We start from the raw sequence: 53,826 nt of genomic DNA on the forward strand, positions 1-53,826 counted from the left end.
AGTTCGAATCAGAAGTATACGTACTTTCTAAAGATGAAGGTGGTCGTCACACTCCATTCTTCAAAGGCTACCGTCCACAGTTCTACTTCCGTACAACTGACGTAACTGGTGATATCTCTCTACCAGAAGGCGTAGAAATGGTAATGCCTGGTGACAACATCCAAATGGTTGTTGAGCTAATCTCTCCAATCGCGATGGACGAAGGTCTACGTTTCGCGATCCGTGAAGGTGGCCGTACTGTTGGTGCTGGTGTTGTTGCTAAGATCTTCGCATAATTCTTTGAATTAAACGAAATCTTGCACTCTTCTTCAATTTGAAGAACAGCGCACAAGAAAAGAGGAAGCTTTGGCTTCCTCTTTTCGTTTATATAAAACATAGCTCGCTTAATAACAAAATAGTCTAAAAACACGCATTACTTATTGTGGTAATGAGAATGATTATCCATTATATTTAACTTCGTAGCGGATAAGTTGAGTTGTAATATGTACGTTTGTTTGTGTCATGGTGTTTCAGACAAGAAAATTCGCAAGCTTGTTATTGAGCAAGGTGTTGCGGATATTCGTGGAATCAAGAAGTGCACTGCATTGGGAAGTCAATGTGGCAAATGCATACGTATGGCGAAAGAGATTATCAACGAAACTGCTCCGGCACTATTCAAGCAAGCCAGTTAAGCTAAACGGCTTTCTTTTTGACACCTTCTCAATTGGTTCTACAGTTATAGAAGCCAAAGAGGAGGGCTATGTCATGAAAGGCGATCCAATAATTATTCAACATCTCAACAAAGTATTAGGCAATGAACTGATTGCCATTAACCAATACTTTCTCCACGCTCGTATGTATAAAGACTGGGGGCTCAAGCACCTCGCGGACAAGGAATATCACGAATCGATCGACGAGATGAAGCATGCAGACCATCTTGTTGAGCGTATTTTGTTTCTTGAAGGCATCCCAAATCTGCAAGACCTAGGTAAGCTCATGATTGGTGAAGATACCCAAGAAATGCTGGAGTGCGATTTAAAGCTGGAGATGGCTGCCATTCCTGATCTTAAAGCGGCGATTGCCTACGCAGAAGATGTGCACGACTATGTATCACGTGATCTTTTTCAAGATATCTTAGAAGACGAAGAAGAGCATGTGGACTGGCTTGAGACGCAACTAGGCCTTATTCAATTGACGGGTATTGAAAACTACTTACAGGCCCAGTTTGTTGATGAGGATTAATCTGACCTCTACGTCTATCGTACCCAAAAGCAAAAGGCGAGTTTTCACTCGCCATTATTGTGTTAGCAATACAGTAAAATGTGTCAGTGATGGCGGTTACTCATAGCCATTTGGGTTGTTGGATTGCCAACGCCAAGTATCTACCACCATGGTCTCTAGTGAGCGTGTCGCTTTCCATCCCAATACTTGTTCTGCATAGGCTGGATCGGCCCAGCATTCAGCAATATCACCGGCACGGCGAGGTTTGATTTCGTAAGGAATCGGACGCTGAGCCGCTTTTTCAAAAGCCGCGACCATTTCAAGTACGCTGTTTCCTTGACCGGTACCAAGGTTAAAGATATGCAATCCTGCTTGCTGCCCCACTTTATTCAAAGCCGCCAAATGACCGTCTGCAAGGTCAATGACGTGAATGTAATCACGAACCCCAGTGCCATCTGGTGTTGGATAGTCGTCACCAAACACGCCCAGTTTTTCGCGTCGACCAACCGCAACTTGAGCGACAAAGGGCAATAAGTTGTTTGGAATGCCTTGAGGATCCTCACCGAGCAAGCCAGACTCGTGAGCGCCCACTGGATTGAAATAACGCAGCAGAGTAATGCTCCAATCAGGATTGGCTTTGTGGAAGTCAGTCAGACACTCTTCCACCATCAATTTGCTGCGGCCATAAGGGTTGGTGGCTGAGGTTGGGAAATCTTCACGGATTGGTACGGAGGCTGGATCACCATAGACGGTGGCGGACGAACTGAAAATAAGGCTCTTAACACCAGCTTTATCCATTTCTCGGACAAGATTTAGGGTGCCTGACACATTGTTATCATAATACATCAGAGGTTTTTCAACCGATTCTCCTACTGCCTTTAGGCCTGCAAAGTGGATGACGCCTTGGATATCGTGCTGAGCAAAGACGTGTTGCAGAATCTCACTGTCACGAATGTCACCTTGATAGAAAGTGGGGCGCACGCCTGTGACCTGTTCAATGCGATCGAGTACCAGCAATTTGCTGTTATAAAGATTGTCCAAAATGATGGGCGTCATTCCTGCTTCGATCATCTGAATACAGGTGTGGCTGCCAATATAACCGCTGCCACCGGTGACCAGTATGTTCATAGTTGTCCTCTGAAATTATATTTCCAATTATCTAGCCAAATTAACTTTGTGAGTTTATTAGAAAAGATTCTCGATGAACAGGATAGGGCAAAGTCAATTTCGAGAAATGTTGAGGCTAAAATAAAGGGCGTATTCCCGAAGAAATACGCCCTAGATACAAAGATAGGATGGCGTTAAATTACGCTTTCATTTTCGCTGCTGCTTTCGCGATCGCTGCGAAGCTCTTAGCGTCTAGAGATGCACCACCAACAAGAGCACCATCGATGTCTGGTTGTGCGAAGTAAGCTTCTGCGTTTTCTGGCTTAACAGAACCACCGTATTGGATGATCACTTGCTCTGCCACTGCTGCATCTTTTGCTGCGATCATCGCACGGATAGAGGCGTGGATACGCTGTGCATCTTCTGCTGTTGCAGCTTTGCCTGTACCGATCGCCCAAATTGGTTCGTAAGCGATGATGGCACCGTTTAGCGCTTCAACACCGTATGCGTCGATCACTGCGTTGATTTGACGTGCACAAACAGCTTCAGTTTCGCCTGCTTCGTTTTGCGCTTCAGTTTCACCAATACAGAAAACAGGTTTTAGACCGTTTTCTTTTAGGAATGCAAACTTCTTCGCTACGAACTCATCTGATTCATTGTGGTATTCACGACGCTCAGAGTGACCAATAATGATGTGAGTAGCACCAAAGTCTTTTAGCATTGCAGGAGACATGTCGCCAGTGAATGCACCGCTGTTGTTGATGTCAGTGTTTTGTGCACCAAGAATGATCTTGTTACCACCTTCAGCGATTAGGCGCTCTGCAAGATCGATGTAAAGTGCTGGCGGCGCTACCGCTACGTCTACACCTTCAACGCCTTCTAGTTCAGCGTTTAGACCAGTTAGCAGTTCAGCAACCATAGTTTTGCTGCCGTTAAGTTTCCAGTTACCCATCACTACAGGACGACGCATAGGAATATCTCCATATCTTTATTGAATCGAAGTCTTCACAGGTGAACCAATGAAGCCAATTTATGTAAAAAATCTACGTAGGAATATAACAGAAATATGTGGATAGATCATGACTCGTGTCATTTCTTGTCGCTTTCTTTGGCTGGTCAGAGCGCGTTAAACTCACTGATATTTCGCTCAGACGAAAACGATTGGTGATCTATCCTGCATAACCATAGCCAATTACTCGGAATTTGTCGGTGAGCTTGGTATTACTCTATGTCAGCGTTACCAATCGAAAATCGGCAACAAAAGGAAGTATCATGCCAAATCTAGTCTTAGAGTATTCAAATTCCGTTGAAGAGCGCGTCAATATTCCCGGTTTATTGGAGGATCTTCACCACATTGCCATCAAAAGTGGCTTGTTCGACGCGCCATCGGTTAAGTCTCGAACGTTGCGCTGCCACCATTGGTTGATTGGAGAAGAAGGGGACAGTGTCGACTTTATCCATGTTAGCTTTGATTTGTTATCAGGACGAACCGAAGAACAAAAACGAGAGCTCTCACGCCAATTGATGGCGGCTCTGCAGGAAACCGCTAGCCATGTGCGCAGTTTGACGGTGAATATTCGAGATATGGATAAGGATAGTTTTCAGAAGGTGGTAAACTGATCCCCATTGCGTTACTTTTCTGGGTAACGGTGGTGTATTTTGTTTGGGATTGTATTTGATGTCGTTAAAAGAACTGCTTTTTTCTTTCCAAGGTCGTATCGGTCGTAAAACATATTGGCTTTGGAATTTGTGTTATTACTTGGGTATTTTGGGTTTTGTGACCGCAGTGTCGAAGTTATTTCCTGCCTATAGCTATATTTTGCTACCGATCTTCTTACTGGCTTTGCTCATCCCAGACTTAGCGGTGACCACGAAACGCTGGCATGACCGTAATAAATCGGCGTATTGGTTAGTACTGAACATACCTTTGATCTTAGGCCGTTTGGCGACGCCTTTGTCTGCTCCTTTAGCACAAGAGCCGAGTGGCATGGAGACATTGATTGGCTCGATAGCGTTGCTGTGTGGTGCTTGGATTTTGCTAGAGTGTGGTTTTCTCAAAGGGACAGAAGGCAGCAACCGTTATGGCGAGCCTGAAAGCTAACTGAAAGAGATTGAATCGTATCTGAAACCAATAAGGCCCCATTTTGGGCCTTATTGGTTTTCGCTCGATCTAATAAAAGCCTTTGGGGGCAAAAGGTATCACTTCTGCGCTGGGTGCTTGTAATTCTGAGCCATCACTGTCCAGGGCTTCACGAAATTTGACCATCTGTTTGGTTAACTCATTCATCAAAACCACGTTAGTGTGGACGGGATTTTTGCAACGGCTAATCACTAAATCGATATGGCTTTGCTGTGCAAGCAACCTCTCTCTCATGGCCTCAGAGGCTGATTGAATCATCTCCTGACACATATCTTGCTTGAACTGATTAAACGCATCTGGATTCTCTGCGGCGAGCGCCATCATCTCATCAAACGATGGTAACTGTTGCTCCGTTTGAAGACTGCCCATAACGACTCTCCCTGTGTTCTGCTGTTGATAACATAAACAGTATCTATACACAAAGCATATGTCAGATTCGGTAAATGGAAAGGGAGGAAATTGCTTGTCCAAAAAATGATACAGTGAGCTCGACTGTGAGATGATCAGAGTTGGATGGTCGATGAAGAGAAAAGGGTCTTTATTCCAGGAGATTATCAAGCCTTTTCTTTACTAACCCTATGGCGCATAATATCTGCACAGGGTAAGAGGGAAACATGAAGACCATAGATAGGATCATTCAATCCATAAAACGAGATGGGGCGGTTACCGCAAAGCAAATCGCGACTGATTTGGGAATGACAACCATGGGCGCTCGTCAACATTTGCAGAGTCTGGAAGAGGATGGTCTGGTGCATTTTCACGATGTGAAGGTGAAAGTCGGCCGTCCAACTCGTCATTGGTCTTTAACGCAAAAGGGACATGAGCAGTTTGCCGATCGTCATGGCGAGTTAACGATTCAAGTTATCGATGCCGTAGAGGCGTTGTTTGGTGCTGAGGGCCTAGCAAAGGTGGCGGCTGAGCGTGAACAAAAAACGTTTTTGCACTATCAAAAGGCGTTAGCTACGTGTTTGGATCTGACCAGTCGACTCGAAATGCTTACCCTGATGAGAGAAGAAGAAGGCTACATGGCAGAGTTAGAAAAGACGGATGAAGGCTATCTGCTGACTGAAAACCATTGTCCGATCTGTAAAGCGGCGCAACGCTGCCCAAGTTTGTGCCAGTCGGAGTTGAATGTGTTCCAAAAGTTGTTTGGTGATGCGTGCCATATCGAGCGCAGTGAGCACATTATCGAAGGCCAGAGGCGTTGTGCTTACCGTATTACAATCGCGAATGGTGGATAGATATTCTGTGTAAGACTTTTAACGAAGAGGGCTGCCTACTAGGCAGCCCTCTTTTCATATTCTCTTTGTATGTTAAAGAATGATCGCTTTCACTTCGTCATCTTTGCGCTCAAGATAATGAATCGACTTGATACGACGAATGGTTCGACAACGGCCGCGAATCAGCAATGTTTCGGTGGTTGCAATATTGCCTTGACGGCTGATGCCTTCAAGTAGATCGCCTTTAGTGATGCCTGTTGCTGAGAAAATGACGTTATCACTGCGTGCCATGTCTTCCAGTTTTAGCACTTTGTTCGCTTCCACGCCCATTTCAGCGCAGCGCTTGAGCTCGAAATCCGCAAACTTACGGTTTTCTTCGTTATCGCCTTTTACTTCGTTACGAGGTAAAAGGCGACCATGCATGTCGCCATCCAATGCACGAATGACGGCTGCTGAGACAACCCCTTCAGGTGCGCCACCAATACAGTACATCACGTCTACTTCACTGTCTGGCATGCAGGTAAGAATCGAAGCGGCCACATCACCATCTGGCACTGCGAAAACACGAACACCCATGCGTTGCATCTCCGCGATCACCTCATCATGACGAGGTTTAGCAAGGGTAATCACCACCAAGGTATCAAGCTTTTTTCCAAGCGCTTGTGCGATGTTCTCGAGGTTTTCTTTTAGTGGCTTGTTAAGATCGATCACCCCTTTTGCTCCAGGGCCGACCACCAGTTTTTCCATGTACATATCTGGTGCTTTTAAAAAGCTCCCTTTTTCACCAGCAGCCAATACCGCAAGAGCGTTTGATTGGCCCATCGCGGTCATGCGCGTCCCTTCGATTGGATCGACCGCGATATCCACTTCATCCCCACCTAGGCCAACACTTTCGCCAATGTAAAGCATCGGGGCATCATCGATTTCACCTTCACCAATAACAATTTCACCACTGATGTCAGTTTTATTCAGCAGGGTGCGCATGACTTCTACAGCAGCGCCATCCGCCGCGTTCTTGTCACCACGGCCTAGCCATTTATAACCCGCTAGAGCTGCGCCTTCTGTGACGCGGGAAAAGGCCATCGCTAAATCGCGTTTCATGTTGTCTCCAAAAAAGTGTTAAATCGAAGGAAGAGTAAAATTGGCGCGATTCTAGCACAAAATGTAGGGGAAACGTTTGCTAAATTCAGTTTGAAGGCGAAAATCGAGGTGCGAGGTGCGAGGTGCGAGGTGCGAGGTGCGAGAGGCCCAAGGCATAAGCGCTCTTAGGGCCTCGTATTTGGTGTCTAGGGTTTTCCCTAGAAGCGGAGAATTACTCGACGTCTTCCATCTTGCCAAGAAGCGCGCGAATGCGTTCTTGCCATTGAGCATGCTCTTGTTGAGTTTGCTGTGCTTTTTGCTCAAGTTGTTCACGTTGAGAGCGTAGTTCATTCGCTTCCGTTTCCAACTTAGCTTTGTCTTCTTTAAGCTCGTCTACTTCCATTTGTAGCAAAGCGATAGTATCGACAGCGGTCTGAATTTTAGCTTCTAGTTTTTCTAATACTTCAAAAGACATCTTGGCCTACCTATATTGATTCGGTTACGAGTGTAGCCCTTGCTACTACTCAAGTCTGTTAGCCTCATTCTACTCAGCACAAGGCCGAGAAACACGCCCTATATTGAATAATTTGCATCATTCGGTCAAAAAAACAGCGCATCTTTACGCCGCGCTGACTTTTGCTCTGTTTTGATTGCTTGCTCAATAGAAAAAAGCGCCAAGGTGACGCTTTTTTCTCTTTAATCTAGCAGCTCTGGTTCTTCTTCAAGATCGGCACTGAGAGGCTCTTGGGAGAGAATGATGCCCGTTGTATCTGCGTAGAGGTAGTCTTCTGGAAGAAAAGTCACTCCACCAAAATTGACCGGAACATCCACTTCGCCAACACCCTGCATGGCAGCACCAACTGGAATAGAGGCTAAAGCTTGAATGCCGATATTCATATCTTCCAGATCATCCACTTCACGCACACAGCCATAAACAACGATGCCTTCCCATTCGTTCTCTTCTGCTATCGCGGCAAGTTCGCCGTCCAGTAATGCTCGGCGCAATGAGCCACCACCATCAACCAAAAGTACACGGCCAACACCATCTTGTTCCAGCGTCTCTCGAATGAGGGCATTGTCTTCAAAACACTTGACTGTGGTGATTTGTCCGGCAAAGGAAGCGCGGCCACCAAAGTTACTGAACATAGGCTCGACTACATCCACTTGGTCCATATAGATATCGCAAAGGGCTGAAGTGTTGTATTCCATGGCATACCTTCTTTGGTCAACGAGATTTCTTTTGAGTATATCCGTGCATTAAGTCATTGCAATGACAATTAATGATTAACTAACAAGAGTTTGAGCTACCACAACAGTTGCAAACAAAATATTAGTGACGAGTGAGCATTTCACTACGACTGGCATCATCGGGGCAATTTGTGCTGGTTTCTCAGTTTGCCAAACGGCTTTACCATGATTAAAGAGCACAATTAGGCTGAGTAAAAATGGCAAACAGAGCCAAATCGAGCTGGGTTGTAGCAGCAAGTAACTCGCAAAGGCCATTAAGGCGCCACCGAGTAAAGCGAAATGGTACTGTTTGGCACGCTGTTGTCCAAGTCGTACGGCAACGGTGCGTTTGCCACAGGCCGCATCATTCTCAATATCACGCATGTTGTTGATATTGAGCACGGCAACGGCCAATAATCCACATCCCAAAGAAGGCAGCAGCAGCGCGGTATCTAAGTGGCCTGTGTGGAGAAAATAAGTGCCCGATACACCCAGTAAACCAAAGAAAATAAACACGGACAGATCACCCAGCCCGACATAACCGTACGGCTTGCTGCCCATGGTATAAGCGATGGCGGCAAAGATGGCCAATACACCGAGTCCAATAAACGCAAGAATACTTTGCAGGCTGCTCAATGCGTAAAACACCAGACACAAGCCTGAGATCATGGTCAAAATGATATTAAACACAATGGCTCGTTTCATCGCTTGAGCAGAAACCGCACCAGACTGCATGGCTCGGATTGGCCCTAATCGTTTGTCGTTATCAGTCCCTTTCACGGCATCGCCATAATCGTTTGCCAAGTTAGAAAGGATTTGTAATAGCGTTGCGGTAACAAACGAGAGTAACGCGATTACAGGTGAAAATTGACCGAATGAATAGGCTAATACGCTGCCAGTTAAAATGGAAACAAGCGCTAAAGGAAGTGTTTTCGGACGAGCGGCATCCAGCCAGATACGCAATGACTGATTCATGAATTTTTCGTGCTAGTAAATAGAATCGTCAGTATACGAATAAAAGCGCACTGAAGAAAGGTTAGCTTAAGCGGGCGCAGTACGGATAAATACGGAGGCGTTGGGTAAGAAAGGGAAGAAAAAGGGCGAGAGAAATGATGCTCTCGCCCTTGTTAGTCAGAGGATTACAGGATGAAACGGCTTAAGTCTTCATCTTCAACAAATTCGCCGAGACGTTGCTGAACATACGCTGCATCAATCACAAACTTGGTGCCTGATTTTTCCGTTGCATCGAATGAGATCTCATCCATCAGGCGTTCCATTACGGTATGTAGACGGCGAGCACCAATGTTCTCTGTGGTTTCATTCACGGTCCAGGCGGCTTCTGCAATTTGCGTGATGCCGTCTTCCGTAAATTCGATGTCCACATCTTCTGTTTTCATCAGAGCGACATATTGTTCTGTCAGTGATGCTCTTGGCTCGGTCAGAATACGCTTGAAATCGTGGCTTGAAAGCGCCTCAAGCTCAACACGGATCGGCAATCGACCTTGCAGTTCAGGAATCAGGTCAGAAGGCTTAGCAACTTGGAAAGCACCAGAGGCAATAAACAGAATATGGTCGGTCTTTACCATACCGTGCTTGGTGGAGACAGTGCTGCCTTCGATAAGAGGCAACAAGTCACGCTGAACGCCTTCTCGAGACACATCCGGGCCTGAGCTCTCACCGCGTTTACAGATTTTATCGATCTCATCGATAAACACGATGCCATTGTTTTCTACACTATAGATGGCTTGCTCTTTAAGTTCATCTTGATTAACCAGCTTAGCGGCTTCTTCTTCAATCAGTGCTTTAAAAGCGTCTTTGATTTTCAATTTGCGCTTTTTACTGGTATTGCCAGCTAGGCTCTGGAACATACCTTGTAGCTGGTTAGTCATCTCTTCCATACCAGGAGGCGCCATGATTTCCACGCCCATCTGTGGCGCAGCGACATTGATTTCAATTTCTTTGTCGTCGAGTTTTCCTTCACGTAGTTTTTTACGGAAGATTTGGCGAGTGTTCGAGGTATCTTCGCTTTGTTCGTTCTGCCCCCAAGCATCACGAGGTGGTGGTAGGAGCGCATCAAGAATTCGTTCTTCCGCGAGCTCTTCTGCACGGAACTTTACTTTTTCCATGGCTTGCTGATGAGTCAGTTTCACCGCCACGTCAGTTAGATCGCGAATAATGCTTTCCACTTCTTTACCCACATAACCCACTTCGGTGAATTTGGTGGCTTCCACTTTAATGAAAGGTGCGTTGGCCAGTTTCGCAAGACGACGAGCGATTTCAGTTTTACCAACCCCAGTCGGGCCTATCATCAGAATATTCTTTGGCGTGACTTCTACGCGCAAGCTTTCTTCAAGTTGCATTCGACGCCAGCGATTACGTAGTGCAATTGCCACAGAGCGTTTTGCGTTGTCTTGACCAATGATGTGTCGATTCAGTTCATGGACAATTTCACGAGGAGTCATTTCAGACATAATCATTCCTTACAATCTGTGGGCGAATTAAGCTTGGCTGAGATTCGGCAATTCTGCTGGGATCTCGAGCTCTTCGATGGTGTGGTTGTGGTTGGTAAACACACAAATATCACCCGCAATGTTCAATGCTTTTTCTGCGATTTCGCGTGCATCGAGTTCGGTATTTTCCAACAATGCGGTCGCGGCTGCTTGTGCATACGCCCCTCCAGACCCAATAGCGATCAAATCGTTTTCTGGCTGTACCACGTCACCATTGCCCGTGATGATCAATGATGCCGTTTCGTCTGCCACGGCCAGTAATGCTTCAAGTTTACGTAATGCACGATCGCTGCGCCAATCTTTCGCCAGTTCAACGGCCGCTTTAGTGAGGTGGCCTTGATGCATCTGCAGTTTACTTTCGAAGCGTTCAAATAGAGTAAACGCATCCGCTGTGCCGCCAGCAAAGCCTGCCAGTACTTTGTTGTGGTATAGACGGCGAACTTTACGCGCATTGCCTTTCATTACCGTGTTACCCAGAGATACTTGCCCATCCCCGGCGATGACGACTTTATTGTTACGACGTACAGAAACGATGGTAGTCACGAGTAGGCCTCTTGATTCTTTTCTATATGGAGTTGAACCCTATATGGGGGAGGGTAAAAAAGAAATCAAGGCTCAAGGTTTGGAATGGAAGGTTAGGGGGAAAGGGAGGCAAAGAAAAGGGGCGAATTACAAGCCCCTTTGGATGAGAATTATTGTTCTTCTTGCCAGATGGCACACGGCTCAATTTTGGCGCGTTGCAATTTATGGCGATCGCGTTCAGCGTCACGTTTTAGCTTATATGGTCCTAAGACCACGCGATACCAATCACTGCCTTCTTTCTTTTTGACGGTACTGGTAATGCCTTGAAAAGCGATGTCGAGTTTACGATGTTCCGCTTGTTCACTTTTTTTGTAGGCGCCACACTGCATAATGTAAGGAATCTTAGGCACTTCTTGTTCTTTGGCCACCACTTCGATTTCTCGATTTGGTAAGCTTTCAACGTATTGCCATTTTTCTTCTGGTGGAGGCGGCAGTTCTTTTTTCGCCGGCGGTTTAGGTTTGCTCACCGGTTTGTTTTCTACAACGGGTGTTGGCGGCTCTGGGTCATTGCTGAGGGTATACAAACCATAGCCAAAACCACCCAGTAGCACGATAGCTAACAGGCCGGCAAGCCAAGGTTTTTTTCTACGAGGAGCTGCTTTTTTGGTCGGCTTTTTAGGACTACGACCACGTCTTACATAATCTTTAGCCACGGAAAATACAAACAATTGTTATGCTAGCCCGCTATGGTAATGCAGAATGCCAAGCGTTAACAGGGAAACGTCGCAGAAAAGGAAGCGAGGCTGCAAATAACCTCGCTGCCGGTTGGTTTCGGTTAGCGTAAGCCCGGAGGTGCTGCGCTACCACGAACCACCAATTTGGTTTCAAGTAGGCGTGAGCCACTGTGAATGTCATGCCCTTTCAGCAGCTCTAACATCATTAGCATCGCTTGACGACCAATCTCATAGCGTGGTTGTGAGATGGTGGTTAGCGGAGGATCGCAATATTGGGCGAACTGGATGTCATCGAAGCCGACAATTGACAGATCCTGGGGTACTCGGAAGCCCAATTTTTTCGCTTCTTGAATCGCCCCGATAGCCATGGTGTCACAATGACAGAAGACGGCGGTTGGCGCATCATTCATTTCTAGCAGATGACGGATCGCTTTCGCCCCACCTTCAAAAGAGAACTCAGACTCAACACAATATTGTGGGTTCATTGTGATGCCGGCACGGCGCAAAGCTTGTTGATAGCCTTGTTGTCTAAACTGACAAAGTGCTGCGGATTTTGGCCCTGAAATTTGGGCGATGCGTTTGTGGCCCAGTTGAGTCAGGTAGTTCACCGCTTCAAAGGCAGAGGTCAAGTTATCGATATGAACCGTCGGCAGTTCGAGGTCGGGGGCGAACTCGCAGGCCATGACCATCGGAGGAAGATTTTTCTGTTCTGGCTTGCTCACATCAAAAGGTAAGTCAGTACCAAGCAGTAGCATACCATCCGCTTGCTTGGTAAAAACGAGATTGACGAGTGAGCTTTCACGGCGCTTTTGTTGGCCGCTGTCACCGAGTAGAACCAAATATCCCTGCTCAATGGCGGCATCTTCAATGCCACGAATGATCTCTGTGTAGTAAGGATCACAAATGTCAGGAACGATCGCGACGATAGTGCGTGACTCGTTGCGGCGTAAATTGCGTGCCAGCGAATTTGGGGAATAACCAGCTTCCAACACCGCATCTTCCACACGCTTACGCGTTGTGGCGGATACTTTGTCTGGATTCATCAGCGCTCTCGAAACCGTTGCCGTTGAAACTCCTGCAAGCTGGGCAACATCCTTCATTGTCGCCATATACTAACCCTCTCAAAATGTTCGCCAATTATGACGTTTAGTTATTGTTCTGATTCGGAAAATAAAATCGAATTATGAGTTGCCTCGTTCTAATTTGAATAGTCTATTCAATTCTTTATTTAAAGTTACGGGCGAATTAACAAAATCCGCATTTCATTCGTGATGGTCGTCACGTAAAGAAGCAAATTGTTGCAATTTTCAACGTTAGAGTGAGGTGGTAAACGTTTGCTAACTCAGATCCTGCGGCTCAATATCCAAATTCCAACGTACTTTTTTTGCATCTGGTAACAAATCGATAGCAGGTTTCGTGCTCGAGAGTATTTTCTGCATCAAGGAACGATGTTGAGTTTGAAGCAGAAGCTGCCAGCGGTATTTGCCCGCACGTTTGGCTAGTGGGGCGGGTGTTGGGCCGAGCACGAGACAACTGTGATCAAACAAGGGATGAGACTCGAGAGTCATACGCACTTGGCGCAAGAATGTTTCGACGATTTCACTGTGATTGGCTTCTGCGCGAAATAGCGTTAGAAAACTAAACGGGGGAAGTTGGGCAATTTTCCGTTCTTCCAGTGCAGACTGCGCAAAGTGCCGGTAATCCTTGGTCAACAGAGCTTTGAGCAAAGTGTGTTCTGGATGATGGGTTTGTAAGATCACTTCGCCAGGTTTGCTGGCACGCCCTGCTCGTCCCGCGACTTGAATAAACAACTGAGCCAATCGCTCGGACGCTCGGAAGTCACTGCTGTATAATGACCCATCAACATCCAATAGTGCCACTAACGTCACGTCTGGGAAATGATGGCCTTTAGCCAGCATTTGCGTGCCAATTAAAATTTGGTATTCCCCTTTGCGAATGGCTTCTAAAGCGCTTTCGAGGCTACCTTTGCGTCGTGTGCTATCGCGGTCGATGCGAATTGCTTTGTAGTCAGGAAACAGGGTCGTCAACTGGTTTTCCAGTTGCTCAGTGCCGACACCAACTGTCACCAGTTGTGTAGAGCCACAACCTTGGCACTGGTGAATAATAGGTTGTTGAGAGCCACAGTGGTGACAGCGGATTTCATTGCTGTACTGGTGATAAGTGTAATAGGCATCGCAGCGTTTGCACTCGGCAATCCAACCACATTCATGGCACATTAACGCAGGGGAGAAGCCTCGACGATTGAGAAATAGCATCACCTGATTGCCCGCTTTTAAATGACGACGCATTTCAGCAATGAGTGGCGCTGAGAGGCCACTTTCCAGATAGAGCCCTTTGACATCCAGCACTTTATTGGTGGTTGGCACGGCCATTCCTGCTCGTTGGGTCAGCGAGAGATGATGATATTTGCCCGTAAGTGCGTTGTGTAAGGTTTCTAACGCGGGCGTGGCTGAACCGAGAACAATTGGAATGCCTTCTTTTGCCGCTCGCATCACAGCCACATCGCGAGCATGGTAACGCAGGCTATCTTGTTGTTTGTATGAAGCGTCGTGCTCTTCATCGACAATGATGATCCCTAGCTGGGCAAATGGGATCAGTAGTGCAGAGCGTGTACCAATGACAATGCCCGCCGCTTTGTCTCGTGCGGAAAGCCAAGCGTTGAGACGTTCAGTATCATTAAGACCAGAATGGATGACGGCGACTGGCACATCAAACCGTTGACGAAAACGATTGATGGTTTGTGGTGTTAAACCAATTTCAGGGACCAACACCAGGGCCTGTTTACCTTGTTCCAAAATGGGTTTGATCAAGTTGAGATAAACTTCGGTTTTGCCTGAGCCTGTGACCCCTTCCAACAAATAACAGCCAAAGTCTGTCTGGCTGTTTACGGTGGCAATGGCAATGGCTTGCTCTTGGTTGAGTTTCGGCTTATCGACGGGATGTTCAATCGGATTCCCCCAACGAGTTAACTGTGGCGTTTTTTCTTCACAGGTGATCCAGCCTTTTTCTTCCAAGGTGCGTAAGGTTGTGGATGCCACTTCCTCATCTAGAAAGGCCTGGTGAGGCAGAGGGCCATTAGCAAGCATATTCAATACTTTCGCTTGCTTTATCGCGCGACTGTTTAGCCCTTGCATCAACTGGTTTTTGCCTAACTCGGTCAACTGCCATTCTTGTAGAGTCGCAAAGTCAGCCGCTTTACCTTTTCTTAGTGCTGCAGGGAGGGCGTTATGCAGTGTTTCACCAAGGGGATATTGGTAAAACTGGCTACACCAAAGTAATAAACTGTAGACGGAATCGGGCCAAATAGAACGATGATCCAACACCGCTTTAAGGGGTTTAAGTTGCTCGCGTGGAAAGTCTGATTCTTGAACTAAAGCGGTGACAATGCCAATCAAGGTTTGTCGTCCAAACGGCACACTCACGCGACCACCAATGATCGGAAAAAGGTGTCCAGGAACGAGATAATCAAATTGTTTATCGAGTGGCACTGGCAGCGCAACACGAGCAATGGATGGACGCATAACGTGGTGTTTCATGGCAAAAATAATGACTTACAGTCTAATGGAAGCGAGGTAGAAATACGAGAAAAGGGCATGCTCGAACAGAGAGAGGAAAACTGTATAAAAAACTAGCGGAAAATCGCGGAAATAGGTTGATTCGAAAGAGACGATTCATTACTATATCGCGCCTTAAGATATGGCTTTAATTCTATTTTAGCGGTATCTGAGTTTTATTTTTAACTGCGTGTGGTGTGCGGCAAAGACTCGTATAGCGACACGGCCTACTATTTGAGGTTATCCCATGAAAGCTGGTATCCATCCAGAATACAAAGCAGTAAACGCAACTTGTTCTTGCGGCAACTCTTTCGTTTTCAACTCTACTCTAGATAAAGAATCTATCCACCTAGACGTATGTGACAAGTGCCACCCATTCTACACTGGTAAGCAACGTATCGTTGATACAGGCGGCCGTGTTGATCGCTTCAACAAGCGTTTCGGTGCTCTATCAAGCGGTAAGAAATAATAGCGTTAGCTATTGCTGTTTGAGAAAAAAGGTCGCTTATGCGGCCTTTTTTGCATTCAGCGTCTAGGTGACGCTTTCTCTCAAGCTCCCTCCCTTATGCCATCTGGTCTTACTTCTATCTTATTCACAATTTTTATAGATTTGCCTCGCAATCTTGGCTAGGAAGATTGACTTATATCAATTAGAATTTCTCTCTAAATTGAACAAAAAGGCAGAGTTTTTGTTCAAGCTAAAGTGTTCCCCCCTTTACCGTACACGCAAAAAGAGAATAACCATTTATGTCCGATGACAATAGCCAGCAAATGACCCCTGAAGAAGTACTTCGCCAACAAGCTCTTGATTATCATGCTTTGCCAACGGCGGGTAAAATTGCCGTCGCTCTAACCAAACCTGCGGAAACCGCTAAAGATCTTGCTTTAGCTTACAGTCCAGGTGTCGCAGAGCCGGTTCGCGAAATCGCACAAAACCCAGACAACGTTTACAAGTACACCTCAAAGGGAAATATGGTGGCCGTTATCTCTAACGGTACGGCTATTTTGGGCCTAGGTAATTTAGGTCCTTTGGCATCAAAGCCAGTAATGGAAGGGAAGGCGCTGCTGTTTAAGCGTTTTGCTGGTCTTGATTCTATCGATATCGAAGTGAAGCATCGCACCATCGACGAATTTGTGGATACGGTAGCGAACATTGCAGATACCTTTGGTGGTATCAACCTAGAAGACATCAAAGCCCCGGATTGTTTTGAAATTGAAAAACGTCTGATTGAGCGTTGCGATGTACCCGTCTTCCATGATGACCAACACGGTACGGCGATCGTGACTGCCGCTGGTATGCTGAATGCGATTGAGTTGCAGGGTAAAAAGTTGAACGAGTGTATTATCGTTTGTCTTGGCGCTGGGGCTGCTGCGGTGGCGTGTATGGAGCTGTTGATCAAATGTGGCGCGATGCGTGAAAAGATCTACATGCTGGATCGTAAAGGTGTGATTCACACACGTCGTGATGATCTCAACGAATACAAGCAACTGTTTGCCAACAATACAGACAAGCGCACACTAGAAGATGTGATCAGCGGTGCGGATCTCTTCCTTGGCGTGTCTGGTCCAAACCTAATGCCAGCAGAAGCGCTGAAGCTGATGGCGGATAAACCGGTTGTGTTTGCGTGTTCAAACCCTGATCCAGAGATCAAGCCAGAGTTGGCGCATGAAGTGCGCAGCGATCTTATTATGGGTACAGGACGCAGCGACTATCCAAACCAAGTGAACAACGTGTTGTGCTTCCCATTCATTTTCCGTGGTGCACTGGATGTTCGTGCGAGTGAAATCAATGATGAAATGAAGTTGGCAGCGGTTGAAGCGATTCGTCAATTGGCGAAAGAGCCAGTGCCAGAAGCGGTATTGAAAGCGGCAGGTGTTGAATCGCTGAGCTTTGGTCCGCAATACATTATTCCAAAACCAATGGATTCACGTTTGTTGCCTCGCGTGGCGAAAGCCGTTGCTCAGGCGGCCGTTGATACCGGTGTTGCTCGTATTCCAATGCCAGAAAACTACATGGCCGAGTAAATCATAGCCTAAACAAACGGGACGCTTTAAGCGTCCCGTTTTTGATCAGATACCACTTTCCCCCGGTGTGGTAAAGCTAACGAGGTTTAGTCGTCATACGCTTCAAATTCGATACCCATCGCCGTCATTAATTCTTTGGCTTCTGTTGGGATATCATCCGGGCGATCCTTTCTGAGATCTTCATCCGTCGGCAGTGGCTGGCCTGTGTACGCATGCAGGAATGCCTCACACAACAACTCACTATTTGTTGCGTGGCGTAGGTTGTTAATTTGACGACGAGTACGTTCATCCGTCAGAACTTTTAGTACTTTAAGCGGGATAGAAACGGTAATTTTTTTTACTTGCTCGCTTTTCTTTCCATGCTCTGCGTATGGACTTATGTATTCGCCATTCCAGTCAGCCATTGCGCACCTTCAGAGTAATAATCGGTTAATAAAAATTGTAAGCGGAGATTTTAGCTGGATTTACCGCCATAAGCAAAGACATATAGACGTCTAGAAGTGTTGACGTCTTAAATTTTGATGGTTAAAGTGACAACTATTAATGGAGAGGAAGGCGTCCGATAACAGTAGCGCATTCTTATTAAGAATTCATCTTCGCAGAAAGGAAACATCATGAGTCACCACAAGCCAGCTACGATTGCCGTTAGAACGGGCATCGAATCCGATACTCAATACCGTGCCGTTGTGCCACCGATCTATTTGTCGACGAACTATGGTTTCTCTGCCTTTGGTGAAGTGCCTAAATACGACTATACCCGCTCAGGCAACCCCAATCGTGGCCTACTAGAGCAAGCGTTGTTTGAGCTTGAGTCTGGTAAAGGCGCGGTGGTTACAAACTGCGGGACATCGGCACTCAACTTGTGGGTTTCTGCTTTTTTAAGTCCTGACGATCTTATTGTAGCCCCTCATGATTGTTATGGCGGTACCTACCGTCTTTTCAATACTCGAGCGAAGAAAGGGGATTTTAAAGTCCGCTTTGTCGACCAATCCGACAGTGCTGCACTGGATGCGGCGTTAGCGCTTAACCCTAAGCTGGTGTTGCTTGAAACACCTTCCAACCCGCTCGTGCGTGTGGTGGACATCGCGGAAGTGTGTGAGAAAGCCCATAAAGTGGGTGCGTTGGTGGCGGTCGATAACACCTTTTTGACACCAGTGTACCAAAAGCCTTTGGAGCTGGGGGCTGACTTTGTGATTCACTCGACAACCAAGTACATCAATGGGCATTCTGATGTGATTGGCGGTGTGGTGATCACCAAAACCGAAGAGCACGCAACAGAGCTAGCATGGTGGGGGAACTGCCTTGGTGCAACCGGCACGCCATTTGACAGCTATATGACGCTGCGTGGCATCCGCACCTTGGGGGCACGTATGCGCGTGCATGAAGAAAGTTCGCAACAAATCCTCTCTTATCTGCAAACTCAAGAGTTAGTCGGCACCATTTATCACCCGAGTTTGCCAGCGCATCCCGGCCATGAGGTTGCTAAAAAGCAGCAATCGGGCTTTGGCTCGATGTTGAGCTTTGAATTTGCTGGCAGCTTCGAGCAATTGAAAGTGTTTGTGAAAGCGCTAGATTTATTTTCATTAGCGGAGTCACTTGGTGGTGTCGAAAGTTTGGTTTGTCATCCTGCTTCCATGACTCATCGTGCGATGGGAGAGGAAGCGCTCGCAGAAGCAGGCGTCACGCAACAGTTATTGCGTTTATCCGTGGGGCTGGAAGATGCGCAAGATCTGATTGCCGACCTCAAGCAGGCCTTTCAACAAGCGAAGGAGAGCTGTTAATGAGTCAAGTTCGACAACTGCACAAATTTGGTGGAAGCAGCCTTGCGGATCCGGATTGCTATCGTCGTGTGGTGAACATCCTCAAAGAGTACTCGGGTGACAACGATTTAGTGGTGGTGTCGGCAGCGGGCAAAACCACCAACCGCTTAATTGAATTTAGTGAGGCGCTGGAGAAGGACGGCCGTTTGGCTCACGAAGCATTGCAAGCTTTGCGCCAATATCAAACCGGCTTGGTGGAAGCACTGATCGCGCCGAACCAGCGTAGCGAGCTGCTTGATCAACTTGCTGATGAGTTCAGCACGTTGGCCGAGCTCTCCGCACCACTCACAACCGCGCAAAAAGCAGCGATCTTAGGCCATGGAGAAGTGTGGTCGTCGCGTCTACTGGCTGCGTTGTTGAACCAACATGATCTGGCTGCGGTGGCTCAGGACGCGCGTGCGTTTTTACGGGCTGAAACAGGCACCCAACCTGAAGTGGATCGAGCTCGTTCTTATCCTCTGATTAAAGAAGTGTTGGCGCAGCACTCACATCGCCGTGTGGTGATCACCGGCTTTATGGCGCAAAACCAAGCCGGCGAAACGGTCTTATTAGGGCGCAATGGCTCTGACTACTCTGCTACCGTGATTGGTGCGCTGGCGGAAGTGGCTAGAGTGACGATTTGGAGTGATGTGGCTGGGGTGTACAGCGCCGACCCTCGTTTGGTCAGTGACGCTTGTTTGCTGCCGTTACTGCGTTTGGATGAAGCCAGTGAACTTGCACGCTTAGCCGCTCCAGTCCTACATAGCCGAACATTACAGCCAGTGGCACAAAGTGCCACCGAGCTTAATCTGCGCTGCAGTTACACGCCTGAGTCAGGTTCTACCCGTATTGAACGCGTGTTGGCGTCTGGGCGCGGTGCCAAAATTATCACCTCGCTTGATGATGTTATGTTAGTGCAGTTGAACTTCTCTGCCGGTCATGACTTTGATCGCCAGCAGCAAGAGGTATTGCGTGCACTCAAACGCGCGCAGTTGGAACCATTGGCGTTTGAAGCACAAAAAGATCAATTTAAGCTGCGCTTAGCGTATACCACAGAAATTGCTGGTGGCGCTTTGGCACATCTGCAAGAGTTGGGTTTGGCCGCCGAGATCAAGCTGAAAGAGGGTTTTTCGCTGGTCGCCGCTGTCGGGGCTGGAGTCACGAACAATGCCAGCCATTGTTTTGGTTTCTACCAACAACTGAAACACTCTCCTGTGGAATTCATTTCTGAAGCTGAATCAGGATTGAGTTTGGTTGCGGTGATGCGCCGAGTCGATATTCCGGTACTGGTGAAAGCGATCCATACCCAACTATTTCAAGCCCAGAAGCGTGTGGCATTGGCCCTGTGTGGTAAAGGTAATATCGGATCCAGTTGGTTATCTCTGTTTGCGCAGCAGAAAAATGAGTTGGAAAAACGCCATGGTATGAACTTTGAGTTGGTGGCCGTGGTGGATAGCCAAACTTATCTGTTCAATGAACAAGGTTTAGATGCCGCAGCAGTACACGCGCATTTTGATGATGACTCGGTACCGAATGATGGGGCCAATTGGTTACAACGATTGAGTTCAATCCAAGACTATGACGAAGTGGTGGTGTTGGATGTCACGGCCAGCCGCGAGTTGGCAGCGCAATATTTGGATATTGCCCATCAAGGTATGCACCTCATTTCCGCGAATAAAATTGCGGGCTCAGCGAGCAGCGATTACTACTACCAAGTGCAAGATGCCTTCAGCAAAATTGGCCGTCATTGGTTGTATAACGCAACTGTGGGTGCTGGCTTACCGATTAATCACACGGTGAGAGATTTACGCGAAAGTGGTGATGAAATCGTGGCACTTTCTGGCATCTTCTCTGGCACGCTCTCTTGGCTGTTCCAGCAGTTTGATGGTTCAGTACCGTTTGCAGAGCTGGTTGATTTAGCTTGGCAGCAAGGGCTCACTGAACCGGATCCTCGCAGCGATTTAGATGGATCAGATGTGATGCGTAAGCTGGTGATCTTGGCTCGCGAATCAGGCCTAGACATTGAGCCTGAAAACGTGAAAGTGGAATCTTTGGTGCCTGAAGAGCTTAAAGAGCTGTCTCTTGACGATTTCTTTGACCAAGCCCACTTATTGAGTGAGCGTTTGCAAGAGCGTCTAACTAAGGCGCAGCGTCAAGATCAGGTGCTACGCTATGTTGCTCGTCTAGAAAAAAATGGTAAAGCTCGTGTCAGTGTTGAAGCGCTACAAAGAGAGCATGCTTTGGCGAACTTGTTGCCGTGTGACAATATCTTTGCCATTGAGAGTAAATGGTATCGTGATAATCCTTTAGTGATTCGAGGCCCGGGGGCTGGGCGTGAAGTGACTGCTGGCGCAATTCAGTCTGATCTCAATCGCTTAGCTGGCTTGTTCTAAGAGAAGACGGATGATTTGATAGGGACCCAAGCGGTCCCTTTCTTCTACTTGAACTATGCTCATTATGAACTTGAGAAAAATTCATAATCACAAGGTTGACATTAAATCGTATTCAATACATTCTGTGGACATATAGACGTCTAAACGTCGATTTAAGGATTGAGATTTATTTTGTGGCGAAGGGTCACAGGGAGAGGAAGATGGGATACACGCACGCTAGTCATATCGACGCTTTAAATCAGAATATCGCTGAGTTATCAGACAATATCAACGTTTCCTTTGAGTTTTTTCCGCCAAGTACGCCGCAAATGGAAGAAACGTTGTGGAATTCGGTGCATCGTTTAAAAACACTGCAGCCTAAGTTTGTTTCTGTGACTTATGGTGCGAATTCAGGTGAGCGTGATCGCACACACTCAATCATTAAAGAGATCAAAGCGCAGACGGGCTTAGTTGCTGCTCCACACTTAACCTGTATTGATGCCAGCCGTGAAGAGTTGATCAATATTGCCAACGACTATTGGGCGAATGGCATTAAAAATATCGTGGCACTGCGAGGTGATATTCCTCCTGGTGGTGGTGCGCCAGATATGTATGCGTCGGATTTGGTGACGCTACTTAAGTCATTGCACGATTTTGATATTTCAGTGGCAGCGTTTCCAGAAGTGCACCCAGAAGCGAAAAGCGCTCAAGCGGATTTGCTCAATCTAAAACGTAAAGTGGATGCCGGAGTAAACCGTGCAATCACACAGTTCTTTTTTGATGTAGAAAGTTACTTACGTTTCCGCGATCGCTGTGTGGCGGCAGGCATTGACGTTGAAATTGTCCCTGGCATTCTCCCAGTTTCTAACTTCAAGCAAGCTTCTCGCTTTGCTGCGCAGAATAACGTTAAAGTGCCTGGTTGGATGGCAAAGCAGTTTGAAGGCTTAGATGATGATCCTGTGACGCGTCAGCTTGTGGGTGCAAGTCAGGCCATTGATATGGTTCGTATCCTAAGCCGTGAAGGCGTGAAAGATTTCCATTTCTATACCCTAAACCGTGCAGAAATGACTTACGCGCTTTGTCATACCTTAGGGGTTCGTCCAAAGAAAGCATAAGTTGACTTTCCATCTCTCCCTCATATAAAAACGGCTCCCTTATCAGGAGCCGTTTTGCTATTTCAAATCATCACCGCCATATTGCCTAGCGTATGTGGCTGGTGGATTAGCCGAGGATATCCAGTTCGGCTAACACTTCTTCTGCCCAGCGTACCCAAGCTTCACGCATCATTAAATTACGGCGTAAGGTGAGGCGCTCTAGGCGGCCTTGCTTATCCAGTGTCGATGGTGTCGCGTAGTACGCGGCTTCAATTTCTTTGTAGTGTGAGACAAGCTTGCGAGACTCTTCTACTAACTCAGCAAGCTGAGCGCGGTAAGGTGTAGAGGGTTGTACTGAGCAAGCCATCAGTTTTGCTGAAAACTCGTCGCGTACAGTTGGGTGGGCTGTCGGTTGATCAAACCACTCACCTAATGCTGAGCGTCCAGCGTCGGTAATTGAATAAACTTTGCGATCCGGCTTGCCTTCTTGCGGTTCCAATACACAAGTTACCAGCTCTTTCTCTGCCATTTTATTCAGCTCACGGTACACCTGTTGGTGACTTGCTTTCCAAAAGTAGCCGATAGAAGCGGAGAATTCTTTAGTGATATCGTAACCGGTCGCATCGCGAGTGCTTAAAACGGTTAGAATTACGTGTGGTAATGACATGTCTTCAATCCAAATGGTCAATAAACTTATGAACAAGCTGCCTGCACGGCGTTTACATTCTTGTTGATGCAATTTGTTTATATGCAGTCAGCACCAACAATGTTGGTCCTGTCACCTTTAAAGCCGTTTATCACCTAGGGTGGATGGAGCGATTCCATCAGACTACGGAAATAATATTTGATGTGTGATCCGCAGCGGATGAGTAGTATATCTAAATAATAAGCATAAAGTGGAATAGCAGGACAATATTACCCAAAAAACTAACAAAATGCTCAGTAGTGATATTTTGTAGAATAAAGTGCTTTTAATGTGCGTCATTTGGTTTTTAATGTAGCTTGATGTTCTGGTTTTTTGTTGTTGTGCTTACATAATGATGGTGATCTGGAGCACAGAATGAGTAATTTTTATAAAATGCCAGCAAGAACGAATCGTGGCTGAAATGAGTCCTTGAAACGCCTGATGATGCTTTCCTCTCATTGAGATATGTGGGGAGAGAATATCAGTGACAAGATGAAAAATGGTATGAGGCCATTGAAGAGTAGGGGGCAAGGATGGGCTCTGAAACAAAAAGAGCTGGCGTAAGTCGCCAGCTCTTTTACGTCTCAATGAACTTAACCGGTGTTACGCATACCAGCGGCGATACCCGCGATGGTCACCATCAACGCTTCTTCAAGCTCTTCCGATACCACGCCAGCTTGACGAGTGCGGTAAAGCAATTCTGCTTGAAGCATGTTTAACGGTTCGATGTAGATATTACGTAGTCGAATAGACTCTTGACCCCAAGGATCGCTTTGCATCAAGTTCTCGTTGTTTTCTACGTTAAGCACCGCTTTGATGTCGCTTTGTAGCTGATCACGTAAGCGATCACCAAGAGGTAGCAGCGATTTGTCAGCGAGACGTTCATCATAGTAACGAGAAATCTCACTGTTACACTTGAGGTACACCATCTCAAGCATGCCCAAACGCGTGGAGAAAAATGGCCATTCACGGCACATTTCTTCTAAAAGCGCTTGATGGCCTTTGTCAATCGAGTACTGAATCGCTTCACCAGCGCCTAACCACGCAGGCAATAGCAAGCGGTTTTGGCTCCAAGAGAAAATCCAAGGAATCGCACGTAGGCTTTCCACACCACCATTTGGGTTACGCTTAGCAGGACGAGAGCCTAGTGGCAGTTTACCCAACTCCAGCTCAGGTGTTGCTTGGCGGAAGTAAGGGACAAAGTCTGGCTCACCACGAACCACACTTCGGTAGGCTTCACAGCTTACTTGCGACAGCACTTCCATCAGATCGCGCCACTCTTGTTTTGGCTCTGGTGGTGGCAGCAAGTTGGCCTCAAGGATCGCACTGGCGTACATGTTGAAGCTGTTAACTGCCACATCAGGCAAACCGAGTTTGAAGCGAATCATCTCACCTTGTTCGGTTACGCGTAGGCCGCCTTTCAAGCTCTTTGGTGGTTGAGATAGCAGCGCTGCATGAGCTGGCGCACCGCCACGACCAATGGTACCGCCACGGCCATGGAATAAGGTCAGCTCAATGCCTTCTTGTTCAGCGACGTTCACTAAGGCTTCCATCGCGTGGTATTGAGCCCAGCCTGCCGCCATTACGCCGGCGTCTTTTGCTGAGTCGGAATAGCCGATCATCACCATTTGATGGTTTTGAATAAAGCCACGATAGAGGTCAATGCTCATCAGTTGTTTGATCACCGCTTCGGCGTTGTTTAAATCGTCGAGTGTTTCAAACAGTGGGCAAACATCCATGCGATAAGGGCAGCCTGATTCTTGCAGCAATAGGTGCACAGCGAGTACATCAGAGGCTGTTTTGGCCATCGAGATGACGTAAGCCCCAAACGCTTCACGAGATTGCGCGGCAATGATTTTGCACGTATCGAGCACTTCTTTGACTGGCTCTGAAGGTTGCCAATCACGCGGTAGTAGAGGGCGCTTCGATGACAATTCATTGGTCAAGAAAGCGATTTTGTCTTGTTCGATCCAGTGATTGTAATCACCAATGCCTAAGTAACGTGTCAGCTCTGAAAGGACATCAGCATGACGGGTGCTTTCTTGGCGAATGTCTAGGCGAACAAGATGTACACCAAACGCTTTGACGCGACGCAGTGTATCGAGCAGTGAGCCTTCTGCGATCATGCTCATGCCACATTCACGTAGTGACTGATAACAGGCAAAAAGAGGATCCCAAAGTTGCTCAACGCTTTGCAGTGGCGCTTTTACCGCCAGCTTCTGGCCGTTAATTTTCGCATCCAGGATCTCTTTGGTATCACTCAGCAGCGTGCGCAGTTGTTTCAAGATGGCGCGGTAAGGCTCGTGTTCATCTTCCCCTGCCAATTGACGAACGGTGTCGTTGCACTTGGTCATTGACAGCTCGCTGATCAACTCATTGATGTCTTTGAGGTAAAGATCCGCCGCTTTCCAGCGCGAGAGGAGTAACACTTCACGTGTCACAGTATGGGTCACAAATGGGTTGCCATCTCGGTCACCGCCCATCCAAGATGAGAAGTGAACAGGGCGAGCATCGATTGGCAAGCCTTGGTCTAGATAGTCTTTGAGCTTTTCATCGAGTTCACGTAGGAAATCTGGCACCGCTTCCCAGAGTGAATTTTCCACCACGGCAAACCCCCACTTCGCTTCATCGAGTGGCGTTGGGCGCTGCTTGCGAATCACGTCTGAGTGCCAGCTTTGTGCGATAAGTTGCTCGAGGCGTTTTTCTGTCTTGTGGCGCTCTTTGTAAGAGAGATCGCTCAGCTCCAACTTAGACAGACACTCGTTGATTTTGACCAGTTTATTGATCATGGTGCGGCGCGTGATTTCAGTTGGGTGCGCAGTCAGAACCAACTCAATGTTCAATTCACGAATCGCTTGGGCGGTATCGAGTTTATTGATGCCGTTTTGACCAAGCTTGGCAAACAGCGTATTGATCGCATCCGGCTCACACACGTGTGCATCGCAATGGCGAGAGATGGTGTGGTATTGCTCGGCAATGTTGGTCAAATTCAGAAATTGGTTAAAAGCGCGAGCCACCGGAGTGAGTTGCTCATCTGGCAGGCTTTTGATTTCTTCAATCAGGTTGTTACGATCAGCCTGATTGCCTGCGCGGGCAGATTTGGAGAGCTTACGAATGGTCTCCACTTTCTCTAAGATTTCGTCACCGTGGGCTTCTTGAATGGTGTTACCCAATAAGTGCCCCAACATGCTGACATTACTCTTGAGCGCGGCGTATTTCTCGTTCATTGTCATCCTGCCTCGTAAAAAAATTACATCCATTGTTCCTTGTTAAGCCACCAATCTAGCGAAATTTAATATATTTAGTCAAATAAAGCAGACTAAGTTTGCAAATATTCGCTCGCTGTTCTGACTTAAAGCAAAGTATTGCTTTGTAAATAAACGATATTGAAAATTTATTACAATTTATAAGGCAGAGTCGCTTTAAGCAACTCTGCCGACATGTAACTAAAAACAGTATTTGCGCATTGCTTTACTGAGCACATCAATTGTCGGGTCGATAAAGTCAAACGCCAGAAATTCATCGGGTTGGTGAGCTTGGTCGATAGAGCCCGGACCCAGCACCAGCGTGGGGCAGAGCTGCTGCAAAAATGGCGCTTCGGTACAGTAGTTCACGGTTTGTGATGGTGTACCACAGAGATCTTCGATGCCATGAATAAAGGGATGATCATGTTGGCACTCGTAGCCTGGGATCGGATCGTGCAGCGGCACGATCTCAATCCGCCCCGGCCATTTTGCTTCAACCTCTTTTAGTGCCCCACGCAGCAGATTATCCAAACCGTCGAGACTAATGCCAGGAAGAGGCCTTACGTCATAATGCAATTCACAGCAACTGCAGATGCGGTTGGCACTATCGCCCCCATGAATATGACCAAGATTCAGTGTTGGAGAAGGGATTGCAAACCCTGGATTATGATACTGCTTGATTAACGTATCACGCAGTTGCATCAGCGCGAACAGTACTTCATGCATGATCTCGATGGCATTGACCCCTAATGATGGATCAGAAGAGTGGCCCGATTTCCCTGTGACTCGCACGACATTGGCGACATGGCCTTTGTGTCCACGTACGGGTACTAAACTCGTTGGCTCACCAATGATGCAGTAGTCCGGTTTAAAAGGAGTATGTGCACTAAAGTGACGCGCACCGAGCATGGTGGTCTCTTCATCGCACGTCGCCAGCACATAAAGGGGTTTATTTTGTCCTTTCCAATCCATGCGCTTGGCGGCTTCATAAATAAAAGCAAAAAAGCCTTTCATGTCGGCGGTGCCCAAACCATAGAACTTGTTGTCTTTCTCAGTGAGTTGGTGAGGGTCAAAGCTCCAGCGGCCTTGATCAAAAGGCACCGTATCACTGTGTCCTGCCAGCAGTAGTCCGCCCTCTCCCTGACCTTTCTGTGCCAATAAATTGTATTTACCTGGTTCGACTTCGGTTACATCCACATCAAAGCCCAACGCGGCAAACCAGTCGGAGAGCTTTTCGATCACCGCTTGGTTGCCTTGGTCCCAACTTGGGTCGCTAGAGCTGATGGATGAGGTGGAAATTAAGCCACGGTAAACATCAAGAAAACTCGGTAATTGCATAGATTATTCACTTCCCCTGTTGACAGTTGGGTAACAAAAAGGTAAAACACATATTAACTCATATTTAATGAATAAAAAATCAATATAAAGCAAATTTTAAATATGAATAGTCACTTTTACACTTTCTAAGTTTACGGATGTACTGAGATGTTAAAAACCACAATCATAGGTGCCAGCGGTTACACAGGCGCTGAGTTGGCACTGATGGTAGAGAAACACCCTGAGCTCACGCTAGCAGGTTTGTATGTATCCGCCAATAGCAGTGATGCCAGCAAGTGTATTTCTCAACTGCATGGCAAACTCGCGGGTGTGATTGAAATGCCCGTGTTGCCGCTAACGGATCCGCTCGGGGTAGCCCAAGACTCTGATGTGATTTTTTTGGCGACGGCACATGAAGTCAGCCATGACCTTGCTCCGCTCTTTTTGCAGCAAGGTTGTCAGGTGTTTGATCTCTCAGGTGCATTCCGTGTGAAAGGCGATGATTTCTATACTCAGTTTTACGGTTTTGCACACCAGCACAGTGAGTGGTTGGACAAAGCGGCATATGGTTTGGCTGAGTGGAATGAAGAAGCCATTAAAGCCAGTCAATTGGTGGCGGTCGCAGGGTGTTACACCACAGCGGCACAGTTGGCGATTAAGCCGTTGTTGGCCTCTCAGTTAGTGGATACCAATCAATGGCCGGTGATTAATGCAACCAGCGGTGTTTCTGGTGCAGGTCGCAAAGCGTCGATGACAAGCAGTTTTTGTGAAGTCAGCTTACAACCTTATGGCATTTTTAATCACAGACACCAACCGGAAATCGTTCACCATCTTGGTTGTGATGTGATCTTCACGCCTCACCTTGGCAACTTCAAACGTGGCATTTTGGCGACGATTACTATGAAGTTGCAGGATGGTGTGACGAAAGAACAAGTCGCGCACGCTTTTGCGCAAGCCTATGATAGAAAACCTGCGGTGCGCCTTAAAGGGGATGTTATCCCACGCATTCAGGATGTCGAATTTACCCCATTCTGCGATCTTGGCTGGAAGGTTCAAGGTCAGCACATTATCGTGATTTCGGCCATCGATAACCTATTGAAAGGGGCATCGAGCCAAGCGATGCAGTGCCTAAATATTCACTACGGTTTTTCACCACTAACAGCCTTGCTGTAACGCTTTGGGTAAGGAAAAGAAGATGACACAACCAAGCTTAAATCCTCTTGTAATCAAACTAGGTGGTGCGGCGCTATCGTGCAGCCAAACCTTGAGTCAACTATTTGGAGCCATCGCGAGCTATCAACAAAAAGAGCAACGACAAATTGTGATTGTGCACGGTGGCGGTTACCTAGTGGATGAGCTGATGGAAAATTTACAACTTCCGACAGTGAAGAAAAACGGTTTACGTGTAACACCTTACGATCAAATTCCGCTGATTGCAGGCGCGCTCGCAGGGACTGCGAACAAATTGCTGCAAGGACAAGCAATGGCGGATGGTCTGAATGCCATTGGATTAAGCCTTGCCGACGGTGGTTTATGTCAGGTTGAAGAGTTGGATCCAGAGCTCGGAGCGGTGGGCAAAGCGACGCCAGGAGATTCAAGCCTGTTGCAAACGATTTTGAACGCAGGCGCCTTACCGATCATCAGCTCAATTGGTTTAACAGCGCAGGGGCAGCTCATGAACGTCAACGCCGATCAAGCCTCCGTTGCGGTGGCTGGGGCATTAGACGCACAACTGGTTCTTCTGTCTGATGTGAGTGGGGTGCTTGATGGCAAAGGGCACTTAATTAAGAGCTTAAATCAACAAGAAGCCGATGCCTTGATTGTAGGCAAAGTGATTACCGATGGCATGATTGTCAAAGTCCAAGCTGCCTTAGAAGCCGCAAACGATTTAGGGCGTGCGATTGAAGTCGCAACATGGCGCTATCCAGAAAATCTGGAAAAACTGTTTGCCGGAGAAAGTATCGGTACCCAGTTCTTACCTGCATAACTAATTGAATGAAAAGTTAACTCAACAAAATTAAGAAGTCGTATGGCACTGACCGCCGAGTGCAGGCCAGACAAATGGAGAATGGAAATGAGCAAATTAAATGTCAATAAAGTGGTTGTCGCTTACTCAGGCGGTTTGGATACGTCAGTGATCATTCCTTGGTTAAAAGAGAACTACGATTGTGAAGTGGTGGCCTTTGTAGCGGATGTGGGTCAAGGCGAGGAAGAGTTGGTTGGTATCGAAGAGAAAGCCAAAGCTTCAGGCGCTTCAGAATGTTATGTCGTCGATCTTAAAGAAGAATTGGTCGCTGACTACATCTACCCAACGCTGAAAACGGGTGCCTACTACGAAGGCAAATACCTATTGGGTACGTCCATGGCGCGTCCGGTGATTGCCAAAGCACAAGTTGAAATTGCCCGTAAAGTGGGGGCAGATGCACTGTGTCACGGCTGCACCGGTAAAGGGAATGACCAAGTGCGTTTTGAAGGCGCCTTCGCCGCATTGGCCCCTGATCTGAAAGTGATCGCACCTTGGCGTGAATGGGATCTTGTGAGTCGTGAGCAGTGTTTAGACTACTTGGCTGAGCGCAACATTCCTTGTGCTGCATCGTTGACCAAAATTTACTCTCGTGACGCGAATGCGTGGCATATCTCTACTGAGGGTGGCGTACTAGAAAGTACCTGGAATGCACCGAATGAAGATTGCTGGGTATGGACCATCGATCCAGAGCAAGCGCCGAATGAAGCGGAATTCGTTACCCTACAAGTTGAAAAAGGTGAAGTTGTGGCGGTGGATGGTGAAAAAATGACACCTTACAACGCACTGGTTTACCTCAACGAAAAAGGCGCGAAGCATGGTGTTGGTCGTATCGACATCGTAGAAAACCGTCTGGTTGGCATGAAGTCTCGTGGTTGTTATGAAACCCCAGGGGGCACCATCATGATGGAAGCGCTGCGTGCGGTTGAGCAGTTGGTGCTGGACAAAACGTCTTTTGAGTTCCGTGAAGAACTGGGTTTAAAAGCATCTCACCTTGTCTATGATGGTCGCTGGTTCACACCACTGCGTAAATCGATCATGGCTGCGGCAGATGAGTTGGCACAGGATGTCAATGGTGAAGTCGTGGTGAAGCTGTATAAAGGCATGGCTACGGTGACGCAGAAGCGTTCAGACAACAGCTTGTACTCTGAAGAGTTTGCCACCTTTGGTGAAGATGAAGTGTACGATCACAGCCATGCTGGTGGCTTTATTCGCCTGTATTCGCTCTCAAGCCGTATTCGTGCGTTGAACAACCAAAAGAAATAAACACGATTATTGTTTGACAATTACAAGGCTCAGCAGGCATCTGCTGAGCCTTTTTTGTATGGAAGGTTTAAAAATAATCATGAATAAATATGTAAAAATAATGAATTTATACTTTATTTTTTGGCGAGTTTATCGTAACGTGGGCACATAACAATACCTGCTTCCTTACCATGTATGGGCAAGGGGCGAGCAACACACTTACACCGGTTAGCAATAGTCATCAGGAGAGACGCAATGGCATTATGGGGCGGAAGATTTACCCAAGCGGCAGATACCAGGTTCAAAGATTTTAACGATTCGCTTCGCTTTGATTACCGACTGGCCGAGCAAGACATTGTCGGCTCTATTGCTTGGTCTAAGGCGTTGCTGTCAGTCAATGTGCTGAGCAAAGAAGAGCAGCAAAAACTGGAGTTTGCGCTTAACGAATTGAAACTTGAGGTGATGGAAGATCCTCATCAAATTCTTCATTCCGATGCGGAAGATATCCATTCTTGGGTCGAACAGCAGCTCATTGGAAAAGTGGGTGACCTGGGTAAAAAGCTTCATACTGGTCGCTCGCGTAATGACCAAGTAGCCACCGACCTGAAATTATGGTGTCGCCAGCAAGGGCATCAGTTGCTGTTAGGATTGGATAAATTGCAGACGCAAATGGTGAATGTGGCGAAACAGCATCAAGCCACGGTCCTACCAGGTTATACGCATTTACAACGAGCTCAACCTGTGACGTTTGCACATTGGTGTTTGGCCTATGTGGAAATGTTTGAGCGTGACTATTCGAGATTGAGCGATGCACTGACTCGTCTTGACACCTGCCCGTTGGGATCGGGAGCGTTAGCGGGTACCGCTTATCCGATTGATCGTGAGCAACTGGCACAGGATTTAGGGTTCCGTCGTGCGACACGCAACTCACTGGATTCGGTTTCTGATCGCGATCATGTGATGGAGTTGATGTCAGTCGCCTCGATCTCGATGTTGCATTTATCTCGTCTTGCGGAAGACATGATTTTCTACAACTCTGGCGAGTCGGGCTTTATTGAGTTAGCCGATACGGTGACCTCAGGATCGTCCTTGATGCCACAAAAGAAAAACCCTGATGCACTAGAATTGATCCGTGGCAAAACGGGCCGCGTGTATGGCTCTCTTGCGGGCATGATGATGACGGTAAAAGCCTTACCACTGGCGTACAACAAAGACATGCAAGAAGACAAAGAAGGGCTGTTCGATGCCCTCGATACTTGGAATGATTGCATGGAGATGGCCGCGCTTTGTTTTGATGGCATTAAAGTCAATGGAGAGCGCACCCTTGAAGCGGCGAAACAAGGTTACGCCAACTCGACGGAGCTGGCCGATTACTTGGTGGCCAAAGGGATTCCATTCCGCGAAGCACACCATATTGTTGGCGTTGCGGTGGTCGGGGCCATTGCACAAGGCTGTGCGCTTGAAGAACTATCGCTTGAGCAACTGCAATCTTTCTCTCCAGTGATTGAAGCCGATGTTTACCAAATTCTGACCATTGAGTCGTGTCTTGAAAAGCGCAGTGCGCTAGGAGGGGTATCACCAAAGCAAGTGGCGTATGCGGTTGAACAAGCGGACAAGCGCCTTGCAGCACGTGATACTACGTTAGTTAAGGTACGTCCTGCGCGCATCACCGATATTGAAACCTTAGAGAGCATGGTGGCTTACTGGGCAAACTTAGGGGAAAATTTACCACGTACACGCAGTGAGATTATCCGCGATATTGGTTTGTTTGCGGTGTCTGAACATCAAGGCTTGGTGACGGGGTGTGCATCCCTTTACATCTACGATTCTGGTTTGGCAGAGATACGTTCTTTAGGCATCGAAGCTGGCTGGCAGAGACAGGGTCAGGGGACAGCAGTGGTTCAATATCTGATTGATAAAGCCAAAGACATGGCCATCAAAAAGCTGTTTGTGCTGACTCGTGCCCCTGAGTTCTTCCTAAAACAGAACTTCGTGCAAACCTCGAAGTCGCTGCTTCCTGAAAAAGTCTTGAAAGACTGCGATCAATGTCCAAGACAGCATGCGTGTGACGAAGTCGCGCTCGAATTTAATTTAAGTGAGCAGATTATTTCTCAGATTAAAGTTGCATAGTGTTTGATTTCATTGGGAATTTAATTTGACTGATAAGAAAGATCAAAAAAGATCGTATTTTATGGGAACTATCAGAAAGCAGTGCAGTCTATAAAGTTACCACTGCTTTTTCTTAGAAATATCTAGGAAGACCCCGACACCGAGATTGGTAGCGGGGTTTTTTTATTTCTGCTTATCACGCTGTTTTTCACTAAGCTTGCGAGCCTGCCAAGGCAAAATCACGTACCTCATCCATAAATGCAAAAAGAGCAAAATGTTAAAAGCAAACCCAGCCACGATCAGGGCAACTGATTCGATTGAGGTGGGGTTGTCTCTAAATGCGAACCACCAAATGATCCAGCATACAACGGACAACACGGTCAATTGATCGAGGCAGCGCTGGCATCGACCTATCTTTTTCCAAAACCAGTGTTGAGAGCAATCGTTACATGACATGTGGTCAATTCCATGGATAAATTGAGTAAAGTTTCATGACAAAACCTGCCGCCTATTAGGTATAGTATAAAAGTAACGTACGGAAACTTAAGTACAATATGAAATAAAAACCGCTGTGAGGCGGTCGTTATTTGCTTGCGGCAAATTTCCTTTGTTCTAGCGTCGAGAATGAGATGAAGATGAAACATCTCATCATTAAACACGACGAAAATTTTTGATAGTTATTAGAATCTGATGTTATGTTTTTGATAGCTATATTCTATTGAGGTGGGTATGAACATTCGCGATTTCGAATACCTAGTGGCTTTGGCAGAGCATAAACATTTCAGAAAAGCAGCTGAAGCGTGTTTCGTGAGTCAACCGACACTAAGCGGACAAATTCGTAAACTGGAAGAAGAAATAGGGACAACGCTGCTTGAGCGTAGCAGTCGCAGAGTGCTTTTTACCGATGCTGGTTTGCAACTTGTTGAGCAGGCAAAAAGCATTCTCAAAGAGGTCAAAACCTTTAAAGAGATGGCAAGTGGCCAAAGTGGGGCGATGACAGGGCCGATGCATATTGGCTTTATTCCAACGCTAGGGCCTTATTTATTGCCAAAAATTGTCCCTCAACTCAAAGAGCGTTTCCCTGAGCTGGAGCTGTTTTTGCACGAAGCGCAGACTCAGCAATTGGTTCGCCAGCTGGAAGATGGCAAGTTGGACTGTTTGGTACTGGCATCCGTTGCTGAAACGGAACCGTTTAAAGAGATTGAAGTGTATAACGAGCCATTAAGTGTTGCGGTGCCATGCCATCATGAATGGGCTGCACTCGAACAACTGGATATGTTAGAGCTCAATGGAAAAACCGTATTGGCGCTTGGGGATGGTCATTGCCTTCGCGATCAGGCGTTAGGATTTTGTTTTGCTGCTGGTGCACGTGATGATGAACGCTTTAAAGCGACCAGCTTGGAAACCTTGCGCAATATGGTCGCTGCGGGGGCTGGGATTACCTTGCTGCCGGAGCTCTCGGTACCAAAAGAGAAGCAAAAAGATGGCGTGTGTTATATCAAAGCGGTCAATCCGGTGCCTTCTCGAACGATCGTGGTGGTTTATCGTCCAGGCTCTCCACTGCGTGCGCGTTTTGAGCAGTTGGCAGCAACCATCAAAGAACTGCTCGTCAACGGCTCAGAACAGTAATGTTTGTTGCGCCAATAAATAAAAAGGTTGCCCCCAGTGGCAACCTTTTTTGTGTTTGATTGGCTAACTTAGAACAGTGCTTCTTCATCACTGGAAGAAGAATAGATGCTTTCTTCTTCGACGCTAGAAACATACTCAGTTGGCTCTGTCCCTTTAATGAAGTACTCAAACATAGCGCTGTCATCGGTCTTGTTGGTTAATAACCCTGTTTCACGATCGATGCGTACACGAACGATATTCGCGGGTAACACTTTTTCATGTTCAGGCACGCCCTCTAACGCCAGTTTCATGAAGTCAATCCATGCTGGCAATGCCGTTTTCGCTCCAGATTCTGCCCCAGAGGTTTGTTTACCATCTAAATTGGCGTTAGTGGTGGTTTTACCAAGCGTGCGGCTATGGTCATCAAAGCCCACCCAAGAAATCGCGACCACACCAGGGCCATAACCGTTGTACCAAGCGTCTTTGGAATCGTTGGTTGTGCCGGTTTTACCGCCGATATCGCGTCGGCCCAACGTTTGTGCACGCCAACCTGTGCCATTCCAACCTGTGCCTTCACGCCAGTTACCGCCACCCCAGATGTTGCTGTACATCATTTCGCGCATGATAAAGGCATTCTGCTCGCTGATCACTTGCTTGGCAAATGGCTGAGTGATCTCGGTGCTTTCACCATTCTCATTCTCTACAACGGCCTCCGTGGCCACAGTGCAATCTTGCTGACAGATGGTTTGCGGCTGAGACTCAAACACGACATTGCCATAAGGATCTTCAATATGGCTGATGTAATAAGGCTCTACATAGTAGCCTCCATTGGCAAAAACCGAGAATCCCTGTGCCATTTTCATCGGCGTTAAACTACCGGCACCAAGTGCTATGGTTTCTGAACGTGGAAGCTGATCCAGTTCAAACCCAAAGCGAGTGAGGTATTCACGAGTTTCGTCTAGTCCCACTTCTCGCAGAGTACGAACTGCCATGACGTTTTTCGACGTTGCTAAGCCGATACGTAAACGGGTTGGGCCAATATAAGTCGGAGGTGAGTTCTTAGGGCGCCATGCCGTACCTTGGCTCTCATCCCATTTGTTGATTGGTGCGTCGTTGATCAACGTGGCCAGAGTCATGCCTTTATCAATCGCCGCCGAGTAAATAAAGGGTTTGATACTCGAACCTACTTGGCGAACCGACATGGTGGCACGGTTGAACTTGTTGTGAACAAAGTTAAAGCCACCCACGAGGGAAAGTACCGCGCCATTATCAGGATTCATGGCGATAAAGGCGGTATTGGCGTTAGGCACTTGACTTAAGTGCCAGCTTTCCTGGCTTTCGCCTTTGTCATCGGTAGTCACTACTTTGCGGACCCAAATTTGCTCGCCCGGCGCTAAGATGTCTTGGGCTGAGTTCGGTGCGCTGCCTTGACGTTCATCGGTGATGAACTTGCGTGCCCAGTTCATGCCTGACCATGCGATGGTTTGGCTTTGTTCGCGTTTAACCCAAATGGTGGCGTTTTTGCCTTCAACGTTGGTCACAATCGCTGGAATCAATTCGCCGTAAGTCGGTTGGTTACTCAGATGCTCGTCCATCTTCGCTTCATCCCAAGCGGCTTCACCTGCTTTCCACAGAACACTTTCTTCACCACGGTAGCCGTGACGCTCATCGTAGGCCAACAAGTTGTCAATCGCGGCTTTGTTGGCTGCAGCTTGGAGCTTGGAGTCGATGGTCATGTAGACATTCATTCCTGACGTATAAGCTTTCTCTTCGCCGTACTGCTGTACCATCCATGCTCGCGCGAGCTCAGCCACATAAGGCGCACTGACCTCGATCTCCGCGCCATGGAATTGAGAGATTAATGTTTCCGCTCGTGCTGCGTCATACTCTTCTTGGGTGATGTATTTTTCATCCAACATGCGCATTAAGACGACGTTACGACGATTGGTTGCGCGTTCTAACGAATAGATAGGGTTCAGTGTCGATGGTGCTTTTGGCATACCCGCCAAAGTCGCAATCTCGCTTAAGGAGAGAGCTTGCAAATCTTTGCCAAAATAGACGCGCGCTGCCGCCCCAAAACCGTATGAGCGATAACCAAGGAAAATTTTATTAACGTAAAGCTCCATGATTTCCTGCTTGCTCAGCAGTTGCTCAATGTGGATGGCAATAAAAATTTCTTTCACTTTACGCATTAACTTCTTCTCATTCGAGAGGAAGAAGTTACGTGCCAATTGCTGAGTAATGGTACTTGCACCCTGCTTAGCGGAGCCTGACATCGCGACAACCAACGCCGCTCGGGTGATACCAATCGGGTCGATACCGTAATGATCATAGAAACGACTATCTTCAGTCGCGATCAGTGCGTGGATCAGCGATTGAGGAATTTGGTCGTAGGTCACTGGAATGCGACGCTTTTCACCAAATTGCGCAATTAATTTCCCATCTTGGCTAAACACCTGCATCGGAGTTTGTAACTCAACATTTTTGAGTGTCGCCACATCTGGCAGTTCTGGCTTAACGTACTGATAAAAGCCAAAAATTGTTGTGACTCCAAGAATTATGCAAATTAATGCAAATATAAGTAAACGCTTTATGAACTTCACCGGAGAATCCCTGTTTAGTTGAGGCTGTATGACGGCAAACCCTTGTACTCTAGGCTAAAAAGTTAGCTCTGCTGCTATTAACTCTTATTTGACGGTTAATAACAACCTCTGAGCTAAAGAAAATGGGAGCTGTTTTGAGATGGGTAAACCGTTCGTTACCGGAATTGATATTGGTCATCGTAGCCTCAAGGCTGTCATTCTGAAACCTTATGGAGAGCACTACGCCCTGTTGGGGTACAAAGAAATAATCATTAAAGACGGTATTTTCTCAGATAACCACACTCTGAATCATCAAGAAATTGTCAATAGCCTGAAAGAACTGAAGAAGGAGTTGCCTCTTTTCCGTTATCAGGTGTCACTGGCGGTACCCGATAGTTCAGTGATTAGCAAGATGTTATCGATCGATGCGGAGTTGGATGGTCGAGAACGAGAGTTCGCTATCCTTCAGGCGTTTGCACATCAGTCGCCATTTCCTGTCGATGAATTATCGATTGATTATGTCCAATTGGTCGAAGAAACCAGCAAAACGAATCATAGCTATCAAGTTTACGCCACCAAAAAAGAGGTGGTGGAAAGCCGAGTGCGTGTCGCAGAAGAAGTGGGACTGAAACCCGTGCTGGTAGATGTACATGCGCATAGCCTGTGCAACATCTTAACGTTAGCGGCAGAGCGCCATCCGGACAAAGTCAGCTATTGCTTGTTGGATGTGGGTTATGACACCACCTCTTTGGTGATGTCGCGTCGCAACGAACCCCCTTTGGTTAAAGAATTTGCCTATGGGGTGTCTCACCTTAATGCGTCGATAGGCGACGACCTGACTTCTCCTGATGCTCATGAGAAAACCGACATCTTTAATAAAGAGCTGACAGAGCGAGTTCGTCGGCAATTGCAGTTGTTCCAATCCATGGATAGCCAAAGCAAAGTGAATGGCCTTTGGATCTGCGGTGAAGGCGCGATTACGCCGTTGTTGAGTGAAACTTTGCAGAGAAAGCTGAGTTTGGAGTGTGAAGTCCTTAATCCTCTGGCTCTATTTGAGCAAAAAACGGCGAAAAGAAAGCGCCGTATTGTTGATTGGCACCATTTTTCGGTCGCCGCGGGATTAGCGATTGGTGGCATTCAGTGGCTGGAGGATAGCCATGCAGCATAAGATCAACCTGTTACCTTGGCGTGAAAACAAGCGTGAGGAGCATAAACGTCGTTTTGTCAGTCTGGTCGCATTAGGTGCCTTGATCGCGGTCGGTGTTCAGTGGGGCATTGGCCAGTACTTTTCATACCAACAACGTTTGCAGCAAGAGCGTCTCGATTATCTTACCCACTATATCGCACAGTTGGATCAGCGTATTCAAGCGATGAACATTGCCAAGGAAGAGCATAGCCAGATTCTCGCTCGACTCAAGGTTGTCGAGTCGCTTCAAGCGGAGCGCAACAAAACCACCGCATTTATGAACTTGATGACGGAGCTGATCCCAGAGGGGGTGTATGTCGACAAGATCAAAATGAACACCAACGACGTTGAGTTGGCAGGTATAAGCGATAGTACCGCTCGACTCGCCACCATGTTGGATAATTTGGAACGTTCCTCCTTCCTGAAAGAAGTGGAAATGCATTCGATTGTTCATGACAAGAAGCGTTTTGGTAAGAGCTTCCAGACGTTTACCGTCTCTTTTGTGTTTGATGAACATGCCGATTCTGCCAATACGTTGGCCAAGGAGGGGAATCATGGCTAGTTGGCAAGATCTCGATATCGATGAAATCACAGATTGGCCGATTTTACCGCAGGCGGTGGTTGTCGTGTTGCTGATGTTGATCATTCAAGGTTTTGGCTATTGGTTCTATCTCAAGCCGGAAACGGAAGTGTTGCAAAGGATGGTCACAGAAGAGCAAACGCTGAAAATCTCGGCTCGAATTAAGGCGACCAAAGTGGCGGCATTGCCGCAACTTCAATCGCAACTTGATGAACTGACTCAGCGCTATGAATTCTTACTTAAGCAACTGCCCGTGCAGAAAGAGTTGGCGACGATGCTAGCTTCGGTCAATGAACTCGGCATTCAAAGTAAGCTCACGTTTACACGTATTGATTGGGGGGAGAAGCAAACCAAGGATTTCCTTTACCAACTGCCTTTGAATATTGAGTTAACCGGGGATTATCACGATATCGGTGAATTTTCTGAAGCGATTGCTCGCCTGCCTCGCATTATCAGTTTTACCGATGTGACTTGGCATCGAGTGAGTATGGAAAGCAGCACCTTGCACTTCCGAGTAAAAGCGAACACCTATCAGTTCAAGTCGGAGGCTGTCCATGAGAAGTAGTTTATCGCTCGTCGCTGTGCTGATCTTGCTATCGGGTTGTCGAGCGAATACCGAACCGATGGAAGGTTTTATCCGCCAAGTTGAATCGGAAGCGCGTCAAGAAATGGCCAAGTTACAACCAGAGCGTGAGTACATCCCGATTGATTACTTAGCTCGAGAAAATCGCCGTCCTTTTGAGTTGCCTAAGGAAGCTGTGATTGCCTCTCAACCTGTCGTTAAGAAAGACTGCTGGCAGCCACCATCGCGGGCTAAAAATGGCAAGTTGGAGCGCTATCCACTTAGCCAATTACGTCTGAAAGGGGTGATGGGGAGTGGCAATACCATTGCCGGTCTCGTACAGACCCCTCAAGGCAAAGTGGAGAAAGTACACCCAGGGCAATTTATCGGCCAGAACAATGGCAAAGTGACCGTAGTAACGCCGTCTTACATATTGATCAATGAAACCCTTCCTGATGGTTTAGGTTGCTGGCAGCAACGTAAAGTCAGACTGGCATTGAGATAGGCAAGAAATTTTAGTGATTTGTGAGTTGATGATGAAAAACAAAATCCAATTGTTTCCGGGAATGCTTTCCCAATTCGTCTGCCTGTTGTCTGTTTGCATCTTTACCACTTTTGCAAACGCACAATCTGAAGCAGAAAATGCGCTCAAGAGCATCGATTTCAGAACCAATGCAGCCAAAGATGCGATTATCATCGTTGAATTGGCAACGCCTGCAACCGTGGTGGATTTGAAACCAGTGGCAGAAGGATTGAGCATCGAGTTGATCAATACCTCGGTTAAAGATGAGCAGCTCTATCTGCTCGATGTCAAAGATTTTTCGACCGTGGTTGAAAGTATCGAAGTATTCAGAGAAGTGTCCAAAACCCGTCTTGTTGCGAATGTCAGCGGTGAATTTCGTCACGACTATCGTCTTTCTGGACGCTATCTCGAGGTGACAATTTCTCGCATCAAATCGGAGCAAGAAGCCCGTGAACAAAGTGTGTTGGAAAAAGAAGGCAAGCTGATTTCTATCAACTTCCAAGATATTCCAGTGCGTAACGTTTTGCAGCTTATCGCAGACTACAATGGCTTCAACCTCGTGGTGTCTGATTCTGTCACTGGTAATGTGACGCTGAGATTGGATGGGGTACCTTGGCAGCAAGTGCTCGACATCATTCTTCAAGTGAAAGGTCTAGACAAACGTGTTGAAGGCAATGTTGTGCTCATTGCTCCTCAAGATGAACTGGATTTGCGAGAGAAGCAGCAGCTTGAGAAAGAACGTCTGGCGGAAGAGCTTGGCTCCCTTAAATCGGAAATCATCAAAGTCAACTTTGCTAAAGCGTCAGACATTGCTGAGATGATCAATGGCAAAGAGTCGGTCAGCATGCTGTCAGAGCGTGGTAGTGTGGCGATTGATGAACGGACAAACTCTCTTTTGTTGCGTGAGTTACCCGAAAACATCGAAGTGATTCGAGAAATTATCAATTCGTTGGATATCCCAGTCAAACAGGTACAAATTGAAGCGCGCATTGTCACGGTGAATGAAGGCAATCTTGATGAGCTTGGTGTCCGTTGGGGGTTCACCTCCATCAACGGCAGCACAACCGTCGGCGGTTCAATCGAAAACAACCTAGCAACCATTGGTCTCTACAATGCAGGCAGTGGGAGTGGCAGTGGTGACTCAGGTAGCGGCGGCAGTGGTGATGAAGGCGGGTCGAACTCCATTGATGATTTCCTCAATGTCAATCTTGCTGCGACTTCTGCAAACGCCTCAAGTATTGCTTTCCAAGTGGCTAAATTGGGGTCGGATTTGTTGTTGGATCTCGAGCTATCAGCACTGCAACGCGAATCAAAAGCGGAAATTATTTCTAGCCCTCGTTTGATCACAACCAATAAGAAGCCTGCTTATATCGAGCAAGGTACAGAGATTCCTTATCTAGAGTCTTCCTCCAGTGGAGCGACCACGGTTTCCTTTAAGAAAGCTGTGCTTAGCCTGAAAGTGACCCCTCAGATCACGCCTGACAATCGTCTCGTGTTGGATTTAAGCGTTACACAAGATAGACCTGGCGAAATTGTCAAAACAGGTACTGGGGAAGCGGTTGCGATTGATACTCAGCGCATCGGTACACAAGTCTTGGTCAATAATGGTGAAACGGTAGTGTTAGGCGGTATTTTCCAACACAGCATAACCAATACCACGGATAAGGTTCCTCTGTTAGGCGATTTACCCTTATTGGGTGCGCTTTTCCGCCGTAGCTATGAAAACGTGGGCAAGCGTGAATTGCTGATATTTGTCACACCTAAGGTTATCTTGCAGTAGTGCTGGTGGAGATTTATCGCGAGTGACAGAGCAATTAGATTAAAAATAAAGTTGCAATAGCGGCACCATACCTTGATAATTTCGGGTCTTATCACGAGTATCTGTGAGGAATTGGTGCCACAAGCGCATATTGAATCGGGGTTCATCCGAATTATTCTTGTGGCGATGTCATTGAATTAACGTTGTAAATTACTGCTAAACATGGCTGAGAAACGTAATATTTTCCTTGTTGGCCCAATGGGCGCTGGCAAAAGCACAATTGGTCGATACCTAGCTCAACAACTCCACATGGAGTTTTTGGATTCTGATACTGTTATTGAAGAGCGTACAGGCGCTGACATCTCTTGGGTATTTGATGTTGAAGGTGAAGAGGGTTTCCGCAAACGTGAAGAAGCGGTTATCAATGATCTGACACTAGAGCAGGGTATCGTCTTGGCAACGGGCGGTGGCTCGGTGAAAAGCCGCGAAAACCGCAATCGTCTTTCTGCACGTGGTATTGTGGTATACCTAGAAACGACTATCGAGAAACAGCTAGCTCGTACTAACCGTGACAAAAAACGTCCGTTACTACAAACGGATAATCCACGTGAAGTACTAGAATCACTGGCTGGTGAGCGTAACCCTCTTTACGAAGAGATCGCGGATTACACCGTTCGCACTGACGATCAAAGTGCAAAAGTGGTAGCCAACCAGATCGTAAAAATGCTAGAAGAAAGCTAAGTTAAGTCTTTCTTTTATTGTGGAGTGCAACCATGGAACGGATTACGGTCAATTTAGCTGAACGTAGCTACCCAATCACAATAGGCGCCGGGTTGTTTGAAGATTCGGCGCACCTATCTTCTCTCACTGCTGGACAGAAAGTGGTCGTGATTACCAATGTCACGGTAGCTCCTCTCTATGCGGATAAAATTCTTTCTTTGTTGCAATCTTTAGGTTGTCAGGCCTCGTTGCTTGAACTGCCTGATGGAGAGCAATACAAGAGTTTAGATACCTTTAACCAAGTGATGAGCTTTCTTCTCGAGGGAAGCTTTGCCCGTGATGTTGTGGTTATCGCACTAGGTGGTGGTGTAATTGGTGATTTAGTCGGTTTTTCTGCCGCTTGTTATCAACGTGGCGTGGATTTTATTCAAATTCCAACCACGCTGTTATCCCAAGTGGACTCTTCTGTTGGTGGAAAAACGGCAGTTAACCATCCACTAGGCAAAAACATGATTGGTGCATTCTATCAGCCTAAATCGGTGATTATTGATACCAACTGTTTGAAAACCCTTCCTGAACGAGAGTTTGCTGCTGGTATTGCTGAAGTGATTAAATACGGCATCATTTATGACGCTGAGTTTTTCACTTGGCTCGATGAGCATCTTGATGCGCTGTATTCATTAGATGAACAAGCATTAACTTACGCCATCGCGCGCTGTTGTGAAATTAAAGCCGAAGTGGTGGCGCAAGATGAAAAAGAGTCAGGCATTCGTGCTTTATTAAACTTGGGCCATACGTTTGGACACGCGATCGAAGCTGAGCTCGGCTACGGCAACTGGTTACACGGTGAAGCCGTTGCCGCGGGTACGGTCATGGCGGCACGCACCGCACAGTTACAAGGTATGATCGATCAGCAGCAATTTGATAAGATTTTCTCTATACTTAGCAGAGCGAAGCTGCCAGTACATACACCAGAAAGTATGACGTTTGACGATTTCATGACTCATATGATGCGCGATAAGAAAGTGCTATCAGGGAAACTGAGATTAGTCTTACCAAGCAGTATTGGTACCGCTGAGGTCGTGGCTGATGTGCCTCAAGAGGTCATTCGTCAAGCCATAGAAGATTGTCGCACAATCAATTAATCAAACCTTAAAATAGCTCCATCAGGGGCTATTTTCACAAGGAATCGCTGATGAGCCGTGCTTTGCCTAATGTACTTGAACTGGATTCTCAAACTGAGCTTTTAGAACGTCTTGAGTTATTGACTAATTTTGGCTCCAACCTTATCACTATTAATGGTGCTAAAGGATTTGGTAAGTCTTGGTTAGCGCAACGTTATCTAGAGCAGTATGCTCAAGAAAAAAATCAATGTTTAGTTCTGTGCCATCCTAGTCAAGATGAAAGCCAGCATCGTACGCTTATCCTTAGCCAGCTTGTCAGTGAGCCGTTGTTTAATCCACACGATGCTTTGATTGAAAGTGCAGAGCGTCTTTTTGCTGATCAAGCTTGTGACTTTGCCATTGTTATTGATGATGCTCATCTATTAAGTGAGGCGCTCGTCTCAGAGCTATGGATGTGGGTGCTGGAAGCTCAGGCTAACCCTCAATGGACCGTCAACGTCTTGATGTTTAGCGAATCAGGTCAATTAGAGTCACTGTTGACGCGTTTAGGCTACGGGCAGGAGCATAAACCAGTCGACCTTGATATTGAAAGGCTGAGTGAAACGGAAGCGATGCGCTTTTTTGAAAACCTAGTGGTTCGTTACATCGACGAAGCCAATGAGAAAAAAGTGCGTGCCGCTTTTAAGAAAGTAGACCCGATTCCAGGGGCAATTATGGCTTTAGGAGATCTCAAGGTGGAAAAAAGGATCATTATCCGCTCGATTGTGGCATCACCGGTAAATATCGTGCTCACCGTACTGATATTATTGCTGCTCGCAGCGGCCGGTTATTGGTGGATGTTCAGTCAACCCACTGCCGATGAAAAAGCGCAAGAGATTTCACGCACGCTGGAACAAACAGTGATTCCCACTTTAGAACCCACTGCCGAACCCCAGGTGATAGAAGCCGAGCAAAAAACGGAGCTGGCTCGACAGCAAGCCGAGGCATTGTCTTTACAAGGGGCACAAGATGATACCGATGCACTCCCCCCTGCGGTGAAAGAGATGACTACCAGCGTTGGCATTAGCGATCAAGATCAGCAACGTGTTGTGATTGAGTCAGATGTGGTGGACGCATTGTTGGAAAATAAGCCACAGCAGGCTGATACCAGTAAGATGGATGCCTTGGTGGCCGCGAACACGCAAACGACCCCTGTAATCGAAACGGATGCGCCAGAAAAAATCAACCATACGCTAGAACAGGATCAAGCGCCTGCGGTTGTGCGTTTTTCCTTTGCTCGTGAAGAGTTGAAAGCGTTGTCACCCAGAGGTTACACATTGCAATTGGCGGCGATGACGTCGTTGCAAGATGTTCAAGCCTTTTTAGATAAACACCAGTTGCAAAATCAAGTCCGTATTTATCCGACGTTGAGAAACGACACGGAGTGGTACATCGTGACCTACCACGATTATCCTACTATTCAGATGGCTCGAGATGCGGTGAATGAACTGCCGAAATCTCTCCAGTCGCTTGGTCCATGGGCAAAATCGCTCAGTCAGGTGCACCGAGAGATAGACCGAGTGAAATAAACCTGAGTTTCGTGGGAAAATATGTTACATTCCGCACCCTTGAAATTGGGTTGATAGATAGAGCAGTAAAGAGCATTCGATGAAAAAGCAGCGAGCCTTTCTAAAATGGGCAGGCGGAAAATATGGCCTTGTGGAGGACATCCAAAAGCACCTACCGCCAGCTCGTAAACTCGTAGAACCTTTTGTCGGAGCGGGTTCCGTATTTCTCAATACGGATTATGACCATTATCTTTTGGCCGATATCAATCCCGATTTGATCAACTTGTACAATTTGCTCAAAGAGCAACCAGAGCTCTACATCCGTGAAGCAAAGCGCTGGTTTACGCAAGAGAATAATCGTAAAGACGCGTACTTGAGCATCCGTAGTGAGTTTAACAAAACCGATGACGTGATGTTTCGCTCATTAGCGTTTCTCTACATGAACCGTTTTGGTTTCAATGGTCTATGCCGTTACAACAAAAAAGGCGGCTTCAATGTGCCTTTTGGTTCGTATAAAAAACCGTATTTCCCTGAAGCAGAATTAGAGTTTTTTGCGGAGAAAGCGCAGAAAGCAACGTTTGTCTGCGAAGGGTATCAAGAGACATTTCGTCGTGCGCGCAAAGGGTGTGTGGTGTATTGCGATCCACCGTATGCGCCACTTTCAAATACAGCCAACTTTACGTCATACGCAGGTAATGGTTTTACCTTAGACGATCAAGCCGCATTGGCGGATATTGCGGAAAAAACCGCGAGTGAAAGAGGCATCCCAGTACTTATTTCAAACCACGACACCAAACTGACGCGCCGTTTGTATCATGGCGCAGAGCTGAATGTCGTTAAGGTCAAGCGTACTATCAGCCGCAATGGCGGGGGGCGTAACAAAGTGGATGAACTGATGGCGCTTTTCCATAAGCCAGACGCCAGTTAACCCTATCGATTCATTCGTCACATTCACACTATTTCACCGAAATGGTGGATCTCCACACTGGCTTCGGTAAAATTGCGCGCACATTGGTTTGCTGTTTTGCTCGTGATTACTGAGGTCAGGTATGAAAGATTTTCTTATTGCTCCATCCATTTTGTCTGCAGATTTTGCTCGTCTAGGTGAAGATGTTGAAAAAGTCTTAGCGGCTGGGGCGGATGTTGTCCATTTCGATGTGATGGATAACCACTATGTTCCGAACCTCACTTTCGGCGCGCCAGTGTGTAAAGCGCTACGTGATTATGGCATTACCGCGCCGATTGATGTGCATTTGATGGTCAAGCCGGTCGATCGCATCATTCCCGATTTTGCCAAAGCGGGTGCATCGATGATTACCTTCCATATCGAAGCGTCTGAGCATGTCGATCGAACTTTGCAATTGATCAAAGAGCACGGCTGTAAAGCGGGCGTTGTACTTAACCCTGCGACACCGTTGGCGCATCTAGAATTCATCATGGATAAAGTGGATCTCATTTTATTGATGTCGGTGAACCCAGGCTTTGGTGGGCAGTCATTCATTCCTCACACTTTGGATAAGCTACGAGCAGTGCGTAAGATGATTGATGCGACAGGGCGTGATATCCGCTTGGAGATCGATGGCGGTGTGAAAGTGGAGAACATTCGTGAAATCGCCGAAGCGGGCGCGGATATGTTTGTTGCAGGTTCAGCCATTTTTGGCCAACCAGATTATAAAGCTGTGATTGACGAAATGCGTGCAGAACTGGCTAAAGCGTAAATTCCAGAAGCGAGGTTGCTAGATGAATCGCTTCCTCGCTTCCTCGCATTCTCGTTTTCTAGTTCTCTAGCTCCCTATCTTCCTTGCTTTCGGTTGTTTAAAAATACTCCTTGCTTAAACTGAGCCCTTTCTGTACTATTTGCCGTCCTTAAACTCGGTCAATAACCCTTAGTTCCTTGCTTCCTCTGGATGACTGAGCCAAATGTGGAAGCTAATAATCCGTAAGGAGCAAACAATGCGTCATTACGAAATCGTATTCATGGTGCACCCTGATCAAAGCGAGCAAGTTGCTGGCATGATCGAGCGTTACACAGGTTCAATCACTGAAGCTGGCGGTAAAATCCACCGTCTAGAAGACTGGGGTCGTCGTCAACTGGCTTACCCAATCAACAAGCTTCACAAAGCTCACTACGTTCTAATGAACGTTGAAGCGGACCAAGCTGTAATCGATGAGCTAGAAACTGCTTTCCGTTACAACGATGCAGTTCTACGCAACATGATCATGCGTACTAAAGCAGCTATCACTGAGCCTTCAATCATGCTTAAGCAGAAAGAAGAACGCGCTCCTCGTCGTGAAGCTGAAGCGAAAGAATTCGCTGCTGAGTAATTGATTTTATGACCAATCGAATGGAGCTGAGCGGCACCGTCGTGAAAGATCCGATTCGAAGCCAAAGCCCTGCTGGAATCACACATTGTCGATTTTGGCTCGAGCATCGCTCGGTAGTGGTTGAGGCAGATTTACCAAGACAAGTTTTCTGTCGAATGCCAGTAGTTGTCAGCGGTAAAGGGTCACAAGAGATAACTCAACAAATAGTTTTGGGCAGTAACATTAAGGTAAGTGGCTTTGTTGCTTATCAGACCGGCCGAAATGGCGTAGGTAAATTGGTGTTACATGCCGATGACATAATTCATATTTAAGATCAGGAGATAGCCCATGGCTCGTTTCTTCCGTCGTCGTAAATTCTGCCGTTTCACTGCAGAAGGCGTACAAGAGATTGATTACAAAGACGTAGCAACTCTTAAAAACTACATCACTGAAGCTGGTAAAATCGTACCTAGCCGTATCACTGGTACTAGCGCTAAGTATCAGCGTCAACTAGCTCGCGCGATCAAGCGTTCTCGTTACCTAGCTCTACTACCGTACACTGACAAGCATCAGTAATCGGTACCGTTTATTAAGAAAGAGGATTAAACAATGCAAGTTATTCTACTTGATAAAATCGGTAACCTAGGTAGCCTTGGCGACACAGTAAACGTTAAGTCTGGTTACGCTCGTAACTTCCTTATCCCTCAGGGTAAAGCAGTTATGGCTACTAAAGGCAACGTTGAGATGTTCGAAGCTCGTCGTGCAGAACTTGAAGCGAAAGTTGCTGAGCAACTAGCTTCTGCACAAGCTCGCGCTGAGAAAGTAAATGCTCTAGAAGCAGTTGTTATCTCTTCTAAAGCTGGTGACGAAGGTAAACTATTCGGTTCTATCGGTACTCGTGACATCGCTGATGCAATCACTGCAGCTGGCGTTGAAGTTGCTAAGAGCGAAGTTCGCCTTCCTGAAGGTGCTCTACGTACAACTGGTGAGTTCGAGATCAGCGTTCAACTTCACTCTGAAGTTTTCGCGACTGCTAAACTACAAGTTGTGGCTGAGTAATTTTCAGTTTCAAGACGAAATTTTAAAGCACCTCTTTGAGGTGCTTTTTTTATTGCTCGAGTTTACGGTATCAGAGGCTTGAGATTAGAAAGCAAACAGCAGATTGACGGAGAACACACTGTCAGCTTTGCTTAGACCATCGGGCACTCGGTCGTGGTATTGACGAGAGTGGGCGATCTTAAGGGCAATGTCTTCGGTTATGTTATTGGTTAAACTTAAATCACTGTCGGTTCGCGTATTGCTGTGACCACTGACGACGGTAATATCAGCCGAGAGACTCAGATTCTCTAACGCTTGCCAGCTGGTTTTTAAATTGCCACGGAAAATCCCTTCTTCGACGATTTCAGGAAAAATAATGTCATCGCCATCAATTTCATCCAAGTTTGGTTCTTGATAACGAAAGCCAGGACCGAATTCGAACTCAAGCACAAAGGTGTCCGTGCTGGCAAATTGATAACCTAAACCCGCTGAAATTGTATGGTCTTTGAAGTACGCACTGTAGCGTGAATCAATGCCTTTAAAGCTGCCGTAAAGATAGGTCTTAGGGGATAACTTGTAGTCTGATTGCAGGCTGTAAGTTGACGTGCGCTTATCTTCTTCCCCATCTTTGTATAAATTGTAGAATTTCCACTCTCCATTTGAGCGGTGGCGACCTTCCGTGTATTCCCCACTGAGGCGTGCGTTGAGCGCTTTAGAATCCGAGTTGCCTGAGTGAGCTTGATAGCCAAACTCCACTTCACTTTTCCACGGAGAGGGAAGGGCGATGTCCTTATCCAAATTATCTTCAGCATAAGCAGTTAGGCTAACGGCGTATAAACCTAACGACAGAAACCAGCGATTGGACACGAACACCTCTTATAATGTGAGCTTATGGCTCAGGATAGTACGAACATACGAGAATAGGTGCGTCAGCCTAAAGTTAAAACTTGTCAGATGGACAACAAACTCTGCATGCGGAGGCGCACATCTTAAACCATTTTGAGTATAATGACGCTAAACATAAGTTACAGAGTGTAGTCATGGCGGATAATCGAAAACGCAAAATTCCGGATAGCCAAGTAGATGCAATAAAAGTTCCTCCTCATTCCTTAGAAGCTGAGCAATCGGTGCTTGGTGGTTTGTTATTGGATAATGAACGTTGGGATACGGTTGCTGAGCGTGTGGTCAGCAAGGATTTTTATAGTCGTCCCCACCGTTTGATTTTCGATGCCATCAAAAGCATTTTGGAAGAGAACAAGCCGCTCGATCTGATTACCCTGTCCGAACATTTAGAGCGCCGTGAGCAGTTGGAAGATGTCGGTGGTTTTGCGTACCTTGCCGATTTGGCGAAAAACACGCCAAGTGCTGCCAACATTAATGCTTATGCTGATATCGTTGCAGAGCGAGCTTTAGTACGTAATCTGATCAGTGTTGCCAATGAAATTGCGGATGCGGGCTATGATCCTCAAGGCCGCAGTTCGGAAGATCTGCTCGATCTCGCTGAGAGTAAAGTGTTCGCCATCGCGGAAGAACGCACCAGCGAAAACGAAGGCCCACAAAATGTCGATTCCATTCTAGAGAAAACCTTAGAGCGTATTGAGCTACTGTACAAGAGCCCACAAGATGGTGTCACCGGGGTGGATACTGGCTTTACGGATCTGAATAAGAAAACCGCAGGTTTGCAAGGTTCTGACCTTATCATTGTCGCCGCACGTCCATCGATGGGTAAAACCACCTTTGCAATGAACTTGTGTGAAAACGCGGCGATGGATCAAGACAAGCCTGTGCTCATTTTCTCACTGGAGATGCCCGCGGAACAAATCATGATGCGTATGCTGGCCTCTTTGTCTCGTGTTGATCAGACGAAGATACGTACCGGTCAGCTGGACGATGAGGATTGGGCGCGTATTTCTTCGACCATGGGTATTTTGATGGAGAAGAAGAACATGTACATCGATGACAGCTCTGGTCTAACGCCAACGGAAGTGCGTTCACGTGCGCGTCGTGTGGCGCGTGAGCATGGTGGTTTATCGATGATCATGGTCGACTACCTTCAATTGATGCGCGTGCCGGCTCTCTCTGATAACCGTACTTTGGAAATAGCGGAGATTTCTCGCTCACTAAAAGCATTGGCGAAGGAGCTGAATGTCCCCGTGGTTGCCCTGTCGCAGTTAAACCGCTCGCTAGAGCAACGGGCAGACAAACGTCCAGTGAACTCGGATCTACGTGAATCAGGCTCTATCGAGCAGGACGCCGACTTAATCATGTTCATCTATCGAGACGAAGTGTATAACCCTGACAGCGCGCTGAAAGGAACCGCGGAGATCATTATTGGTAAGCAGCGTAACGGTCCTATCGGTTCGGTGCGTTTGACATTCCAAGGACAGTGGTCTCGCTTTGACAATTATGCCGGCCCGGCGTTTGATGATGAGTAACACGATGAATTACATGAAAGCCGCCACGGCTTGTATTGACCTTGCGGCTTTACAACACAATTTGCAGTTGATCAAACAGCAAGCCCCGCGCAGTAAGTTGATGGCGGTGGTTAAGGCAAATGGCTATGGTCATGGTTTGCGTCACGTAGCTAAGCATGCGGTTGGTGCGGATGCCTTTGGGGTTGCGCGAATTGAAGAAGCGCTACAACTGCGAGCGTGTGGTGTCGTAAAACCCATCTTGCTTTTAGAAGGGTTTTACTCTTCGGGTGATTTGCCTGTCTTGGTGACCAACAACATTCAAACGGTGGTGCACTGCGAAGAGCAGTTGTGTGCTTTGGAAGAGGCAGAGCTTGAAACTCCAGTGATGGTGTGGCTCAAGATCGATAGTGGCATGCATCGCCTTGGGGTGCGACCAGAGCAATACCAAGCGTTTGTTGAGCGTTTGCATCAGTGCCCGAATGTGGCCAAACCTTTACGCTATATGAGCCATTTTGGTTGTGCTGACGAGATGAACAACGAGATGACGCCGAAACAAATCGAGCTGTTTTTGTCGCTAACTCGAGGTTGCAAAGGTGAGCGCTCACTTGCCGCTTCCGCCGGATTACTCGCTTGGCAAGAAAGTCAATTGGAGTGGGTACGCCCGGGCATCATTATGTATGGTGTTTCTCCGTTTGGTGATAAGACCGCGTCCGAGCTGGGCTACAAACCAGTGATGACTTTAAAGTCTCATTTAATTGCAGTTCGAGATGTAAAAGCGGGCGAGTCAGTGGGATATGGCGCAACCTGGATCAGCGAACGCGATACCAAAGTGGGGGTGATTGCTATTGGTTATGGTGATGGCTACCCACGTACCGCACCCAATGGAACTCCCGTGTTAGTCAATGGCCGCAAGGTGCCGATTGCCGGTCGAGTCTCTATGGATATGCTCACGGTGGATCTCGGACCCGACGCAACCGATCATGTCGGTGATGAAGCAATTCTTTGGGGTGCTGATTTGCCAGCGGAAGAGGTGGCGCAGCATATCGGCACCATCGCTTATGAGTTAGTGACTAAACTTACGTCACGCGTTGAAATGTCTTATAGCGAATAAATCACTAATGAAATCAAAACCTGTTTTTCGCTTGGTGCTTGCGGCAACTGGCTTGTGTGCTCTGCCAACTTGGGCTGATGGCTGGCCAAGTTGGTCTCCAGACACGGCCGTAGTTCCTTACTATTTTGTCAGTGATAGCATGGGTAATACTCTGGGTGTTGCAGGACTTGCAAAGCACGTAGGGCAAGCCAATGCTTCTGTGTTGGGGACTGCGCTTTATTCTGACAAAGGAAGCTATGTCACTTATCTTTCGGCATCAAATTACCAAGTGGGTGATTTCTGGTTGCTGGGTGCGGAGAGCTATCAGGGGAAGTTTGTTGATTACGACTATTACCTTGGTGCCAACGCCAGTAATGATTCAACAGCGGCCGATCGAACGATAGCGACAGGTAAAGAAGCAATCACGCGTTTCTCCTTCCGTTATATTGTGCCTTGGGGGCATGCGGCGTTTCGCGGAGCGCGCGCTGCATTAGAACCCACTCGGCAAATTAAAGGCTTCTCGCCAGATCGCAGCGGTATCACCACCATTGAGTTTCAGCCGTTTCATACCTCTCGAGAAATTAATGCTATTGCTGGCCAAGATAGCGATTCTACCGGGCTCAGTTTGAAGTTGGATTGGGATAACCGAAATGATGTTCGCAACCCGACTCAAGGTTTTCGCACTCGACTGGATATCACCTACGCAGATGAAAACTGGGGTAATGACAACGATTGGTTGAAATATGAGTATTCCAGTAGTGGCTTTTGGAATCTAGGTGGTGTCGATGATCTTCTCGACCAACAAGTGTTTGCGTTTAACTTTTATATTGCCGATACGCCTACTTGGAATAATTGTAATACTCAAACATGCCAAAGACCGCCAGAGTTTGATCAGGTGAGTCTAGGCGGTTTATACCGATTGAGAAGTTTCTCCTCAGGGCGCTTCCATGGCAAATCGGCCATCAACTACAGCGCGGAGTACCGCGTTTTACCCAAATGGCAACCTTTGGATGATATTCCAGTGCTGAATATCTACGATATCCCTTGGTGGCAATGGGTCGCTTTTGTCGATATGGGACGAGTGAGCGACGAAAGCCGTTTCTCCGAGTTGCACAGCGATATGCAGTGGAGCGCCGGTGGCGCCGTGCGTTTTCAAGTGGAAGGCATTGTGGTGCGAGCCGAAATGGCATGGGGAAGTGAAGAGAGCCTTTTTCGTGTAATGGTCAACCAGCCATTTTAACGTTTGTCACCTCTTATGATGACTCAAGCCGAGCTAGTTGCTCGGCTTGTTGTTTGCCCAGCAAAGCTGGCAAACCCGTCCACTTGAAAGAAAATGGAGTCACCCTGACTAAGGGGAAGACAATCCGAATGGCAAGGGCGTCACTGGCTAACGGTGGGGTTTGAAGGAAGCCATAGGAAGTTAGATGTACACAACTAACCGTAACCTGTTTCGGCGGTATTGGTGGGTAAGCGTCCAACATAGCGCAAAGCCCGATACTTAGTCAGACCAATACTGTGATTGAGGGTGGGATATCTAACAGGGAGTCAGTGCAATAACTG

At 47.1% G+C, this 53,826-nt stretch carries 51 protein-coding genes and 1 pseudogene; 33 read left to right on the forward strand and 19 right to left on the reverse strand.

The window, feature by feature from the left end; translation table 11 throughout:
• From tuf to bfr, 3 genes and pseudogenes are all read left to right on the forward strand, one after another.
• A pseudogene (gene tuf, locus CIK04_RS07365) lies at nt 1–275 on the forward strand (elongation factor Tu); the annotation flags it as partial.
• 207 nt (nt 276–482) lie between these two features.
• Nucleotides 483–671, forward strand: coding sequence for a (2Fe-2S)-binding protein (locus CIK04_RS07370; protein ID WP_011079319.1), 189 nt, complete (start codon nt 483–485; stop codon nt 669–671).
• Nucleotides 672–744: 73 nt separating this feature from the next.
• Nucleotides 745–1,221 (forward strand): bacterioferritin, encoded by a 477-nt coding sequence (bfr, locus tag CIK04_RS07375; RefSeq protein ID WP_011079320.1) that lies wholly within the window; start codon nt 745–747, stop codon nt 1,219–1,221.
• Between the two features lie 96 nt (nt 1,222–1,317).
• On the opposite strand, the gene galE is transcribed toward bfr, so the two are convergent.
• Nucleotides 1,318–2,328 carry a UDP-glucose 4-epimerase GalE gene (gene galE, locus CIK04_RS07380; protein ID WP_038940282.1) on the reverse strand — a complete coding sequence of 337 codons (1,011 nt, stop codon included), beginning with the start codon at nt 2,326–2,328 and terminating at the stop codon, nt 1,318–1,320.
• Nucleotides 2,329–2,506: 178 nt separating this feature from the next.
• Complete coding sequence (gene tpiA, locus CIK04_RS07385) at nt 2,507–3,277, reverse strand: triose-phosphate isomerase (protein WP_011079322.1); 771 nt, start codon at nt 3,275–3,277, stop codon at nt 2,507–2,509.
• Between the two features lie 302 nt (nt 3,278–3,579).
• Here tpiA and CIK04_RS07390 point away from each other — a divergent pair, with 302 nt between their 5' ends.
• Entirely contained in the window at nt 3,580–3,927 is a 348-nt protein-coding gene (locus CIK04_RS07390) for a 5-carboxymethyl-2-hydroxymuconate Delta-isomerase (protein WP_011079323.1), read from the forward strand.
• Between the two features lie 58 nt (nt 3,928–3,985).
• Nucleotides 3,986–4,408, forward strand: coding sequence for a DUF805 domain-containing protein (locus CIK04_RS07395; protein ID WP_053543462.1), 423 nt, complete (start codon nt 3,986–3,988; stop codon nt 4,406–4,408).
• A 69-nt stretch (nt 4,409–4,477) separates the two neighbouring features.
• On the opposite strand, the gene CIK04_RS07400 is transcribed toward CIK04_RS07395, so the two are convergent.
• Nucleotides 4,478–4,816, reverse strand: coding sequence for a DUF3135 domain-containing protein (locus tag CIK04_RS07400; protein WP_011079325.1), 339 nt, complete (start codon nt 4,814–4,816; stop codon nt 4,478–4,480).
• 245 nt (nt 4,817–5,061) lie between these two features.
• Between CIK04_RS07400 and CIK04_RS07405 the strand changes: the two genes are divergently transcribed.
• Nucleotides 5,062–5,688, forward strand: a complete 627-nt coding sequence (locus tag CIK04_RS07405; protein ID WP_017419634.1) for a metalloregulator ArsR/SmtB family transcription factor — start codon at nt 5,062–5,064, stop codon at nt 5,686–5,688.
• A gap of 72 nt (nt 5,689–5,760) precedes the next feature.
• Here the strand turns inward: CIK04_RS07405 and glpX are convergent, their stop codons facing one another.
• From glpX to priA, 9 genes are all read right to left on the reverse strand, one after another.
• Nucleotides 5,761–6,768, reverse strand: a complete 1,008-nt coding sequence (gene glpX, locus CIK04_RS07410) for a class II fructose-bisphosphatase (RefSeq protein WP_097353325.1) — start codon at nt 6,766–6,768, stop codon at nt 5,761–5,763.
• 211 nt (nt 6,769–6,979) lie between these two features.
• On the reverse strand, nt 6,980–7,222 hold the full coding sequence (gene zapB, locus CIK04_RS07415) for a cell division protein ZapB (RefSeq protein WP_017789752.1): 243 nt from the start codon (nt 7,220–7,222) through the stop codon (nt 6,980–6,982).
• Between the two features lie 221 nt (nt 7,223–7,443).
• The gene (gene rraA / locus CIK04_RS07420) at nt 7,444–7,956 is read right to left on the reverse strand and encodes a ribonuclease E activity regulator RraA (protein WP_017419637.1); all 513 of its coding nucleotides are present in this window, start codon (nt 7,954–7,956) and stop codon (nt 7,444–7,446) included.
• A 75-nt stretch (nt 7,957–8,031) separates the two neighbouring features.
• Complete coding sequence (locus tag CIK04_RS07425; protein ID WP_017419638.1) at nt 8,032–8,949, reverse strand: 1,4-dihydroxy-2-naphthoate polyprenyltransferase; 918 nt, start codon at nt 8,947–8,949, stop codon at nt 8,032–8,034.
• Between the two features lie 164 nt (nt 8,950–9,113).
• A complete protein-coding gene (gene hslU, locus CIK04_RS07430; RefSeq protein ID WP_011079331.1) occupies nt 9,114–10,445 on the reverse strand; it encodes an HslU--HslV peptidase ATPase subunit in 1,332 nt (443 codons plus the stop codon).
• A 27-nt stretch (nt 10,446–10,472) separates the two neighbouring features.
• Nucleotides 10,473–11,027 carry an ATP-dependent protease subunit HslV gene (hslV, locus tag CIK04_RS07435; RefSeq protein WP_017419639.1) on the reverse strand — a complete coding sequence of 185 codons (555 nt, stop codon included), beginning with the start codon at nt 11,025–11,027 and terminating at the stop codon, nt 10,473–10,475.
• A 149-nt stretch (nt 11,028–11,176) separates the two neighbouring features.
• The gene (locus tag CIK04_RS07440) at nt 11,177–11,734 is read right to left on the reverse strand and encodes an SPOR domain-containing protein (RefSeq protein ID WP_017419640.1); all 558 of its coding nucleotides are present in this window, start codon (nt 11,732–11,734) and stop codon (nt 11,177–11,179) included.
• Between the two features lie 107 nt (nt 11,735–11,841).
• Entirely contained in the window at nt 11,842–12,849 is a 1,008-nt protein-coding gene (cytR, locus tag CIK04_RS07445; protein WP_011079334.1) for a DNA-binding transcriptional regulator CytR, read from the reverse strand.
• Between the two features lie 228 nt (nt 12,850–13,077).
• Nucleotides 13,078–15,282 carry a primosomal protein N' gene (priA, locus tag CIK04_RS07450; RefSeq protein ID WP_097353326.1) on the reverse strand — a complete coding sequence of 735 codons (2,205 nt, stop codon included), beginning with the start codon at nt 15,280–15,282 and terminating at the stop codon, nt 13,078–13,080.
• Between the two features lie 280 nt (nt 15,283–15,562).
• Here priA and rpmE point away from each other — a divergent pair, with 280 nt between their 5' ends.
• A complete protein-coding gene (rpmE, locus tag CIK04_RS07455) occupies nt 15,563–15,784 on the forward strand; it encodes a 50S ribosomal protein L31 (protein ID WP_011079336.1) in 222 nt (73 codons plus the stop codon).
• A 278-nt stretch (nt 15,785–16,062) separates the two neighbouring features.
• Nucleotides 16,063–17,340, forward strand: a complete 1,278-nt coding sequence (locus CIK04_RS07460; protein WP_011079337.1) for a malic enzyme-like NAD(P)-binding protein — start codon at nt 16,063–16,065, stop codon at nt 17,338–17,340.
• 86 nt (nt 17,341–17,426) lie between these two features.
• Here CIK04_RS07460 and metJ read toward each other — a convergent pair whose 3' ends face one another.
• On the reverse strand, nt 17,427–17,744 hold the full coding sequence (gene metJ, locus CIK04_RS07465) for a met regulon transcriptional regulator MetJ (RefSeq protein WP_011079338.1): 318 nt from the start codon (nt 17,742–17,744) through the stop codon (nt 17,427–17,429).
• 210 nt (nt 17,745–17,954) lie between these two features.
• Between metJ and CIK04_RS07470 the strand changes: the two genes are divergently transcribed.
• The 3 genes from CIK04_RS07470 to metF all read left to right on the forward strand — a co-directional run bounded on the left by CIK04_RS07470 (nt 17,955) and on the right by metF (nt 22,626).
• On the forward strand, nt 17,955–19,121 hold the full coding sequence (locus CIK04_RS07470; RefSeq protein WP_017419642.1) for an O-succinylhomoserine (thiol)-lyase: 1,167 nt from the start codon (nt 17,955–17,957) through the stop codon (nt 19,119–19,121).
• Entirely contained in the window at nt 19,121–21,532 is a 2,412-nt protein-coding gene (locus tag CIK04_RS07475; protein WP_097353327.1) for a bifunctional aspartate kinase/homoserine dehydrogenase II, read from the forward strand. Before CIK04_RS07470 ends, CIK04_RS07475 begins: the two co-directional genes overlap by 1 nt.
• 200 nt (nt 21,533–21,732) lie before the next feature.
• On the forward strand, nt 21,733–22,626 hold the full coding sequence (gene metF / locus CIK04_RS07480; protein ID WP_097353328.1) for a methylenetetrahydrofolate reductase: 894 nt from the start codon (nt 21,733–21,735) through the stop codon (nt 22,624–22,626).
• A 106-nt stretch (nt 22,627–22,732) separates the two neighbouring features.
• On the opposite strand, the gene CIK04_RS07485 is transcribed toward metF, so the two are convergent.
• The 3 genes from CIK04_RS07485 to argE form a co-directional block, all read right to left on the reverse strand.
• The gene (locus CIK04_RS07485) at nt 22,733–23,272 is read right to left on the reverse strand and encodes a PadR family transcriptional regulator (RefSeq protein ID WP_026050202.1); all 540 of its coding nucleotides are present in this window, start codon (nt 23,270–23,272) and stop codon (nt 22,733–22,735) included.
• Nucleotides 23,273–23,883: 611 nt separating this feature from the next.
• Entirely contained in the window at nt 23,884–26,517 is a 2,634-nt protein-coding gene (gene ppc / locus CIK04_RS07490; protein WP_097353339.1) for a phosphoenolpyruvate carboxylase, read from the reverse strand.
• A gap of 219 nt (nt 26,518–26,736) precedes the next feature.
• Complete coding sequence (gene argE / locus CIK04_RS07495; RefSeq protein WP_097353329.1) at nt 26,737–27,873, reverse strand: acetylornithine deacetylase; 1,137 nt, start codon at nt 27,871–27,873, stop codon at nt 26,737–26,739.
• Between the two features lie 147 nt (nt 27,874–28,020).
• On the opposite strand from argE, the gene argC reads away from it, so the two are divergent.
• The 4 genes from argC (at nt 28,021) to argH (ending at nt 33,250) form a co-directional block, all read left to right on the forward strand.
• Entirely contained in the window at nt 28,021–29,025 is a 1,005-nt protein-coding gene (gene argC, locus CIK04_RS07500) for an N-acetyl-gamma-glutamyl-phosphate reductase (protein ID WP_097353330.1), read from the forward strand.
• 22 nt (nt 29,026–29,047) lie between these two features.
• A complete protein-coding gene (gene argB, locus CIK04_RS07505) occupies nt 29,048–29,839 on the forward strand; it encodes an acetylglutamate kinase (RefSeq protein WP_097353331.1) in 792 nt (263 codons plus the stop codon).
• 87 nt (nt 29,840–29,926) lie between these two features.
• Complete coding sequence (locus CIK04_RS07510; RefSeq protein ID WP_097353332.1) at nt 29,927–31,141, forward strand: argininosuccinate synthase; 1,215 nt, start codon at nt 29,927–29,929, stop codon at nt 31,139–31,141.
• Nucleotides 31,142–31,375: 234 nt separating this feature from the next.
• On the forward strand, nt 31,376–33,250 hold the full coding sequence (argH, locus tag CIK04_RS07515) for an argininosuccinate lyase (protein WP_017419652.1): 1,875 nt from the start codon (nt 31,376–31,378) through the stop codon (nt 33,248–33,250).
• 162 nt (nt 33,251–33,412) lie between these two features.
• Here argH and CIK04_RS07520 read toward each other — a convergent pair whose 3' ends face one another.
• On the reverse strand, nt 33,413–33,685 hold the full coding sequence (locus tag CIK04_RS07520; RefSeq protein WP_045614060.1) for a DUF3624 domain-containing protein: 273 nt from the start codon (nt 33,683–33,685) through the stop codon (nt 33,413–33,415).
• 273 nt (nt 33,686–33,958) lie between these two features.
• On the opposite strand from CIK04_RS07520, the gene oxyR reads away from it, so the two are divergent.
• The gene (oxyR, locus tag CIK04_RS07525; protein ID WP_026050199.1) at nt 33,959–34,858 is read left to right on the forward strand and encodes a DNA-binding transcriptional regulator OxyR; all 900 of its coding nucleotides are present in this window, start codon (nt 33,959–33,961) and stop codon (nt 34,856–34,858) included.
• A 68-nt stretch (nt 34,859–34,926) separates the two neighbouring features.
• Here oxyR and CIK04_RS07530 read toward each other — a convergent pair whose 3' ends face one another.
• On the reverse strand, nt 34,927–37,440 hold the full coding sequence (locus CIK04_RS07530; protein WP_097353333.1) for a penicillin-binding protein 1A: 2,514 nt from the start codon (nt 37,438–37,440) through the stop codon (nt 34,927–34,929).
• Nucleotides 37,441–37,579: 139 nt separating this feature from the next.
• Between CIK04_RS07530 and pilM the strand changes: the two genes are divergently transcribed.
• The 14 genes from pilM to rplI all read left to right on the forward strand — a co-directional run bounded on the left by pilM (nt 37,580) and on the right by rplI (nt 48,783).
• Nucleotides 37,580–38,587: a type IV pilus assembly protein PilM gene (gene pilM / locus CIK04_RS07535; protein WP_097353334.1), complete on the forward strand. Its 1,008-nt coding sequence runs from the start codon at nt 37,580–37,582 to the stop codon at nt 38,585–38,587.
• Nucleotides 38,577–39,167: a PilN domain-containing protein gene (locus CIK04_RS07540; protein WP_097353335.1), complete on the forward strand. Its 591-nt coding sequence runs from the start codon at nt 38,577–38,579 to the stop codon at nt 39,165–39,167. The genes pilM and CIK04_RS07540 overlap by 11 nt, the downstream gene beginning before the upstream one ends.
• Nucleotides 39,160–39,750 carry a type 4a pilus biogenesis protein PilO gene (locus CIK04_RS07545; RefSeq protein ID WP_097353336.1) on the forward strand — a complete coding sequence of 197 codons (591 nt, stop codon included), beginning with the start codon at nt 39,160–39,162 and terminating at the stop codon, nt 39,748–39,750. The genes CIK04_RS07540 and CIK04_RS07545 overlap by 8 nt, the downstream gene beginning before the upstream one ends.
• Nucleotides 39,740–40,252, forward strand: coding sequence for a pilus assembly protein PilP (locus tag CIK04_RS07550; protein WP_038940290.1), 513 nt, complete (start codon nt 39,740–39,742; stop codon nt 40,250–40,252). The genes CIK04_RS07545 and CIK04_RS07550 overlap by 11 nt, the downstream gene beginning before the upstream one ends.
• A gap of 13 nt (nt 40,253–40,265) precedes the next feature.
• A complete protein-coding gene (locus CIK04_RS07555) occupies nt 40,266–42,050 on the forward strand; it encodes a type IV pilus secretin PilQ (protein ID WP_017419660.1) in 1,785 nt (594 codons plus the stop codon).
• Nucleotides 42,051–42,251: 201 nt separating this feature from the next.
• The gene (gene aroK, locus CIK04_RS07560) at nt 42,252–42,770 is read left to right on the forward strand and encodes a shikimate kinase AroK (protein WP_011079357.1); all 519 of its coding nucleotides are present in this window, start codon (nt 42,252–42,254) and stop codon (nt 42,768–42,770) included.
• Between the two features lie 32 nt (nt 42,771–42,802).
• On the forward strand, nt 42,803–43,894 hold the full coding sequence (gene aroB, locus CIK04_RS07565; protein WP_011079358.1) for a 3-dehydroquinate synthase: 1,092 nt from the start codon (nt 42,803–42,805) through the stop codon (nt 43,892–43,894).
• A gap of 50 nt (nt 43,895–43,944) precedes the next feature.
• Nucleotides 43,945–45,441 carry an AAA family ATPase gene (locus tag CIK04_RS07570; protein ID WP_097353337.1) on the forward strand — a complete coding sequence of 499 codons (1,497 nt, stop codon included), beginning with the start codon at nt 43,945–43,947 and terminating at the stop codon, nt 45,439–45,441.
• A 79-nt stretch (nt 45,442–45,520) separates the two neighbouring features.
• Entirely contained in the window at nt 45,521–46,348 is an 828-nt protein-coding gene (locus CIK04_RS07575; RefSeq protein ID WP_017419662.1) for a Dam family site-specific DNA-(adenine-N6)-methyltransferase, read from the forward strand.
• 121 nt (nt 46,349–46,469) lie between these two features.
• Nucleotides 46,470–47,138 (forward strand): ribulose-phosphate 3-epimerase, encoded by a 669-nt coding sequence (gene rpe, locus CIK04_RS07580; RefSeq protein ID WP_017789767.1) that lies wholly within the window; start codon nt 46,470–46,472, stop codon nt 47,136–47,138.
• 235 nt (nt 47,139–47,373) lie between these two features.
• Complete coding sequence (rpsF, locus tag CIK04_RS07585) at nt 47,374–47,745, forward strand: 30S ribosomal protein S6 (protein ID WP_011079362.1); 372 nt, start codon at nt 47,374–47,376, stop codon at nt 47,743–47,745.
• Between the two features lie 8 nt (nt 47,746–47,753).
• Nucleotides 47,754–48,056 carry a primosomal replication protein N gene (priB, locus tag CIK04_RS07590; RefSeq protein ID WP_038940294.1) on the forward strand — a complete coding sequence of 101 codons (303 nt, stop codon included), beginning with the start codon at nt 47,754–47,756 and terminating at the stop codon, nt 48,054–48,056.
• 16 nt (nt 48,057–48,072) lie between these two features.
• Nucleotides 48,073–48,300: a 30S ribosomal protein S18 gene (gene rpsR, locus CIK04_RS07595; protein ID WP_000090472.1), complete on the forward strand. Its 228-nt coding sequence runs from the start codon at nt 48,073–48,075 to the stop codon at nt 48,298–48,300.
• Nucleotides 48,301–48,333: 33 nt separating this feature from the next.
• Nucleotides 48,334–48,783: a 50S ribosomal protein L9 gene (gene rplI, locus CIK04_RS07600; protein WP_017419665.1), complete on the forward strand. Its 450-nt coding sequence runs from the start codon at nt 48,334–48,336 to the stop codon at nt 48,781–48,783.
• A gap of 84 nt (nt 48,784–48,867) precedes the next feature.
• Here the strand turns inward: rplI and CIK04_RS07605 are convergent, their stop codons facing one another.
• Nucleotides 48,868–49,635 (reverse strand): YdiY family protein, encoded by a 768-nt coding sequence (locus CIK04_RS07605; RefSeq protein WP_097353338.1) that lies wholly within the window; start codon nt 49,633–49,635, stop codon nt 48,868–48,870.
• A gap of 167 nt (nt 49,636–49,802) precedes the next feature.
• Here CIK04_RS07605 and CIK04_RS07610 point away from each other — a divergent pair, with 167 nt between their 5' ends.
• From CIK04_RS07610 to CIK04_RS07620, 3 genes are read left to right on the forward strand one after another with little or no spacing between them, the layout of a single operon-like run.
• Complete coding sequence (locus CIK04_RS07610) at nt 49,803–51,197, forward strand: replicative DNA helicase (RefSeq protein WP_013571039.1); 1,395 nt, start codon at nt 49,803–49,805, stop codon at nt 51,195–51,197.
• Nucleotides 51,169–52,287, forward strand: a complete 1,119-nt coding sequence (gene alr, locus CIK04_RS07615) for an alanine racemase (RefSeq protein WP_038940295.1) — start codon at nt 51,169–51,171, stop codon at nt 52,285–52,287. Before CIK04_RS07610 ends, alr begins: the two co-directional genes overlap by 29 nt.
• A gap of 7 nt (nt 52,288–52,294) precedes the next feature.
• On the forward strand, nt 52,295–53,506 hold the full coding sequence (locus CIK04_RS07620) for a BamA/TamA family outer membrane protein (protein ID WP_039469887.1): 1,212 nt from the start codon (nt 52,295–52,297) through the stop codon (nt 53,504–53,506).
• Nucleotides 53,507–53,826 lie beyond the last annotated feature (320 nt).

This window comes from Vibrio sp. 03_296, assembly GCF_002265885.1.

Excerpts from the sequence above, each read along its gene's own strand:
- CIK04_RS07370 (WP_011079319.1), top strand. The coding sequence starts at position 483 with ATGTACGTTTGTTTGTGTCATGGTGTTTCAGACAAGAAAATTCGCAAG.
- bfr (WP_011079320.1), top strand. The coding sequence starts at position 745 with ATGAAAGGCGATCCAATAATTATTCAACATCTCAACAAAGTATTAGGC.
- galE (WP_038940282.1), bottom strand. The coding sequence starts at position 2,328 with ATGAACATACTGGTCACCGGTGGCAGCGGTTATATTGGCAGCCACACC.
- tpiA (WP_011079322.1), bottom strand. The coding sequence starts at position 3,277 with ATGCGTCGTCCTGTAGTGATGGGTAACTGGAAACTTAACGGCAGCAAA.
- CIK04_RS07390 (WP_011079323.1), top strand. The coding sequence starts at position 3,580 with ATGCCAAATCTAGTCTTAGAGTATTCAAATTCCGTTGAAGAGCGCGTC.
- CIK04_RS07395 (WP_053543462.1), top strand. The coding sequence starts at position 3,986 with ATGTCGTTAAAAGAACTGCTTTTTTCTTTCCAAGGTCGTATCGGTCGT.
- CIK04_RS07400 (WP_011079325.1), bottom strand. The coding sequence starts at position 4,816 with ATGGGCAGTCTTCAAACGGAGCAACAGTTACCATCGTTTGATGAGATG.
- CIK04_RS07405 (WP_017419634.1), top strand. The coding sequence starts at position 5,062 with ATGAAGACCATAGATAGGATCATTCAATCCATAAAACGAGATGGGGCG.
- glpX (WP_097353325.1), bottom strand. The coding sequence starts at position 6,768 with ATGAAACGCGATTTAGCGATGGCCTTTTCCCGCGTCACAGAAGGCGCA.
- zapB (WP_017789752.1), bottom strand. The coding sequence starts at position 7,222 with ATGTCTTTTGAAGTATTAGAAAAACTAGAAGCTAAAATTCAGACCGCT.
- rraA (WP_017419637.1), bottom strand. The coding sequence starts at position 7,956 with ATGGAATACAACACTTCAGCCCTTTGCGATATCTATATGGACCAAGTG.
- CIK04_RS07425 (WP_017419638.1), bottom strand. The coding sequence starts at position 8,949 with ATGAATCAGTCATTGCGTATCTGGCTGGATGCCGCTCGTCCGAAAACA.
- hslU (WP_011079331.1), bottom strand. The coding sequence starts at position 10,445 with ATGTCTGAAATGACTCCTCGTGAAATTGTCCATGAACTGAATCGACAC.
- cytR (WP_011079334.1), bottom strand. The coding sequence starts at position 12,849 with ATGGCGACAATGAAGGATGTTGCCCAGCTTGCAGGAGTTTCAACGGCA.
- priA (WP_097353326.1), bottom strand. The coding sequence starts at position 15,282 with ATGCGTCCATCCATTGCTCGTGTTGCGCTGCCAGTGCCACTCGATAAA.
- rpmE (WP_011079336.1), top strand. The coding sequence starts at position 15,563 with ATGAAAGCTGGTATCCATCCAGAATACAAAGCAGTAAACGCAACTTGT.
- CIK04_RS07460 (WP_011079337.1), top strand. The coding sequence starts at position 16,063 with ATGTCCGATGACAATAGCCAGCAAATGACCCCTGAAGAAGTACTTCGC.
- metJ (WP_011079338.1), bottom strand. The coding sequence starts at position 17,744 with ATGGCTGACTGGAATGGCGAATACATAAGTCCATACGCAGAGCATGGA.
- CIK04_RS07470 (WP_017419642.1), top strand. The coding sequence starts at position 17,955 with ATGAGTCACCACAAGCCAGCTACGATTGCCGTTAGAACGGGCATCGAA.
- CIK04_RS07475 (WP_097353327.1), top strand. The coding sequence starts at position 19,121 with ATGAGTCAAGTTCGACAACTGCACAAATTTGGTGGAAGCAGCCTTGCG.
- metF (WP_097353328.1), top strand. The coding sequence starts at position 21,733 with ATGGGATACACGCACGCTAGTCATATCGACGCTTTAAATCAGAATATC.
- CIK04_RS07485 (WP_026050202.1), bottom strand. The coding sequence starts at position 23,272 with ATGTCATTACCACACGTAATTCTAACCGTTTTAAGCACTCGCGATGCG.
- ppc (WP_097353339.1), bottom strand. The coding sequence starts at position 26,517 with ATGAACGAGAAATACGCCGCGCTCAAGAGTAATGTCAGCATGTTGGGG.
- argE (WP_097353329.1), bottom strand. The coding sequence starts at position 27,873 with ATGCAATTACCGAGTTTTCTTGATGTTTACCGTGGCTTAATTTCCACC.
- argC (WP_097353330.1), top strand. The coding sequence starts at position 28,021 with ATGTTAAAAACCACAATCATAGGTGCCAGCGGTTACACAGGCGCTGAG.
- argB (WP_097353331.1), top strand. The coding sequence starts at position 29,048 with ATGACACAACCAAGCTTAAATCCTCTTGTAATCAAACTAGGTGGTGCG.
- CIK04_RS07510 (WP_097353332.1), top strand. The coding sequence starts at position 29,927 with ATGAGCAAATTAAATGTCAATAAAGTGGTTGTCGCTTACTCAGGCGGT.
- argH (WP_017419652.1), top strand. The coding sequence starts at position 31,376 with ATGGCATTATGGGGCGGAAGATTTACCCAAGCGGCAGATACCAGGTTC.
- CIK04_RS07520 (WP_045614060.1), bottom strand. The coding sequence starts at position 33,685 with ATGTCATGTAACGATTGCTCTCAACACTGGTTTTGGAAAAAGATAGGT.
- oxyR (WP_026050199.1), top strand. The coding sequence starts at position 33,959 with ATGAACATTCGCGATTTCGAATACCTAGTGGCTTTGGCAGAGCATAAA.
- pilM (WP_097353334.1), top strand. The coding sequence starts at position 37,580 with ATGGGTAAACCGTTCGTTACCGGAATTGATATTGGTCATCGTAGCCTC.
- CIK04_RS07540 (WP_097353335.1), top strand. The coding sequence starts at position 38,577 with ATGCAGCATAAGATCAACCTGTTACCTTGGCGTGAAAACAAGCGTGAG.
- CIK04_RS07545 (WP_097353336.1), top strand. The coding sequence starts at position 39,160 with ATGGCTAGTTGGCAAGATCTCGATATCGATGAAATCACAGATTGGCCG.
- CIK04_RS07550 (WP_038940290.1), top strand. The coding sequence starts at position 39,740 with ATGAGAAGTAGTTTATCGCTCGTCGCTGTGCTGATCTTGCTATCGGGT.
- aroK (WP_011079357.1), top strand. The coding sequence starts at position 42,252 with ATGGCTGAGAAACGTAATATTTTCCTTGTTGGCCCAATGGGCGCTGGC.
- aroB (WP_011079358.1), top strand. The coding sequence starts at position 42,803 with ATGGAACGGATTACGGTCAATTTAGCTGAACGTAGCTACCCAATCACA.
- CIK04_RS07570 (WP_097353337.1), top strand. The coding sequence starts at position 43,945 with ATGAGCCGTGCTTTGCCTAATGTACTTGAACTGGATTCTCAAACTGAG.
- CIK04_RS07575 (WP_017419662.1), top strand. The coding sequence starts at position 45,521 with ATGAAAAAGCAGCGAGCCTTTCTAAAATGGGCAGGCGGAAAATATGGC.
- rpe (WP_017789767.1), top strand. The coding sequence starts at position 46,470 with ATGAAAGATTTTCTTATTGCTCCATCCATTTTGTCTGCAGATTTTGCT.
- rpsF (WP_011079362.1), top strand. The coding sequence starts at position 47,374 with ATGCGTCATTACGAAATCGTATTCATGGTGCACCCTGATCAAAGCGAG.
- priB (WP_038940294.1), top strand. The coding sequence starts at position 47,754 with ATGACCAATCGAATGGAGCTGAGCGGCACCGTCGTGAAAGATCCGATT.
- rpsR (WP_000090472.1), top strand. The coding sequence starts at position 48,073 with ATGGCTCGTTTCTTCCGTCGTCGTAAATTCTGCCGTTTCACTGCAGAA.
- rplI (WP_017419665.1), top strand. The coding sequence starts at position 48,334 with ATGCAAGTTATTCTACTTGATAAAATCGGTAACCTAGGTAGCCTTGGC.
- CIK04_RS07610 (WP_013571039.1), top strand. The coding sequence starts at position 49,803 with ATGGCGGATAATCGAAAACGCAAAATTCCGGATAGCCAAGTAGATGCA.
- alr (WP_038940295.1), top strand. The coding sequence starts at position 51,169 with ATGCCGGCCCGGCGTTTGATGATGAGTAACACGATGAATTACATGAAA.
- CIK04_RS07620 (WP_039469887.1), top strand. The coding sequence starts at position 52,295 with ATGAAATCAAAACCTGTTTTTCGCTTGGTGCTTGCGGCAACTGGCTTG.